The organism is Alistipes sp. UBA1686 (genome assembly GCF_002320215.1).
GTDB classification, from domain to species: Bacteria; Bacteroidota; Bacteroidia; order Bacteroidales; family Rikenellaceae; genus Alistipes; species Alistipes onderdonkii.
The window spans coordinates 57672-115342 of sequence record NZ_DCKA01000002.1 but is presented as its reverse complement, the minus strand read 5'-3'; the positions used below and the strand labels follow the sequence as shown (position 1 = coordinate 115342).

The 57671-nt window shown below is 56.2% G+C and carries 42 protein-coding genes, 2 tRNA genes and 1 pseudogene (1 of these 45 only partly in view); 25 read left to right on the top strand and 20 right to left on the bottom strand.

Annotated features, from left to right (window positions below; all coding sequences use genetic code 11):
* Nucleotide 1: 1 nt before the first annotated feature.
* The 3 genes from B3C38_RS00575 to B3C38_RS00565 all read right to left on the bottom strand — a co-directional run bounded on the left by B3C38_RS00575 (nt 2) and on the right by B3C38_RS00565 (nt 3850).
* Nucleotides 2-1171, bottom strand: coding sequence for a 6-bladed beta-propeller (locus B3C38_RS00575; RefSeq protein WP_256166380.1), 1170 nt, complete (start codon nt 1169-1171; stop codon nt 2-4).
* Nucleotides 1172-1233: 62 nt separating this feature from the next.
* Complete coding sequence (locus tag B3C38_RS00570) at nt 1234-1617, bottom strand: hypothetical protein (protein ID WP_018697476.1); 384 nt, start codon at nt 1615-1617, stop codon at nt 1234-1236.
* Nucleotides 1618-1897: 280 nt separating this feature from the next.
* A complete protein-coding gene (locus tag B3C38_RS00565; RefSeq protein ID WP_256166379.1) occupies nt 1898-3850 on the bottom strand; it encodes a transglutaminase domain-containing protein in 1953 nt (650 codons plus the stop codon).
* Nucleotides 3851-4211: 361 nt separating this feature from the next.
* Between B3C38_RS00565 and B3C38_RS00560 the strand changes: the two genes are divergently transcribed.
* From B3C38_RS00560 to B3C38_RS00540, 5 genes are all read left to right on the top strand, one after another.
* On the top strand, nt 4212-5072 hold the full coding sequence (locus B3C38_RS00560) for a DUF1573 domain-containing protein (protein ID WP_256166378.1): 861 nt from the start codon (nt 4212-4214) through the stop codon (nt 5070-5072).
* Between the two features lie 198 nt (nt 5073-5270).
* Nucleotides 5271-5573, top strand: coding sequence for an NVEALA domain-containing protein (locus tag B3C38_RS00555; RefSeq protein WP_256166377.1), 303 nt, complete (start codon nt 5271-5273; stop codon nt 5571-5573).
* Nucleotides 5574-5675: 102 nt separating this feature from the next.
* A complete protein-coding gene (locus tag B3C38_RS00550; RefSeq protein WP_117508470.1) occupies nt 5676-6863 on the top strand; it encodes a 6-bladed beta-propeller in 1188 nt (395 codons plus the stop codon).
* 40 nt (nt 6864-6903) lie between these two features.
* Nucleotides 6904-8091, top strand: coding sequence for a 6-bladed beta-propeller (locus B3C38_RS00545; protein WP_256166376.1), 1188 nt, complete (start codon nt 6904-6906; stop codon nt 8089-8091).
* 40 nt (nt 8092-8131) lie between these two features.
* Complete coding sequence (locus B3C38_RS00540) at nt 8132-9322, top strand: 6-bladed beta-propeller (RefSeq protein ID WP_256166375.1); 1191 nt, start codon at nt 8132-8134, stop codon at nt 9320-9322.
* Nucleotides 9323-9632: 310 nt separating this feature from the next.
* Here B3C38_RS00540 and B3C38_RS00535 read toward each other — a convergent pair whose 3' ends face one another.
* A complete protein-coding gene (locus tag B3C38_RS00535) occupies nt 9633-13223 on the bottom strand; it encodes a glycoside hydrolase family 38 C-terminal domain-containing protein (RefSeq protein ID WP_286724137.1) in 3591 nt (1196 codons plus the stop codon).
* Between the two features lie 324 nt (nt 13224-13547).
* Complete coding sequence (gene pbpC, locus B3C38_RS00530) at nt 13548-15860, bottom strand: penicillin-binding protein 1C (RefSeq protein WP_117508466.1); 2313 nt, start codon at nt 15858-15860, stop codon at nt 13548-13550.
* A 43-nt stretch (nt 15861-15903) separates the two neighbouring features.
* Between pbpC and B3C38_RS00525 the strand changes: the two genes are divergently transcribed.
* The 6 genes from B3C38_RS00525 (at nt 15904) to leuB (ending at nt 27644) form a co-directional block, all read left to right on the top strand.
* A complete protein-coding gene (locus B3C38_RS00525) occupies nt 15904-21156 on the top strand; it encodes an alpha-2-macroglobulin family protein (RefSeq protein ID WP_286724136.1) in 5253 nt (1750 codons plus the stop codon).
* A 237-nt stretch (nt 21157-21393) separates the two neighbouring features.
* Nucleotides 21394-22914 (top strand): 2-isopropylmalate synthase, encoded by a 1521-nt coding sequence (locus tag B3C38_RS00520; protein WP_286724134.1) that lies wholly within the window; start codon nt 21394-21396, stop codon nt 22912-22914.
* Nucleotide 22915: 1 nt separating this feature from the next.
* Complete coding sequence (gene leuC / locus B3C38_RS00515; RefSeq protein WP_117508464.1) at nt 22916-24292, top strand: 3-isopropylmalate dehydratase large subunit; 1377 nt, start codon at nt 22916-22918, stop codon at nt 24290-24292.
* A gap of 158 nt (nt 24293-24450) precedes the next feature.
* Complete coding sequence (gene leuD / locus B3C38_RS00510) at nt 24451-25044, top strand: 3-isopropylmalate dehydratase small subunit (RefSeq protein ID WP_286724132.1); 594 nt, start codon at nt 24451-24453, stop codon at nt 25042-25044.
* A gap of 7 nt (nt 25045-25051) precedes the next feature.
* On the top strand, nt 25052-26593 hold the full coding sequence (locus tag B3C38_RS00505) for an alpha-isopropylmalate synthase regulatory domain-containing protein (RefSeq protein WP_018696331.1): 1542 nt from the start codon (nt 25052-25054) through the stop codon (nt 26591-26593).
* Nucleotides 26583-27644: a 3-isopropylmalate dehydrogenase gene (gene leuB, locus B3C38_RS00500; RefSeq protein ID WP_195665594.1), complete on the top strand. Its 1062-nt coding sequence runs from the start codon at nt 26583-26585 to the stop codon at nt 27642-27644. The genes B3C38_RS00505 and leuB overlap by 11 nt, the downstream gene beginning before the upstream one ends.
* A gap of 129 nt (nt 27645-27773) precedes the next feature.
* Here the strand turns inward: leuB and thrC are convergent, their stop codons facing one another.
* The gene (gene thrC / locus B3C38_RS00495) at nt 27774-29063 is read right to left on the bottom strand and encodes a threonine synthase (protein ID WP_286724127.1); all 1290 of its coding nucleotides are present in this window, start codon (nt 29061-29063) and stop codon (nt 27774-27776) included.
* Between the two features lie 17 nt (nt 29064-29080).
* Nucleotides 29081-30007: a homoserine kinase gene (locus B3C38_RS00490; protein ID WP_117508460.1), complete on the bottom strand. Its 927-nt coding sequence runs from the start codon at nt 30005-30007 to the stop codon at nt 29081-29083.
* Nucleotides 30008-30814: 807 nt separating this feature from the next.
* On the opposite strand from B3C38_RS00490, the gene ilvD reads away from it, so the two are divergent.
* From ilvD to asnB, 5 genes are all read left to right on the top strand, one after another.
* A complete protein-coding gene (gene ilvD / locus B3C38_RS00485; RefSeq protein ID WP_022333597.1) occupies nt 30815-32635 on the top strand; it encodes a dihydroxy-acid dehydratase in 1821 nt (606 codons plus the stop codon).
* Nucleotides 32636-32649: 14 nt separating this feature from the next.
* Entirely contained in the window at nt 32650-34380 is a 1731-nt protein-coding gene (gene ilvB / locus B3C38_RS00480) for a biosynthetic-type acetolactate synthase large subunit (RefSeq protein ID WP_286724122.1), read from the top strand.
* 12 nt (nt 34381-34392) lie between these two features.
* Nucleotides 34393-34926 (top strand): acetolactate synthase small subunit, encoded by a 534-nt coding sequence (gene ilvN, locus B3C38_RS00475; protein ID WP_018696337.1) that lies wholly within the window; start codon nt 34393-34395, stop codon nt 34924-34926.
* Between the two features lie 20 nt (nt 34927-34946).
* Entirely contained in the window at nt 34947-35993 is a 1047-nt protein-coding gene (gene ilvC, locus B3C38_RS00470) for a ketol-acid reductoisomerase (protein WP_256166371.1), read from the top strand.
* A 210-nt stretch (nt 35994-36203) separates the two neighbouring features.
* Nucleotides 36204-37898: an asparagine synthase B gene (gene asnB / locus B3C38_RS00465; protein ID WP_286724116.1), complete on the top strand. Its 1695-nt coding sequence runs from the start codon at nt 36204-36206 to the stop codon at nt 37896-37898.
* 339 nt (nt 37899-38237) lie between these two features.
* Here asnB and B3C38_RS00460 read toward each other — a convergent pair.
* Both B3C38_RS00460 and B3C38_RS00455 read right to left on the bottom strand, forming a co-directional pair.
* A pseudogene (locus B3C38_RS00460) lies at nt 38238-38798 on the bottom strand (flavin reductase family protein); the annotation flags it as partial.
* An 8-nt stretch (nt 38799-38806) separates the two neighbouring features.
* Nucleotides 38807-39622 (bottom strand): alpha/beta hydrolase, encoded by an 816-nt coding sequence (locus B3C38_RS00455; RefSeq protein WP_286724115.1) that lies wholly within the window; start codon nt 39620-39622, stop codon nt 38807-38809.
* Nucleotides 39623-39674: 52 nt separating this feature from the next.
* Here B3C38_RS00455 and B3C38_RS00450 point away from each other — a divergent pair, with 52 nt between their 5' ends.
* Both B3C38_RS00450 and hpf read left to right on the top strand, forming a co-directional pair.
* Complete coding sequence (locus tag B3C38_RS00450) at nt 39675-40577, top strand: tyrosine-type recombinase/integrase (protein ID WP_055204810.1); 903 nt, start codon at nt 39675-39677, stop codon at nt 40575-40577.
* Between the two features lie 24 nt (nt 40578-40601).
* Nucleotides 40602-40898: a ribosome hibernation-promoting factor, HPF/YfiA family gene (hpf, locus tag B3C38_RS00445; RefSeq protein WP_018696343.1), complete on the top strand. Its 297-nt coding sequence runs from the start codon at nt 40602-40604 to the stop codon at nt 40896-40898.
* Nucleotides 40899-41200: 302 nt separating this feature from the next.
* On the opposite strand, the gene B3C38_RS00440 is transcribed toward hpf, so the two are convergent.
* Nucleotides 41201-41272: transfer RNA gene (locus B3C38_RS00440), tRNA-Glu, on the bottom strand.
* Between the two features lie 141 nt (nt 41273-41413).
* Here B3C38_RS00440 and B3C38_RS00435 point away from each other — a divergent pair.
* Together B3C38_RS00435 and B3C38_RS00430 are read left to right on the top strand one after the other, a co-directional pair.
* A complete protein-coding gene (locus tag B3C38_RS00435) occupies nt 41414-42148 on the top strand; it encodes an RsiV family protein (protein WP_022333605.1) in 735 nt (244 codons plus the stop codon).
* A 993-nt stretch (nt 42149-43141) separates the two neighbouring features.
* Nucleotides 43142-43993 carry a glycosyltransferase family 2 protein gene (locus tag B3C38_RS00430; protein WP_055212582.1) on the top strand — a complete coding sequence of 284 codons (852 nt, stop codon included), beginning with the start codon at nt 43142-43144 and terminating at the stop codon, nt 43991-43993.
* A gap of 81 nt (nt 43994-44074) precedes the next feature.
* Here B3C38_RS00430 and B3C38_RS00425 read toward each other — a convergent pair whose 3' ends face one another.
* The 4 genes from B3C38_RS00425 to B3C38_RS00410 all read right to left on the bottom strand — a co-directional run bounded on the left by B3C38_RS00425 (nt 44075) and on the right by B3C38_RS00410 (nt 48835).
* Nucleotides 44075-45139: a CDP-glycerol glycerophosphotransferase family protein gene (locus tag B3C38_RS00425; RefSeq protein WP_286724049.1), complete on the bottom strand. Its 1065-nt coding sequence runs from the start codon at nt 45137-45139 to the stop codon at nt 44075-44077.
* 30 nt (nt 45140-45169) lie between these two features.
* Nucleotides 45170-46183 carry a glycosyltransferase family 2 protein gene (locus B3C38_RS00420; RefSeq protein WP_082430902.1) on the bottom strand — a complete coding sequence of 338 codons (1014 nt, stop codon included), beginning with the start codon at nt 46181-46183 and terminating at the stop codon, nt 45170-45172.
* A 78-nt stretch (nt 46184-46261) separates the two neighbouring features.
* Nucleotides 46262-47281, bottom strand: a complete 1020-nt coding sequence (locus B3C38_RS00415; RefSeq protein WP_286724040.1) for a glycosyltransferase family 2 protein — start codon at nt 47279-47281, stop codon at nt 46262-46264.
* A complete protein-coding gene (locus tag B3C38_RS00410; RefSeq protein ID WP_022331985.1) occupies nt 47282-48835 on the bottom strand; it encodes an NAD(P)/FAD-dependent oxidoreductase in 1554 nt (517 codons plus the stop codon).
* A 98-nt stretch (nt 48836-48933) separates the two neighbouring features.
* On the opposite strand from B3C38_RS00410, the gene B3C38_RS00405 reads away from it, so the two are divergent.
* The 4 genes from B3C38_RS00405 to istB all read left to right on the top strand — a co-directional run bounded on the left by B3C38_RS00405 (nt 48934) and on the right by istB (nt 51801).
* Nucleotides 48934-49016 (top strand) — tRNA-Leu (locus B3C38_RS00405).
* A 533-nt stretch (nt 49017-49549) separates the two neighbouring features.
* A complete protein-coding gene (gene istA, locus B3C38_RS00400) occupies nt 49550-50374 on the top strand; it encodes an IS21 family transposase (protein WP_286724035.1) in 825 nt (274 codons plus the stop codon).
* A gap of 80 nt (nt 50375-50454) precedes the next feature.
* Nucleotides 50455-51057, top strand: a complete 603-nt coding sequence (locus tag B3C38_RS00395; RefSeq protein ID WP_022331983.1) for a Mu transposase domain-containing protein — start codon at nt 50455-50457, stop codon at nt 51055-51057.
* Between the two features lie 21 nt (nt 51058-51078).
* Nucleotides 51079-51801 (top strand): IS21-like element helper ATPase IstB, encoded by a 723-nt coding sequence (gene istB / locus B3C38_RS00390; RefSeq protein ID WP_022331982.1) that lies wholly within the window; start codon nt 51079-51081, stop codon nt 51799-51801.
* A 531-nt stretch (nt 51802-52332) separates the two neighbouring features.
* Here the strand turns inward: istB and B3C38_RS00385 are convergent.
* The 3 genes from B3C38_RS00385 to B3C38_RS00375 form a co-directional block, all read right to left on the bottom strand.
* The gene (locus B3C38_RS00385; RefSeq protein WP_286724030.1) at nt 52333-52623 is read right to left on the bottom strand and encodes a helix-turn-helix domain-containing protein; all 291 of its coding nucleotides are present in this window, start codon (nt 52621-52623) and stop codon (nt 52333-52335) included.
* A gap of 125 nt (nt 52624-52748) precedes the next feature.
* On the bottom strand, nt 52749-52961 hold the full coding sequence (locus B3C38_RS00380) for a tyrosine-type recombinase/integrase (protein WP_286724173.1): 213 nt from the start codon (nt 52959-52961) through the stop codon (nt 52749-52751).
* Nucleotides 52962-53018: 57 nt separating this feature from the next.
* The gene (locus B3C38_RS00375; RefSeq protein WP_286724027.1) at nt 53019-53426 is read right to left on the bottom strand and encodes a hypothetical protein; all 408 of its coding nucleotides are present in this window, start codon (nt 53424-53426) and stop codon (nt 53019-53021) included.
* 117 nt (nt 53427-53543) lie between these two features.
* On the opposite strand from B3C38_RS00375, the gene B3C38_RS00370 reads away from it, so the two are divergent.
* Nucleotides 53544-53834: a hypothetical protein gene (locus B3C38_RS00370; RefSeq protein ID WP_286724025.1), complete on the top strand. Its 291-nt coding sequence runs from the start codon at nt 53544-53546 to the stop codon at nt 53832-53834.
* A gap of 59 nt (nt 53835-53893) precedes the next feature.
* Here the strand turns inward: B3C38_RS00370 and B3C38_RS00365 are convergent, their stop codons facing one another.
* From B3C38_RS00365 to B3C38_RS00355, 3 genes are all read right to left on the bottom strand, one after another.
* Nucleotides 53894-54238: a hypothetical protein gene (locus B3C38_RS00365; RefSeq protein WP_286724023.1), complete on the bottom strand. Its 345-nt coding sequence runs from the start codon at nt 54236-54238 to the stop codon at nt 53894-53896.
* A gap of 663 nt (nt 54239-54901) precedes the next feature.
* Nucleotides 54902-57613 (bottom strand): DEAD/DEAH box helicase family protein, encoded by a 2712-nt coding sequence (locus tag B3C38_RS00360; protein WP_286724022.1) that lies wholly within the window; start codon nt 57611-57613, stop codon nt 54902-54904.
* 21 nt (nt 57614-57634) lie between these two features.
* Nucleotides 57635-57671, bottom strand: the final stretch of a protein-coding gene (locus tag B3C38_RS00355; protein ID WP_286724021.1) for a site-specific DNA-methyltransferase. 1751 nt of this gene lie beyond the right edge of the window; only the last 37 of its 1788 coding nucleotides appear in the window; the start codon falls outside the window, past its right edge; its stop codon occupies nt 57635-57637.

Sequence of the window (57671 nt, the reverse complement as noted above, 5' to 3'; positions counted from 1 at the left end):
GCTATTCCTCCTGTTTTATGTCGAATACGAACAATACCGGGTTATCGTTCTCGGACAGTTTATCCAGCAATCCGTACAACTCTTTTTCAAACCCGGTTTTCGGTGTTCTGTCCGATATGTTTTTATATCCGTGTGCAAAAGTATTTGCGTTAATCCAATATATTACCTCGTTGCCGATCACACGTTTTACGCTGAAAAAGAATTTATCCGAAAAATTACTATCGGTAGCAAATTCATAGATCGACATTTTATCGTCCACCTTGTCATATAAGAAATAATAATCCTTTTCACCCGTAAAAGTCACCTCCGCAAAAATATACCGTTCCGATTGCTGAATCCGGTTTATCCCCAATACGGCATTTCGCCCCCGGTTATCCTCGAAAACTTTTTCGGGTCGCCCCGAAGTGTATTTGGCTTTGGGGTCTTTGAACTCCATACGGTATTGCACACAGACACTGTCTTTGGAAAACTTATAGATATGATCGTCTCCCGAATAAATCATCAGGGCTTCGTTTCCTGCTATTCCGTATTGGGGGCCGTTTATTCCCAGTACACCGGGATCTTTTTTAAAAGGCAGATATTTGGAATAGCCATCCCCATCCCGAGCGTTCGAAAAAAGCCGGTATTTACCAATCGCAGAATTACTCCAATCGTTCATATAATAAATAATATCCCCAATGGCAAATAATTCTGTACACCTGAGACGTTTGAATAAATCATAGTCATCCAAAACAGGTTGTAAGGTCAGACGGTCATAGAATATCTGTTTTCCTACAAAATGGTCTATTACAATAATACTACGATCTGTAACGGTCATAAAGGATAGATTGGTATACTCACCCGGGCCGCGCCCGTGCTTATGGATTTTTCCGGCATAACTCCCGTCCGGATTGAAAACATAGACCGACTGCGACATATGATCCATGATATAAAACTTTCCGTCCACGATTTCCAATCTATCGATATTGGATATTAAGCACTCGTCATTCGTCGCAAGGGGAATGACCCGGAAGGTGGTATCGAGTATTTTGTTGAAATCGGAGTTCGTCACACTTTCCTCCGAATTGAAAACAATACTTTTCACATTGCCTGCCACTTCCGCATTATTCGAGGAACAAGCTGTTGCGAAGAAACTGATTATACAAATAATATGTAACGTGATTTTTTTCATAATTTTAATTATTATCGTTTTTTTCTTTGCACACTCTGATGAGTGTGCAAAGATTTTATTTTTTAATTTGTAGTCTGGCATGAATACGCAGTACACCCGGAACCGCCTTTGTCGCATATTTCCATAATTCCTTCCACTTTAACAGACGTATACCCCAACGTTCCGGTCTGCTTTTCGCTTGAAAAAGATATCTCTCCATTTAAGCTCACATTGCGAAACAAAATACAGGTCTTAGGTTTTCCCTGTAAATGTTCATAATAGAATTTTGAGCCATCACCTTTGTTATTACTTCCTTCATTGTTACTTGTCTCTTCATTTTCATTATTCGTCAAAGCTTCGATATTGACAGACAACAGTGCCTGGGTAGTTTTATTGTAAGTGATAAAACCCAGCACCAAGGCAAATGTCAGAAATGCAGCACAGAGTATAAAAATAAATTTTTTCATGTTTTTGTTTTTTAAATTCTCGATTGATACCTGCGATCCGGCAACGCTCCGTCGGCGTTATTTCCGCATCCAGTTTGTCGCCCGTCAGGCCGGGCCAGCCTACTAAACAGTGGGAAGGCAATAGTCTTCGGTCTATATCCGTTATCTTACATAAATAAACAGCACCTTCTTTCTTTTTGAAGGGAGCCCGGGGCGGAGATCGCTGCGCATGAATTTGCACGATTCGGCAGCGACCCCGCCCTTTTCGTTCCCTGAATCTCAGTTTGCCGGCACGGCACGGCTACCACCATATTTGTTCGTCGTTCTCGTACGTAAAAATACGTTCCTCCTTGCCCTTAGTATGGTTCCTCAAAAGCAGCAGGGCATTCCCGGGGACATTGTCGTAGTGTAAAACATGCGTCCGATCCCCGATGCGCCTGCCGAGGGATACGAACCGGCCATCGCGGCAATAGAACAACTCGTAAAGCTCGTCCGCCTGTATGAAATTATCGTCGTTCCGCGGCAGGAACATCACGCTACCCAGGGTCTGAGGCCGGTCGAAAGCCATGCCGCCCCAGCAGCGGGATTCCTGCGGGGCATTGAAATAGGTCAGCGGATCCCCGTCGAACAATTTGTATTTGTCGTCGCCCGAATTCCCGTAGCTGCCTTCGGTTCCGATTATCTCCCCGACGAGCTTTTCCCCCGACGGGGCATAGAACCCGACCTCGGCCATATTCACGAATGCACCGCTCGGGGAGAGATAACGTATATACCGGAAGGTTATACTGTCCCCCAGTTGCGCGTAATACGGCCTGGCTTCCGGCACCTCGGGCGTAACGTAGACAGTCCGGGCATCCCGGAAATCGGGACTGTCCGCAACCTGGAACCGGCCGTTTTTCACCCGGTTGAGGATAAACTCCAGCTCAAAGAAAACCGGGTATTTCCGCTTCAGCGTGACGGAAACCTCGGCCCCGTCGGGTTTACGCACCGCCACCCCGCCCTCTTTCGAGACCGTAAACGGATCCGTTGCCGGAAGGAGGAGCCCCCGGTCATAATACATGACCATATAGGCGCAGCCCTTTTCGACATGATCGAACGCAACCCGCCCGCGCTTTATCCGGCTCCAGGCGACAGGCACCCAGTTCCGGTTGTCGAAAACGACCAGATAGGCAAATTTCTTTGGGGCCGCGATCGGGATCGTCAATTTCAGGACAAGGTCGATGCCGTCGAAATACGATTCCGAAACGTCCTTTATGAAGGGGGATCGGAAGGCCGGCGGAATTCCCTCCGCCAGGGCTCCCCTTTGGTTGGGCAGGCTCTGGGGCTGGAAACTGAACATCTTGCGGTAAACCTTCCCGACACGCTCCTGCGGCCGGGATTCGAAATGCTTGCCGAATTCCGGGTCGCTCATCCCGAAAGAGTAGAGCACGCTGTCGACCCACAGCGAATTCCAACTGTGCGACTGGCTCCGGTTGGCCCACTGGATAATGTAGTCGTAATTTACAGGCAGCCCGACGCTCCTCAGCGCATACCACATCAGGCTCGTGATCTCGGGGCATGCGCCCCCTGCCGCCCGCAGGTAATCCGACGGCCTCAGCGCCACTCTCATGACCGATTCGTCGATGACCTCGTAATCCATCCTGCGCAGGCTGTCCTGGATCGTCCTGGCCGCAGTGTAACGATCCGCCCCGGACTGCTGCAGGGGGCGGATTATTTCAGCGAGAAAATCCCTGTAATGAGGCATCCAGTCCTCCGCCAGTTCATTCTCGATCCGGTAAGGCAGGACATATTCACAGAAATCGCCGAACGGCAGCCCCTTTGTCCACGGGTAGTCCAGCGTCGCAAAAGCATTGTCGATATGCCGGATCAAAAAATCGCGGCTGAGTTCTGGAAGGTCGAATGCCGGATGTACGTTCGTAAAATCGGGATTATAATTCTTCGCCCTGCCCCTCAGCACCTGCCTGGGGATATCCTTATCACAGAAAAGGGAATCATAATCGCATTTGAAATCCTCCAGTCCCTTTCCCGCATAGCCGTAATGGAGCGGAAGGTTCTCGATCAGGAACCGGGCCGCCCGGTATTTCAGCGAATCGGCCTTGTCCGTGCTGTAATGTTGCAGAACCGCTTCCAGTTCCGGACGGTTTTCGCCCGCAAGTTCCAAAGCCGCCTCCAGCCGGGATTCACAACCGGCGCATATCCATGCCAAACCGAACGATAAGATCAGCCTGACGGCAGTACGGTCAAAATTTTTCATGATTGAAACACTTTTACATCTATTCTTCCCTTCCAGTTACTATCCACCCCGCATGGGGAGGGGCTTCACCCACGCAACCCATCCCGGATTTTATTTATCCAGTCAACTATTGCCATTTTTTTCAATACGGCAATCGGCGGAGCTGTTATCATAACAAGATTGATCAAGCAGGGTGATATCTTCTGTGAAGTTACCTTTTAAAACACCAAAAAACAAAATATTTTTACATTATTTTGAACTAATATTAATATTTTTGTTTTATTTTGTAGCACATAATCAAATATCTTGATTATCTATATAATGATTGCGTCTTTATTTTGTGTTCTTAAAATAAAATTATATGGCCAAATTCTGCTATTTGATGACCGGAATCATCCTCCTCCCGCTGTGGTGCGCCTCGTGCAACGACAATAATCCCAGAAAAGAAATCCAGAAGATCGTAAAGGAATGGGTCGGGAAAACGGTACTGCTGCCGCAGGATATACAACCGACTTCGTATTCCTGCGACACGGTTTGCGACCCCGCGAAATCGAAAAAACCATTCAGGATACTGAATTTCACAGACTCGATAGGCTGCACCTCCTGCAAGCTGAAATTGTTGACCTGGAACGCTTATGTGAGGGAAATCGACACGACGCTGGCCGACAAGGTCGATTTCCTGTTCTATTTCCACCCGCAAAACGAACGCGAACTCGGGTTGATATTACGGGCCGACGGGTTCGAACTGCCGTTTTATATCGACCGTGAAAATGAAATCGACAGGCTGAATGGCTTTCCGAAGAACCAGGCCTGCCAATGTTTTCTCCTCGACAGCACCAACAAGGTTCTATTGGTCGGCAACCCGACGCATAAGCCGCGGCTTTGGGAGTTGTATAAGGAGATAATATCCGGGAAGAAGGCGGACAGGGTTCCCACGACCGACATCCATATCGCCCGACCGGAAATCGAGGTTCCGGATTTGAGGATCGGCAGCACGGCACAGGCGGCCTTCGTCCTGGAAAACACGGGGGACAAACCGCTGGTAATAACCCACATCGACGCCTCTTGCGGGTGTACGAAACCGTCATGGAACCGGAGCCCCGTCATGCCCGGAGAGAAATCCGAAATCAAAGTGGAGATAATCCCCGACAAGGCCGGGGCTTTCGACAAGACATTGCGGGTCTTCTGCAATACGGCCGCCGGCAGCACTTCGCTGAAGATCATCGGTATGGTAGAGGAATAATTATCGGGAAAAACGAGGGCGGAGAATTGCCTCGGGAAAAGACACGTTTTCTCCGCCCGGCCGCCAAATCCCGGAAAAGGAAAGGAGGTTGTGCAAAAATAGTCAATTGATCCCAAACCCCAAGCGGGTTCGCCGTTGTTGAAAGGATAGACACAACGCATCGAGTAAACTGTGAACGAACAGAAAAAGAAAAACGCTATGAAAAAGAAAATTACGTTCGGCTTGGTGACATTCGCCATGGTGGCAGCCTCGGCCGTATTTATGAAGAGCATTGCCAAGGACGACTTGTCCGCAATGATCCAGGCCAATGTGGATGCATTGGCAGAGTTTGAATTCGGCGGTCAATCTTGGAATGTGAACGACACGCATTGGGTCGGATCGAACTGGAAGCCTGAAGTAGTAGAATGCACTGGAACCAGAGGGAATGCCACCTACTGGGGACAGATGGTTAAATGTAACACCGGCGATGGAAATTGCTATGATGGCACTGACTGCATTTAGTCATTATTAATTTGTAACGGTTGATGTAATTATAGTTGAACTTTACAAATACATCAACCGTTACATTATACCATCTCATTTAACAACCCAAATAAATCTCCCATGAAACAACTGATCACAATTATTATATTCTCCTTACTATTCTGTGCTTGCGGCACCTCGCCACAAAACAATAGCATGGCATTAGTACTGTCCGATACTGAAATAATTAAAATCAATCCAGGTTCCCCACATTTGATAAGAGCCGACATGGCCAAAACCATCGACACAAAGAAATTACTGGATATGATTCAATCGATCGATTACATAAAACTGGATTCGTCCGAACCGATGGGGCCAATTAACAAAATGGTCGTAACAAACGATAAAATCTTCATAATGGATTCTTTTGCGGCTCAGCAAATTTTTGTATTTGACAAAACAGGCAAACTGTTATACCGGATCAAGAATAAAGGCAGGGGGCCCAAAGAATACATTAGTATCTGGGATATGCAAGTCGACACCATCCGGAATGAAATACTTGTAAATGACGCGCTGGCCCGCTCCTACCTTTATTATTCCACGGATGACGGGACATTCCTACGGCGGGAAAAAGGAATAGCGAACTGCTATTTGGCACGTATCGACAGCCTATATATTAACCTCACCGGAGTCGGACAGGATTTTAACGACAACGAGAATTGGGCGATTATAATCTCGGATAAAGATTCTGTTCTTTTCAAGGGGTTTGAGCCTACACCGCTTCAAAATGACGATTTTATTATCAATAGTTTTACTTACGATCGTAATGGAAATCTTTTATATACTCCAGTTTATTCAGACACGGTTTACCGGTTCTCTTCGGTCTGCGTCGTAGAACCGGAATATGTGATTTGTCAGGAAAAGAGTGTGTGGAGACGTCATGACGAAAAAATATCTTACCAAGAGGTGAAAAAATTAATTTTAGAAAATAACTATACCAGATATGGCGGAAAATTTTACGATATGGAAAAATACGCATATTTCGAAATCGGCCGTGAGGAAGATGAATATGTTGTCCCCATCTCCTGTTTTTGGAACAAGCAAACTGATATGGTTTACGCATGGAGTTCAAAAGGGTGGAGCGAATATCCGGATATAGGGGAGATTATCCGACAACCGATAGCCGTCTACGGCGATACGTTTTTCAGCACCTGTTCGCCGCAAATCCCCGAAGAATACAGGGAAAACCTGAGCCCTAAGATCAAAAGCCTGCTGGAGTGTTCGAAGGAGAGCGACAACCCGATCGTGGTTGCGTATACGTTGAAATAATCGTAAAAACGCCCGGACAGAAGACCAAATAAGAAAGCATATGAAGCAACTAACAGCCACAATTATAACCGCCCTATTCTGCGCTGCCTGCGGAACTTCGCCACAAAACGACAGCAGGGCATTAGTACTGTCCGACACGAAAATTATTAAAATCACCCACGACACTCCGCACCCGATTCGGGCCGATAATGCCAGAATTATCGGCATGGATGAAATGCTCGATAGGGTCAAATCAATCGACTACATAAAACTGGATTCATCCGAGCCCGTCGGTGTAATCAACAAAATGATCGTAACAAAAGATAAAATATTCATACTGGATGCCTATGTTGCCCAACAGATCTTCGTATTTAGTAAAATGGGCAAGCTGTTATACCGTATCAAAAATAAAGGCCGGGGGCCGAAAGAATATCAGAGCATCAGAGATATGCAGGTCGACACCATCCGGAATGAAATACTTGTAAATGACGCGTTGGCTCGCTCCTATCTTTATTTCTCCACCGATGACGGAGCGTTTCTCCGTAAGGAAACGGGAGTGGCGAACTGTTATCTGGCGCATATCGACAGTTTGTATATAAATTATCAAGCCCCAGAACAGGATTTTAACGACAATGAGAATTGGGCGATTCTCGTTTCCGACAAAGACTCCATTCTCTACAAGGGCTTCGAACCAACGCCACTTCAGAATGATAATTTTATTAACAATAGCTTTACTTATGACTGCGATGGAAAGCTTTTGTTTACTCCAGTCTACTCCGATACTGTTTACCAATTTATGTCTATATCCATAGTATCACCTAAATATGTGATCCACCAAAAGAAGAGCATATGGAATCTTTATAACAAAAAAATACCCCCGCTGGAAGTAGATAAGTTAATCAAGCAGAACAACTACACAAGATATGCGGGTAAATTTCTTGATGGGGAAAGTTATGCTTCTTTTGAAATAGCCCACAAATGGGAGGAATATATTACCCCCAGACCTTATTTTTGGGATAAAAGAACCGACATAGTGTTTGCATGGGATACTGCCAATGTGGATGAAGATGCAATTGTTCATGAAATTATCCGACAACCGATAGCCGTCTACGGCGATACTTTTTTCGGCACCTGTTCGCCGCAAATCCCCGAAGAATACAGGAAAAACCTGAGCCCTAAGATCAAAAGCCTGCTGGAGTGTTCGAAGGAGAGCGACAACCCGATCGTGGTTGCGTATACGTTGAAATAATCGTAAAAACACCCGGGCAGAAGACCAAATAAGAAAGCATATGAAGCAACTAACAGCCACAATTATAACCGCCCTATTCTGCGCTGCCTGCGGAACCACGCAACTAAAAAACAGCTTGGCTTTGGAACTGTCCGATGTAGACGCGATTCATATCATGCCCGGCACTCCGCACCCGATCCGGGCCGACAATGCTAAAATCATCAGCACGGCTGAATTGCTCGATATGGTCAGACAGGTCGATTACATAAAGTTGGATTCATCCGAACCCATCGGCGTAATAGACAAAATGATCGTTACAAAAGACAAAATTTATATATTAGACTGCTATACCGCACAGCAGATCTTCGTATTCGACAAAACGGGCAACCTGTTGTTCCGCATCAAGAACAAAGGCAGGGGGCCGAAGGAATACCTGAGTGTCGCGGATATGCAGGTAGACACCATCCGGAATGAAATACTTGTAAATGACGCACTGGCCCGCTCCTACCTTTATTTTTCCACGGATGACGGGACATTCCTACGGCGGGAAAAGGGAATAGCGAACTGCTATTTGGCACGTATCGACAGCCTATCCATAAACCTTCAAATTCCCGGACAGGATTTCAACGACGACGAGAACTGGGCGATTCTCGTTTCCAACAAAGACTCCGTCCTTTACAAAGGATTCGCCCCGACACCTCTGCAAGACAACAATTTTGCAGTCAACAGTTTCACTTATGACTACGATGGAACCCTTCTCTATACTCCGGTCTATTCCGATACGGTTTACCAGTTCACCACCGCTTCCGTCGTAAAACCGGAATATGTGATCTGTCAGAAAAAGAGTGTATGGAGGCGTTATGACGAAAAATTATCTCCACAGGAAGTCAATGATCTAATTAAGGAAAACAATTATACAAGGTATGGCGGTAAATTCCTTGCTACGAAAAGCCATGCATCCTTTGAGATCGGCCATAAATGGAATAAATATATAGTCGCCAAACCCTATTTCTGGGATAAGAAAACAGATGCCGTTTATGTATGGGATACTACGCAAGGTGCGGATACAAGTTTGGTCATTCGCGATATTATCCAGCAGCCGATAGCCGTCTACGGCGATACTTTTTTCGGCACCTGTTCGCCGCAAATCCCCGAAGAATACAGGAAAAACCTGAGCCCTAAGATCAAAAGCCTGCTGGAGTGTTCGAAGGAGAGCGACAACCCGATCGTGGTCGCGTATACGCTGAAATAATCGGACGCAGACCGTGCATCGGGAACCGTTTTTTCTGGATTACAAAATTGCACCTTATTTTCAAAACGGCAGGCGGATAAATTGATTTTTAGCCTATATTTTGACCGTACGTGCTTGCCGGAATCCGGCAAGCGCTCCATATGCCGGATTTCCGGGGCATGGATTCCCGGAAGATACTCCCGGCACATGGGTTCCCGGGAGAGAAGTTGCCGGAAGCGGGGCATCCGGAAGCGGGATTCGGGGTTCCGCCCGGAAAAAGCAGGGGCGGAGCCTTTACAGCCTCCGCCCCGCGCAATCTTACTGCCATCCGTCAATATACCTCGAACTCATAGATTCTGGCAGTATTTCCTTCGCTTTGATCCGGTTTCGAGATCACCAGCCTTACGTATCGGGCGGTTATGGGTTCTGGAAGGATCCTGTCGGTTTCGAAAGCCGTGTTGTCATAGACCGTGTCCACCGTTTTCCACTCCTCGCCGGGGCTTTGGCGCACCTGCAGCGAGTACTCCTTTGTAATGTAGTCCAGGGATTCGAGCGCAGCGTGCATGACATACCATCCCCGGATCGTGGTCTCCCGTCCGAGGTCTACCCCCAGCAGTTTGGGTTTGGCATCGCTGTAATCGCACCACTTGGTGGACACGTCCTCGTCGGTGGCGCACTCGGCTCTCTCGGAGGCGTTTACCTCACCCGACCTTTCCACGACGGGTTTGCCATAGAGCAGGTTCCTGCGCCCGGTCTGCGAGGCGTCGGCGCCTTTCGCGGGCAACTGCACACGCAGCAGGTCGCAGGCCGCGCCGATACCTCCGGCAGGATCTTCGGCCACCGTCGCCGCGAACACCACGATGCGCGGGTCGTCGGGCAGTACCAGCTGCCGCGCCCCCTCGGGGATGTCGAGGCCGATGCGGAACATGTAGGTGAATTCGTAGGGTCTGTCCTCGTTGCGGATCATATCATGCTTGTGCGTGCCCACGAAGGCCACCTGCGCATCCTTGAGGTAGGGCTCGGTATGCCCCGTATGGCCCCACTGTCCGATGAAGCCGCCATAATAGGGTACCAGTGCCGTATGCTCCTTTCCGTCGACGGTGAATACGGCTTTCGTGTCGTACATGGTCGAGGCGGCCAGCAGGTAGAGCTTGCCGTAGCGCCCGCGGGGCAAGTCGATGGTGTCGCGGCGGCATTTGACGCCGTTCTCCGCGGCGGGATCCCCGATCTCGAAGCCGACACCCCCGTACACGATGCGGGACGGCATCAGCTCGGCGGCGTAGGAGTTGCCCTTGCCGTCGAAGTTGGCGTCCGAGCGGAACGGGTTGTAAGAGGCCGTCTTGACGTTGTAAGGCAGCTCCACCGCCGCCTCCGCGGCGGGCGTGAGCGCCCGGGCGGGCTTGGCGAGTTTCACGCGGAAGGTCTTCATGCCGAAGGGCCCGACCTCGAAACGCAGCTCGCGGCCGCTGAACTCCGCGTCGCCCACGACGTCCTCCACGCCGTTGAGCTCCCGGGCGTCGACGATCTGCGCCGCGAAGCCCACCACGGCCTGCTGCGACCCGAGGCCCGAGGTCTCGTAGAAACGAACCACATATTCGTCCGAATCCTCGGCCTGTTTGAGCGCCCGCAGCGCCACATTGGGGTTCTGCGAGGCGGCCAGCGAGAAGCTGCGGCCCAGCACCCCGCCGTGGCGGGGCGCGACGAATGCCCGAAGCGGCTGGTTGAGCACCTCGGCCTTGCGCACGGCACCTCCCGCGCGGTAATCGCCCGCGTGCCCTACGATCGAGTAGGTGAACGTATGGTGTCCGAAGTCCTGCTTGTTCTGGTATGCGTAGCCGCCCTTGGTCGCAGGCGTATGCAGCAGCGTAAGGCGCAGCGTGTTGTCCGCGGGTTTGTCCCAGCCGTACTTGCTGTCGTTGAGCACCGAGACCCCGTAGCTGCCGTCCGCGTCGGTGAGGTCGGCCCACTGCTGCGCATAGACCTCGTAGGCGGTCGCGGTGTTGTTGCCCCGCGCCACGGAGCCCACGCCAAGGTCATAGACCGCCTCGGGGTTAGAGACCGAAAGCGGGAACTCGGCCTTCAGCAGCGCATTGGACGACTGCCAGTCGATGTCGTTCACAAGGTCGATCCTGTCGGCCTGGGCGCCTTCGCGCAGCGTGATCCACTGCCGGAAGCGGGAATCCCCCAGCGTACGTTCCACGCATACCGAGGCGCGCAGGGGCCCCTCTTCGGCCACGGTGACCTTCACCTCGCCCGTGATGGCCTGCGGTGCTGCGTCCACGGTCTTCTTGAGGATCTCCCAGGCCGGCCAGCTGTAAGACTCGTTCTGCGGGAAGAACGCAAGGCGGATGGACTTGCCGGCGGCCACCAGCTCGCGGCCATGACGCTTGTCGACGATCGACGAGATGTCGCCGTTGGCGTCCAGCGTAAGTTTATAGACGCTGTTCTCCAGCCCCCATGCGCCGGCCTTTATCGCCGGAGCCTTCGGCTGCCCGCCCTTGCGGATGTCGTAGACGGCATACCCCGCAGCCGGGACGGTGGCCTCGACCAGCAGCCGCGTCTGCCCCTGCTGCGTGCCCAGCACCTGCGAGGGAACCCGGACGCCCTTGTCGTCGTAGACCGTGAACTTGCTACCTTCGAGCGGAAGCGTAACCTCCACCATGTCCGAGACCTCGAACCCCACAGCGTTGTAGAGCACCACGGGGAGCCCTTTGACATCGGTATCCAGACCCCGCGAAACCGCGCCAACCGAGGTCGTGAGTACGTCCGCGAACTGTTTGAGCGAGATCAGCTCGTCGTTCCACGAGAACTCGTAGGCACGGGGGATGCTCGTACCCGTAAGGTCGTCGTGGAACTGGTGCCAGATAAAGCGTTTCCAGGCCTCGGTGAGAACCTCGCGCGGGTAGGGCACGGCCCCGAGCCAGTCGGCGGCAACGGCGCTGCGCTCGGCAGCGTCCGCAAGCTGCTCGTTAAGGCGGTTGTAGAGCTTCATCGCGGCCTGCGAGGTATAGCAACCCGTGGCATGCACGTCCATCAGCAACTCCCCGTTCCACACCGGAAGCTCCGGGTGGGAGGAATAGGGAAGGTAGTCCTTGTAAAGGCGGTCGCTCGTGGCGCTGATGATCTCCACCGGCCCGTCGCCCTGCAGTCCCAGTTCCAAAGCCCGAACCGACTCGATGGTCGGGGCGCCGCCCGTGTCCCCCGTACCATAGTAATGGTAAACGGCATTCAGAGGGTTGCTCTGGGCGATGTCCTGCAGGTACTTGCTATGGCTGAGGTCTTCGTAACGCCACTTGGTCGTATAGTTGTGGGCGTCCATCACGGCCATGATACGCGAACCGTCCACGCCCTGCCACAAGCCGATCTCGAACGGAATCTTGCTCGCGCCGTGGAACGGGCGGTGGCGCCACATGAGTTTCTGCGTCGAGAAGCCGATAAGGCCGCTGTGTGCGGCGATCGTCGGAAGCGTCCACCCGAAACCGAAGCAGTCCGGAAGGAAGATGTCCGTGCCTTCGACCCCGAATTCGCGGCGATAGAAGTGCTGTCCGTACAGGATATTGCGCGTGAAGGACTCCGCGGACGGGATATTCGGGTCGGTGGCGTCCCACGTGCTGCCCGTGACATGCCAGCGACCCTCGCGGATGTAACGCTTGATCAGCTCGTACTGGTGCGGGTAGTACTCCTTCATCCACTGGTACTTGATGCCGCCCTCAAAGTTGAACACGTAATCGGGGTAGGTGCCAAGGAGAAACAGGTTTTGATCCAGCGTCTTCGGGATGTACTCCCGGATCGAACGCTGCACGTCCCAGTTCCACTGGGAATCAAAATGCGCATTGGATACTAAATAAGCTTTGGGGCTATTCTGTGAAAAGACATGTGCTGAGATCAACACCGACAGGAGCAATAATAAAATTCGTTTCATGGGCTGGTTGGTTTAGACTATTTCTGGGTTAAAGAATTTATATCCGTATCGGGTTTCAAAATTAGCCGGAAACGCCCTGCAAAAAATATTTTTAAATGACATATTAGTATGATCTTTTGACATAATTCGTAAAAATGCACGAATAACCCGGATATTTCGTTCTCCCGGCACAAAAACGGGGCTGCGGGGCATCCGGCAAAAACGGAGGAGCCATGTCCGGACAACAAAAACAGGAATGCGGAAAGCACCCCGGACACACGGCTACGGATAGACGGAGAAGCAGCCGGACAAAGGCAGGCCCGGGCAATCCGGTGCCGGGAGGGGTCAGCGGCAGCTGAACACGACGCTCTGCGAAGCGCCGTGTTCGTCGATCACGGTCAGGCGGTGCTTCCCCGGCGCCGGGCGGACGGAGATTTTGTGTTCGAAAGAGGTCGAACCGACGTAGTCGTCGTCGATATGCCAGAACAGCACGGCATTGCGGTCGCGGTGCACGGCCGTAAAGACAAGGCTTTGCTGCTCCCCTTCGAGCGACCTCGGGGCGACCAGCACACGCCCCGGCTGCGGATAGATGATGTCGATGGGGTTGTTTTCGGCTTGGTTACCCGGCAGGCCGGGATGCAGCGGGGGCAGCGGACGGTAGTCGGGATGCTGCCGGCGGTAATACCACTCCTGCGCAGGCGGGAGGATAAACATCGGCATGCGGACGATCCTGGCCGGGTCGTAGCAATCCGCCGTCACACGGTATTTCAGGTCGGCGCTCAGGTTGACGATCCGGTGGTAGGGGCACACCTCCCCGACGGCGGCTGCACGGGGAATCATCACCGTATCGCGGTCGGGACAGATATGCGAAGCCAGATAGCCGCTCTGGCGGCAGACCACAGCGGGCTCCAGGTCGCCGACGGGCTCCGCGAACCACTCCCCTTTGGGCAGCAGGCCGAAGACCTCGAACAGGACAGGCGCGGCATACCCCACGCCCGTCATCAGCGGGCGCCCCTCACCCGTGCAGTTCCCGACCCAGACCCCGACGGCATAGTCCGGGGTCATACCTACGGCCCACGCATCGCGGTTGCCGTAGCTGGTACCCGTCTTCCAGCCGATCTTCTTCGACGACGAGAAATACTGCCATTCGCCCTCCTCCTCAGGACGGGCCACGTGGCTTATCGAATTGGCCATCAGCCATATCGCGCCCCGCGAGAGGGGAATATCCCCGGCATCGACCTCCGTGCCGCCGCCGGGGTCGTAATGCGGGGTGCGTATCGTCTGCCGGCCGTTGAGTTTGGCCGCCATCTTCATGTAGGCCGAGGTCAGATCCCACAACGAAATCTCTGCGCCGCCCAGAATCAGCGAAAGCCCGTAGTGGCCGGCGCTGCGGTTGATCGTCCCGAAGCCCAGGGCACGCACCAGCGCGAGGAAATTCTCCCGCCCGTACTTGTCGAGCATCCTCACCGAAGGGACGTTGAGCGAACGCTCGACCACCCGGTTGGCAGGCACCGCCCCGTCGAAGGTTCGGTTGTAATTATGGGGTGTGAAGTCCCTGTAATAGGTCGGCACGTCGGGGAAAAGCATCGCGGGCAATGCCGTCCCGTTGTCCAGCATCGCAGCGTAGAGCAGGGGCTTGAGCACGCTGCCGCTGCTGCGCGGGGCGGGAATCACATCGACGCTCGTACCCTCGGTGCGGTCGGCGGGGTCGTACACGTTCCCTACGTAGGCAAGCACTTCGCCGCTCCCCACGTCCATGACGACGATGGCCATGTTGTTGATCTTATTACCCCGGTAACGCTTGTTGTAACGCCGGGCGAGGTCGTTGACCCGGCTTTGCAGGTCGTAGTCGAGCGTCGAGCGGAGCGACCCTTCGCGCATTTTACCCAGCAGGTACATCGCCTCCATCGGCATCGGTTCTGGGGCGTCGGGCAGATGCTCCTGTTTGGCGAGGGCGCATGTCAGCGAGTCGATACGGCCGTCGTGCCAAATCCGGTCGAGCAGCCCGTCGCGTTTCTCCCGCAGCCGTTCGCGGTTGCGGCGGATATGGATCAGCGAAGGGGAGTTGGGCAACACGGCGAGCATGGCGCATTCGGCCCACGAAAGCTGTGCCGCACTGCGGCCGAAATAGTACCACGCGGCACTTTCCAGCCCGACCACATTACCTCCGAAAGGCGCATGAGAGGCATAGAGGGCCAGGATTTCATCCTTGCTGCAACGCAGTTCGAGGCGCGTGGCGAGCACCATCTCGACGAACTTTTCCCGGAACGTGCGGGGTTTCCCGCCGCGGCTCAGGCGAATGGTCTGCATGGTGAGCGTGCTCGCCCCGCTCGTGATCCGCCCGGCCGCAAGGTTCTGCCCCACGGCACGCCCCAGCGCCAGCGGATCCACCCCGAAATGGCGGTAAAAACGCTTGTCCTCGTAGGTCGTGATAGCGACCCGGAACTTTTCGGGGACGCTGTCCGTGGGAAAGAAACGCCACTGGCCGTCGGAGGCGACCTTGGCCGACATCAGGCGGCCGTCGCGGCTCCACACGGTGGCTGAGAAAGGCTCGTCGAAAAGCGTCCGGGGCAGGATGACGCAATACCCCGCGGCGAGCATGGCAACGACCAGCATCGCGAAAAAACATATTCTCTTTTTGGCCGGTTTTTTTGCCATATTTTTACGTATCTTTGGCAAAGTTACCAAAAAACCCAATATTATGAAAACAACATGCCATGCTTTGTTTGCGCTGACCGCCCTGCTCATCGCCTCGTGCAGCAAGCAGACATCCGACATCATCGAATGGTCGACAAACGGAGTGACGGGTGTCAGGATGCCGCTCCACGTGACGTTCGTCGAAAACGTGCAAGTCGAGGAAAGCGCCATGCAGGATGCCATATCGATCTCCCCGGCCGTCGGTTTCGACGCCTACCTGTCGGGGATGCGCATGATCCGCATCGTCCCCAAATCCCCGCTGCAATACGACACGCAGTACAAGGTGGCTATCGACGCCGCGAAACTCACCGGCCGGCAGCACAAAGGCATCGCAGAATTCAGGTTTGCGACCCCCAAACTGCGGTTTACCTACAACGACAGCTGGCTGCAGCAGAACGACGAGATGACCGGCTATGTGCTCATCGGCGAGATCGTCTCTTCGGACTATGCCGACGGCAGCTACATGGAACGGAACCTCAAAATAAGCGGCACGACGGGTACCGACGTCAAATGGACGCATTCGGAAGACGGGCTCACGCACCGATACACCGTGGGCAACATCGTCCCGCGGGGCGATGAGGGCTATACGCTGACGCTCGATTTCAATTACGACGAAAAGCAAACCGTGCAGGTGGAAGTCCCCCGCAAGGACGAATACGCGGTCATCGACCACAGCGTGAATCCGGATCCGCTCGCCATCGTAGTCACCTTCTCCGAACCGATCCGGCAAAACCAGGATCTGAAAAACCTGATCCGCTTCGACACCAAGTTCCGGACTTCGGTCGACAAAAACAGGCTCTACATCTACCCCGAAGCACGCCCCTCGGGAGCACATAGTGTCACGATCGGCCGCGACGTAGTGAGCAAGAACGGGCAGAAGCTCAAGGAGAGCTATTCGTTCATGGCCACGCTGCCGTCGCGTACCCCCTCGATCCGCTTCACGGGCAAAGGCTCGATCCTTCCCTCGTCGAACGACATGTCGCTGCTGTTCGAGGCGGTGAATTACCAGAAAGCCCGGGTGCGGGTACGAAAGATATTCGCCAACAACCTGCTGCAATTCTTCCAGCAGAACTACTACGACGACCAGTACTATTCATCCATGGATTACGTGTCGCGCGTCGTCCGCGACACGACCATCGACCTGGGGGCCAAGTCTTCGACCAGGCTCGACCAGGGCAACACCTATTCGCTCGACCTCAGCCGCCTGATCACCGACAGCCGCAAGTCGATGTACCTGCTCGAAATCCGGGGTGTCGACCCGCTTACGCCCGTCGACGACGAATACGACTACGACTATTATTTCGGGGATTACAGGACTTACAAGGAGCGGTCGAAAGTGGTCGTGCAGTCCGACATTGGCATCATCTGCAAGAGCAGCGGCAGCGACCAGTACGTCGTCTACACGACCGACCTGGTCTCCGCCCGCCCCAAAGGGGGCTGCAAAGTCAGGGCCTACGACCGGCAGAACCAGATGCTGGCCGAAGCGAGCACCGATTCCGAAGGGCGGGCCGTGCTGAAGACGAAGGACGAGCCTTACATCGTCACGGCCGAAGCCGGAGGGGATGTCACCTTCGTAAAGGTAGAACCGGGCACAGCCCTGTCGCTGAGTAATTTCGACGTGGGCGGCACGGCAAATCCCAAGGGGATAAAAGGCTATATCTTCGGCGAACGCGGCGTATGGCGCCCGGGCGACGACATACACCTCACGTTCATCGTCACCTCGGATAATCCGCTGCCCGAAAGCCACCCGGCATCGCTGGAATTCTTCAACCCGAACGGGCAGCTGGTGCAGTCGCTCGTAAACAACAGCTCCTCGGACGGCATCTACACGTTCAGCCTGGGGACGACGCCGGCGTCGCCGACAGGGCTATGGCGGGCCAAGATCACCTTCGGCGGCGCACAGTTCGAAAAATCCGTCCGGGTGGACGCGATCAAGCCCAACCGGATGAAAATCGAGCTAAAACTCGGGGACGGGCAACTGGTCGACGCCGCGCATTTCACGGGCAGCCTGACCGCCCGGTGGCTGCACGGCACCCCTGCGGCCGACGCCAAGGCGGTGCTCCAGGCACAGTTGTCGCAAATCGCCACACGCTTCAAGGGCTACGAGGGCTACTCGTTCGACGACGCCTCGAAATACTTTGGCACCGAAGAGCGGGAAATCGTCACCGGCACCACCGACGCCCAGGGGTCACTGGCACTTTCGACCGACGAGCTCTCCTCGCTGGAGGGGTTGAGCCCCGGTATGCTGAGCGGCAGATTCACGGTAAAGGTCTTCGAAAAGAGCGGCGACTTCAGCGTCGACCAGCAGGTTGCGACCATATCGCCCTATGACACCTACTTCGGGATCGGAGTCGCCACCCAGAAAAGCGACTGGGGCGACGAATACCTCGACAGCAGGAAGGAACATATCATAAAGATCGTGATGCTCGACTCGAAGGGCAAGCCCGAACCCGGCAGTGAAAACGTGCTCGTATCGGTCTATAAAATGGATTCCTACTGGTGGTGGGACGCCTCAACGCCCAATTCCCAGGCGCACTACGCCAAAAATGCGCTCAATTCGAATTACAAGACCCTCCAGGCAACCCTTTCGAACGGCACGGGACAGGCCACGATGCGCTGGAGCACGGGCGATTACGGCTATTACATGATCCGCGTCACGAGCCCGAACCGGGCACACTCGGCGACCCGGATCGTATGCGTATCCTCGTCCGATTGGCGGGGCGACGTCACTTCGGTGACGGATGCCGCCACGCGGCTCGCCCTCACCCGCGACAAGGCCAAATACGTCCCGGGGGACAAGGCCAGGGTCACCATCCCCTCGTCGCCGGGCGCACGGGCGCTGGTCGGCATCGAAAGCGGCAGCGTCGTGCGGGAAAGCTTCTGGGTGGAGTGCACCGGCAAGCAAACCGACATCGAAATCCCCGTCAAGGAGGGGATGGCCCCCAACATCTATGTCTCGGTAACACTCGTCCAGCCCCACAACTCGACGCTCAACGACGCACCGATCCGCCTGTTCGGCGTGACGCGGCTCGACGTCGAGGACGCCGCGCGAAAGCTCACCCCCGTGGTCGAGATGCCCGAAACGGTAAAACCCGAATCGGAGGTGACGATAAAAGTCCGGGAGAAAAACGGCCGGAAAATGAGCTACGTGCTGGCGCTCGTCGACGAGGGACTGCTGGGGCTGACACGCTTCAAGACCCCCGATCCCTACGGTTATTTCAACGCGACCGAGGCACTGGGCGTCCGCACGTGGGACATGTTCGACTATGTCATCGGCGCCTATGGCGGCAGGATCGAACAGATGTTCGCCATCGGCGGCGACGCCGAGCAGCCGAACACGGGGGCGCTCAAGGCACAGCGGTTCAAGCCCGTCGTACGGTTCATCGACGCACAGAAACTGGGCGCCGGGAAGACGAACACGCATAAAATCACGCTCCCGCCCTACTTCGGCGAGGTTCGGGTGATGGTCATCGCCTCGAACGGCCGGGCGTTCGGCGCCGCGGAAAAGGATGTCGCGGTGAAAAAACCGCTGCTGGTACAGGCTACCATGCCCCGCGTAGTTTCCACCGACGAAGAGGTCGAGGTTCCGGTCACGGTCTTCGCCCTCGAAGACGGGGTCGGGAAAGTCGACGTGAAAATCGCCGCGAACGAATCGTTCTCGCCCGTCGGGCCGTCCAGCAAGAGCATCACGCTCGGCCGGAGCGGCGAGGAGGTCGTATCGTTCCGCCTGAAGGTCAACACCAGAACCGGCATCGGGAAGGTGCGGGTCACGGCTACGTCGTCGGGCGACAGCTCCGCGTCGGAAATCGAGCTGGACGTCCGGGAACCGAACCCCTATGTGACCCTGTCGAAGGACTATGTCATCGACCCGGGCAAGACAATGGCGGTAAAACCGCTCAAGGAGAACGGCAAGGCGAAGCTGGAACTTTCGTCGATCCCGCCCATAGACCTTTCTCGGCGCCTCGAATACCTGGTGAGATATCCCCACGGCTGCATCGAGCAGATCACCTCGGGCGCCTTCCCGCAACTCTACCTGCCTTCGGTCGTGGAGTGCGACGCGAACATGTTGCAGGACATCGACCGCAACGTCAAGAGCGTGCTTTCGCGCCTGGGCAGCTACCAGCTCTCCGACGGCGCATTCGCCTACTGGAGCGGCAATACGTCGAGGTCGGAATGGGGGACGGTTTACGCGACGCACTTCCTGATCGAGGCTGCGAAACACGGCTACGGCGTGGACAGGGCGATGCTCGACCGGGCGCTCAAATACCTGCGCGGAAACCCCTCAGACTACTACCTGACCCAGGCCTACACCCAGTATGTGCTGGCGCTGAACGGGACTCCGACCCGGGGTGCCATGAACCAGCTCCGGGAAAAGGCCGCCTCGCTGAGTAGCGACGCCAAGTGGCTGCTGGCGGCAGCATACGCACTGGACGGCAACCGGAAGGTCGCCGAGGAACTGATCTCGCTCTGCGTGGACAACGCGGAAAAGGCCAACCCCTACGACGGCACCTACAACAGCGACGAACGCCGGATGTCGATCTCGCTCATGACGCTCACGATACTCGGACGCCGCGAAGAGGCTTTCCACACGGCGCTGAAGATGTCGGACATCCTCAAGAAGGACAGGTGGCTAAGCACCCAGTCGACGGCATGGATGCTCAGCACCCTTTCCAATTTCGCCGTAGCGGGACAGAACGGCATCGACGCCACTGCGGGCAGGGAGCTCGTCAAGACCGACAAATCCATCGCGAGCATGCCCCTGGCCGCACCGACCGAGGTGAGGAACAATGGTTCGGGCAGCCTCTATGCGGTCGTCAGCCAGAGTTATACCCCCGGCAAGGGCGAGGAAACCGAAGCTGCGAACGGCATCCGGATCGACGTGCGTTACACGAATATGGACGGTGAGGCCATCGACCCGGCCTCGATCCGGGTATCGACCGATTTTTACGCCATCGTGACCGTCTCTAACACCAGCGGCCACGAACGGTACGCCGATCTTGCGCTGACCCACATCTTCCCGGCAGGATGGGAGATCACCTCCGAACGGGACTTGTCGTCGCTCACCTACCAGGATATCCGCGACGACCGGGTGCTGAGCTACTTCGACCTGAGCCGGGGCGAAAGCAAGGAGATACCCGTCAAGCTGACGGCAACCTACAAGGGGCGCTACTACCTGCCTTCGGTCTACTGCGAGGCGATGTACGACAACGCCGTCCGCGCCCTGAAAAAGGGACAGTGGGTCGAGGTGGTCGATTAATGCCGCCCCGGCAGCCGAGAAAACACAGCGCAACCGGCAACAGGTTCCGGCAACACCTGAAAATATTATGGCAAAACGGCTTCGGGCATCCGGAGCCGTTTTTATTTCCGGATTCGTACTCCCGTAGGGAAAACGCCGCTAAATTCGGGTATAAGAGGCACTTTCCTCCGGTAAAATAGGAATTTGGAAAATATTTTTAATATATTTGTTGCCAAGGTTAGTTAGATTAGTCATATTATGTGCGAGAAACTGTTTATTTTCGACACCACGCTCCGTGATGGCGAGCAGGTGCCGGGCTGCCAATTGAACACCACCGAGAAGATCGAAGTCGCCAAGTTGCTGGAAAGCCTCGGCGTGGACGTCATCGAAGCGGGGTTCCCGATTTCCAGCCCCGGAGACTTCAACTCCGTACTCGAGATTTCGAAGGCCGTTTCGGCCCCGACGATTTGTGCGCTGACCCGCGCCGTGAAAAAAGACATCGACGTGGCCGCCGATGCCCTGCGACTGGCCAGGCACAAGCGCATCCACACGGGTATAGGCGTTTCGCCCCAGCACATTTACGACAAACTGCGCTCAACGCCCGAGAAGATCCTCGAACAGGCCGTCGAAGCCGTGAAATACGCCAAAAGCTATGTCGAGGACGTGGAGTTCTACGCCGAAGACGCCGGGCGCGCCGATCCTCAATACCTCGCCCGCGTGGTCGAGGCCGCCATTGCGGCCGGGGCTACGGTGGTCAACATCCCCGACACCACGGGTTACTGCCTGCCCCACGAATACGGCGCGAAGATCAAATACCTGGTCGACCACGTATCCAACATCGACAAGGCGATCATCTCGACCCACTGCCACAACGACCTGGGCATGGCTACGGCCAACACCCTGAGCGGCATCCTCAACGGTGCGCGGCAGGCCGAGGTGACAATCAACGGCATCGGCGAACGCGCAGGCAACACCTCGCTCGAAGAGGTGGTGATGACGCTGCGCTGCCACAAGGAGATCGCCGTCGACACCGACATTGACGCACGCCTGATCACCAAAGCATCGCACCTAGTGTCGAGCCTAATGAACATGCCCGTGCAGCCCAACAAGGCGATCGTCGGCCGCAACGCCTTCGCCCACTCGTCGGGCATCCACCAGGACGGCGTGCTGAAAGACCGCCAGACCTACGAGATCATCGACCCGCAGGACATCGGCCTCAACGAGTCGGTCATCGCCCTGACGGCCCGCAGCGGCCGCGCGGCGCTCGTACACAGGCTCGAACTGCTCGGCTACGACCTCACGCAGGAAGAGCTGGACGCAACCTACGCCAAGTTCCTCGAGCTTGCCGACAAGAAAAAGGAGATCCACGACTACGACCTGTTATACCTGGTAGGCGACATCAACCGCATGAAACAGCAGTCCGTATCGCTCAAATTCCTGCAGGTGACCACCGGCACGCTCGTCCCGACGGCGACCGTGGTGCTGAAGTTCGGCGACCACGAGCGCATGGCGATCGCCACGGGCAACGGCCCGGTGGATGCCGCCGTGTCGGCGATCAAGACCCTGATCAACGAGAAGGTCGTGCTCATGGAGTTCCTCATGCAGGCCATCACCCGCGGTTCGAACGACGTGGGGCGCGTACACGTACAGGTACAGTGCGGCAGCCGCACCGTCCACGGCTTCGCCGCGCATACCGACACCACACGGGCGTCGATCGAGGCGTTCCTCGACGCGCTGCGCGTACTGAACGTAACCGAACGCAAGGAAAAGGAGGAGTAAGATGGGCAGGACACTTCTGGACAAGATATGGGATGCGCACACCGTGCGCACCGAAGACGGCGGACGCTCGGTGCTCTACATCGACCGCCAGTACATCCACGAGGTGACGTCGCCCGTGGCTTTCGCAGGCCTGGAACGGCGCGGCATCGGCGTGGCACGCCCGGCACAAATCACCGCCACGGCCGACCACAACATCCCGACCGTCGACCAGCACCTGCCGATCGCCGAGGCCGAATCGCGGCGCCAGGTCGAGGCGCTGGAGGCCAACTGCGCCAAATTCGGCATCGAACATTTCGGCGTGGGAAACCCGCGCCAGGGCATCGTGCACATCATCGGCCCCGAACTGGGATTCACACAGCCGGGCATGACCATCGTCTGCGGCGACAGCCACACCTCGACGCACGGGGCACTGGGCGCCGTGGCATTCGGCGTTGGCACTTCGGAGGTCGAGATGGTCTTCGCCAGCCAGTGCATCATCCAGTCCAAGCCGCGGAGCATGCGCATCACGGTCGACGGGACACTGCGCCCGGGCGTCGAAGCCAAGGATGTCGTGCTCTACATCATCTCGCAGCTCACCGCTTCGGGCGGCACGGGCTACTTCATCGAGTTCGCCGGCGAAGCGATCCGATCGCTCTCGATGGAGGGGCGCATGACCGTCTGCAACATGAGCATCGAGTGCGGTGCGCGGGGCGGCATGATCGCCCCCGACCGGACGACGTTCGACTACCTGCGCGGGCGCGAACGTGCGCCGCAGGGAGCGGCGTTCGACCAGGCCGTCGCCCGCTGGGAGGCGCTTTACAGCGATGCCGACGCCGTATTCGACAAGGAGTACCGGTTCGATGCCGCCGACATCGCCCCGATGATTACCTACGGCACCAACCCCGGCATGGGCATGGCCGTCGATGCGCAGATCCCGGCCGAGGCCGACCCCAAGGCATTGGAGTACATGGGATTCAAAGCCGGGGAAAAGCTGCTCGGCAAACCCGTCGACTATGTCTTCGTGGGCAGCTGCACCAACGGCCGCATCGAAGACCTGCGGCGCTTCGCCAAGCTGGTCGAAGGCCGGCGCAAGGCCCAGGGCGTGACGGCATGGATCGTCCCCGGTTCGAAAGGCGTCGAAGCCGCCGCACGGGCCGAAGGGCTCGACAAAGTGCTCGCCGCCGCCGGGTTCGAGCTCCGGCAGCCGGGCTGCTCGGCGTGCCTGGCGATGAACGCCGACAAGATCCCGGCAGGCAAATACAGCGTTTCGACCTCGAACCGCAACTTCGAAGGGCGCCAGGGGCCCGGTGCGCGCACCATGCTTGCAGGCATTGCGGTAGCCGCCGCGGCCGCGGTATGCGGCAGGATCGAGGATCCGCGCAAGGTGTTTGAAATGTAAAAATTTTTAACTTCGGTTTGGATCGGCCGGTCGTTGCCGCCGCCTTCGGCGTCGTTTATAATTCCGGCCCACCCCCAAACCCCCGCTTCAGGCAGGGGCTTACATGCCGCTTTGCGGCAAAATGGCCGCTGCCGAATGCCGGAAAAAACAAAACCAATATGTCCATACCCAAATTCGAAACCTTCACCTCGGGGGCCGTGCCCGTGAGCACGGAGAACATAGATACCGACCAGATCATCCCGGCACGTTTCCTGAAAGCCACCCAGCGCAAAGGATTCGGCGACAACCTCTTCCGTGACTGGCGCTACGACGCCCAGGGGCAGCGGATCGCCTCGTTCCCGCTCAACGACAGCCGTTATGGGGGCAAAATCCTCGTCGCAGGCCGCAATTTCGGCTGCGGCAGTTCGCGCGAGCACGCCGCATGGGCCATCGCCGACTACGGGTTCCGCGTCGTGGTGTCGAGCTTCTTCGCCGACATCTTCCGCAACAATGCCCTCAACAACGGGCTGCTGCCGATCACGGTAAGCGGAGAGTTCCTCGCGGCGGTCTTCGCGGCGATCGACGGCGACCCTGCGACGCAATTCACCGTAGACCTGGACAACCAGACGCTGACGATCTGCGCCACGGGCCGCAGCGAGCGCTTCGAGATTGACGCATACAAGAAGCGGTGCCTGCTGAACGGCTACGACGACGTGGACTACCTGCGCAGCATCGCGCCCCAGATCGAAGCGTTCGAACAGGCGCATAAATAGCAGCGCGATGTATCCCCGCGTAGAAATAATGGATACCACGCTGCGCGACGGCGAGCAGACGTCGGGGGTTTCGTTCAACGCCCGCGAAAAACTCTCCATCGCCCGGCTGTTGCTGGAAGAACTGTGCGTGAGCCGCATCGAGATCGCCTCGGCGCGGGTTTCGCAGGGCGAGCAGGAGGCCGTGCGCCGCATCGCCGAATGGGCTGCCGCGAAGGGTTATACCGACCGCATCGAGGCGTTGGGATTCATCGACGGCGGCGTGTCGCTCGACTGGCTCGGCCAGGCCGGGTGCCGCGTGGTGAACCTGCTGGCGAAGGGGTCGCTCAAACACTGCCGCGAACAGCTGCGCCGCACCCCGCAGGAGCACCTCTGCGACATCCGCGCCACGATCGGCGGGGCCGTCGCGCGGGGCATGAAGGTGAACGTCTACCTCGAAGACTGGTCGAACGGTATGCAGGATTCGCCCGGGTACGTCTACACGATACTCGACGGACTGGCCGACGCCCCCGTGCAGCGCTTCATGTGCCCCGACACGCTGGGCATCCTCGACCCCTATGCCACCGAACGGTTTTGCCGCGACATGGTGACACGCTATCCGCAGCTTAGGTTCGACTTCCATGCCCATAACGATTACGACCTGGCCGTGGCCAACACCGCAGCTGCGGTGAAAGCCGGGTTCCACGGGGTTCACGTAACCATAAACGGGCTGGGCGAACGCGCAGGAAACGCACCCCTGTCGAGCACGGTGGCCGTGCTGCACGACCGGCTGCACTGCCTCACGGGCATCGACGAAACGAAGATCAACCACGTCAGCCGCATGGTCGAGACCTACACGGGCATCCGTATCCCGGGCAACCGCCCGATCGTCGGCGAGAACGTCTTTACGCAGTGTGCAGGCATCCATGCCGACGGCGACAACAAGAACAACCTCTATTTCAACGAGCTGCTGCCCGAACGCTTCGGACGCGTACGCGAATACGCCCTGGGCAAGACCTCGGGCAAGGCCAACATCCTGAAGAACCTCGAAGCGCTGGGCATCGAGCTCGACGAAGCCTCGATGCGCAAGGTGACCGAACGGGTGGTCGAGCTGAGCGACAAGAAGGAGCTGGTGACGGCCGAAGACCTGCCCTACATCATCGCCGACGTACTGCGCTACGACCAGGTCGAAAACCCCGTGCGGATACTCAATTACAGCCTGTCGCTGGCACAGGGGCTGCACCCGGCCGCTACGCTCAAGATCGAGATCAACGGCTGCGAATACGAGCAGACCTCGGTCGGCGACGGCCAGTACGACGCCTTCATGCGGGCGCTCAGGCAGATCTACAAGCACCAGCTCGGCCGCGAGTTCCCGATGCTGCGCAACTACACCGTCTCGATCCCGCCCGGCGGACGAACCGATGCCTTCGTGCAGACGATCATCACGTGGGAGACGGGCGGCAAGGAGTTCAAGACCCGCGGGCTGGATGCCGACCAGACCGAAGCCGCCATCAAGGCGACGATCAAAATGCTGAACATAATAGAACCAACATACAACGACCATGGATGTTAACATAGCTCTTTTAGCCGGCGACGGCATCGGCCCCGAAATCATTGCCGAGGCCACGAAAGTACTCGACCGCGTGGCGGCGAAATTCGGACACCGATTCGACTACCGCGAGGCGTTAGTGGGCGCCTGCGCCATCGACGCCACGGGCGACCCCTATCCCGACCAGACGCACGCCATCTGCCAGGCTGCCGACGCCGTATTGTTCGGTGCCATCGGCGACCCCAAGTACGACAACGACCCCAAGGCCCCGGTACGTCCCGAGCAGGGACTGCTGCGCATGCGCAAATCGCTGGGACTGTTCGCCAACCTGCGCCCCATCGCATTGTTCGACACGCTGGCCGACCGCTCGCCGCTCAAGGCAGAGGTGGTGCGCGGCACCGATTTCATTTGCGTGCGCGAACTGACGAGCGGCATCTATTTCGGCCGACCGCAGGGGCGTAACGAAGCCGGGACGGAGGCTTTCGACACCTGCACCTACACGCGCACGGAGATCGAGCGTGTGCTGGACGTCGCATTCCGGCTCGCCATGAGCCGCCGGCGGCGCCTGACGGTCGTGGACAAGGCCAACGTGCTCGAAACCTCGCGCCTGTGGCGGGAGGTCGCGCAGGATATGGCACCTCGGTACCCCGGGGTGGAGATGGAATTCATGTTCGTGGACAACGCCGCGATGCAGATCGTACGCCAGCCGACCCATTTCGACGTGATCGTCACCGAGAACATGTTCGGCGACATCCTCACCGATGAGGCCAGCGTCATCAGCGGCTCGCTCGGCATGCTCCCCTCGGCGAGCGTCGGGTCGGAAGTGGCGCTCTTCGAGCCGATCCACGGCTCCTATCCGCAGGCCGCCGGGAAGAACATCGCCAACCCGATGGCCACGATCCTCTCGGCCGCCATGCTGCTCGAACACCTGGGGCTCGACACGGAGGGCAGCGCCGTGCGGGCCGCCGTAGACCGGGCGCTCACCGAAGGCGTCGTCACCGAAGACCTCGCCGCACAGGGCGAACGCCGCTACTCGACCTCCGAGGTCGGGGACTTCATCGCCGCGCATATTTAGGCACGCCCCGCTCCGGGGGCTCCTATCCGCAAAAAAGGGGTTGCAACCGCAAAGGTTGCAACCCCTTTTTCCGTGCAGGCCACGAGGCGCACCCCGCCCGGACAGCAACGCCACGGCCCGGCAGCCGGTTTATATCCCGGCCACGAATTGCTCGAGTGCCCCCAGGTCGGCCGCCATAGGCTCCGAAACCCGGGGCAGGCAGGCGAGCCGGGCCAGCCGCGGAGGCAGCGGAACCGCAGCCCCCGTGACGGGGGAGATGACCTCCCCGAATTTGGCGGGATGCGCCGTAGAGAGGTAAAAACCCGGTTTCCCGCACGCTACGGAAGCGGCATATCCGATGGCGCTGTGCGGGTCGGAAAGGTATCCGTAATTGCGGTGCAGCCCGTCGATCGTACGGCGGATCATGGCATCGTCGCAGCGGAATCCCTCCAGTTCATCACGCAGGGCATCCGGCTCACCGCCGCAGAGCCACAGCATACGTTCGAAATTGCTCGGCGCTCCGACGTCCATCGCATTGGCCGGCGTCCGCACCGACGGCCTCGGACGGTACTCGCCGCTGCGCAGGAACTCGGGCACCACGTCGTTCCGGTTCGAAGCCGCGACGAATCCGCCGAGGGGGAGCCCCATGCGGCGGGCGAGCATCCCGGCCGAGAGGTTTCCGTAGTTACCGCTCGGCACCACGACCACAGGTCGCCCGCCGCCCGTCTGCTGCCGCCACAGGCAATAGCCGTAGAAATAATAGAATGCCTGCGGTATCCAGCGCAGCAGGTTGATCGAATTGGCCGACGACACGCGGTGCCCCGCACGGAATTTTGCGTCGGCAAACAGCTCCTTGACCAGCCGCTGGCAGTCGTCGAACGTCCCGGCCACACGCAGCGGGTGGATATTGCCGCCGAGCGTGGTCATCTGGCACTCCTGCAGCCGGCTGATCTTCCCTTCGGGATAGAGCAGCACCACCTCGACGCCCGGCACGCCGTAAAACCCGTGCGCCACGGCGCTGCCCGTGTCGCCCGACGTAGCCGTCAGGATCACCAGTTTTTCGCCGGCACCGCCCATCAGGCCGATCATCCGCCCCATGAAGCCCGCACCGTAATCCTTGAATGCGAACGTCGGGCCGTGGAAGAGCTCCAGCGTATAGCGGCTGCCGACACGGCGAAGCGGCAGCGGAAAGTCGTAGATCCGCTCCATCTCCCGCCGCAGGAGGCCGGGGTCGATGTCGTCACCGAAAAAAAGTTCCGCCAGGTATCCGGCCAGCGCGGCATAGGACTCCCCGGCCAGCCGCTCCGCAACGGCCATATCGGCCTGCGGGATACGTTCCGGAACGAACAACCCGCCGTCGGGTGCCAGCCCCGCCTGCACGGCCTCGCGAAGCGAAAAGGCGTGTGCGCATGTTTTGTCTTTCGTGCTGTAATATTTCATCTGTTTGTCGTTTTATACTATTCCACAATCCTTGCCCCGCAGTTCGACACGCGGCCCGCATATATTTTGCAGCCGATACCGGGGCGGGCGAAATGCGCCTGCATCCGCTGCGCGACCCGCTGCGCGACGGCCTCATCGGCAGCCAGGGCGAAGATCGAAGGCCCCGACCCGGCAATGTTCATCGCCAGGGCGCCTTCGGCGAGCACCCCTTCCTTCAGTTGGTCGTAACCCGGAATGAACCCCTTGCGGTAAGGCTCCGCCACCACGTCGTGCATCGACCGGCCGATCAGCGCCACGTCGCCCAGGGCGAACCCGGCCACCAGCCCGCCGACATTGCCCCACTGCGTCACGGCATCGTGCAGGGGTACCTCGCGGGGAAGCACTTCGCGCGCCTGCTTGGTACTGACCACGATGTCGGGATGCACCACGGCGTAGAAAAAGCCCTCGGGGACGGGCAGGCGCACAATGTCCAGCGGTTCGTACCCCCGGATCAGCACCACGCCGCCCAGCACGGCAGGGCCCACGTTGTCGGCATGGGGCGTACCGCCGATGAGCGCCTCGCCCATCATCGCGAACTCCACGAGCCGCTCCCCTGAAAAGGGACGTCCCAACAGTTCGTTCACACCCCAGACCGCTGCGGCCGACGAAGCCGCACTTGATCCGATACCGCTGCCGGGAGCGATCTTTTCGAGGATCGTAACTTCGACCCGCACGGGTTTTCCGTATGCCCCGAGCAGTGCCATCACCGCCGGGGTAATCACGTTGTCCTCGTTTTTGGCGGGAAGTTCCTTCCCGCTGCGGTTGCGGATAACGAGCTCCCCGGCACCTTCTTCGATGCCGACCTCCAACAGGTCGCCCACGCCGTCGAGCGTCAGCCCCATCACATCGAAGCCGCAACCCAGGTTCGCCACCGTTCCCGGGGCGAAAACTTTGATATATCGCATGATAAAAATCTCCTTTTGAATGAAACTACCTTTGATCGAACCGGGCTTTCCGTTCCGGCAGCCTTGGCCGGAAAATGCATAACGGGTATGCTCGTGACGGAAAAATAACAACTACACCCCCACAGGGGTTGTCGTAGTGGTAGTAGCGGAGATAAGGACGGTGAAAGAAACGGCGCACGCCACCGGGCTGCAGGCAGCCCCGCATTCCCCGGTCATCGTATGGTTCCGTTTCATATCCATCGGGGACAAATATAAAACAAAAAAATTTAATATCCAAATCCGGGTAACAAATCGTAAGCCGCCCTAAAAAGCACCGGCAGCCGCTTTATATATATAGGAGCATTCCGGAAAGGCTGAAAACATCGGCATTGACGACAAACCGTAAGATATTAGGGGTTCCCGGAAGGCCTGCTTTCCTCCGAATCGGGCTAAAAGCGGTTAAAAGGCCAAAAAATACGGTTTCAAACTGTAAGATAAAAAGCTTCTATCCGGGTTGTCATAAAGCACAAGAGGGGTAATAGGTTCCGGATTATCACATTATTAAATTTTTTGCAAAATTATTTTGACGAAACGATTTTATATCCCTATCTTTGAAACGGAACAAATACGGAAATTCCGGACATGAACGCCCAGAACCATTCGAATAATAACGTCATTAATCTGCTGCTCGTCGTCTTTGGCAAGATAACGGGAGAAAGGTGATGTGTATATCCGAAAGATGATAAAAAGGCCTTTCTCCCGATGGAGAAAGGTTTTTTATTATCCGGGCAGATGGCAAAGGCGCAATACGCAGAAAACAAGAAAAAGATGAAACACCCACTCAGAAGTGCCGTCACGACGACGGGCCGGCGTATGGCCGGAGCCAGGAGCCTGTGGCGTGCCAACGGCATGCGCGAAGAGCAGTTCGGCCGCCCGGTCATCGGCATCGCCAACTCGTTCACCCAGCTGGTTCCGGGACACGTGCACCTGCACGAAATCGGACAATACGTCAAGCAGCGGATCGAAGCGCTCGGCTGTTTCGCCGCGGAATTCAACACCATCGCCATCGACGACGGCATCGCCATGGGACACGACGGCATGCTCTATTCGCTGCCCTCGCGCGAGATCATTGCCGACAGCGTCGAATATATGGCCAATGCCCACAGGGTCGACGCACTGGTCTGCATCTCGAACTGCGACAAGATCACCCCGGGCATGCTGATGGCCGCCATGCGGCTCGACATCCCGACCGTCTTCGTATCGGGCGGGCCGATGGAGGCGGGGCATCTCGGCGAGCGGGCGCTCGACCTGATCGACGCCATGGTAATGGCTGCCGACGAAAATTGCAGCGACGAACAGGTGGCGCGCGTCGAACGCGCCGCATGCCCCGGCTGCGGTTCGTGCTCGGGGATGTTCACCGCCAACTCGATGAACTGCCTGACCGAAGCGCTCGGACTCTCGCTCCCGGGCAACGGCACCGTCGTGGCCACGCATGTCAACCGCCGCCGCCTGTTCGAAGAGGCCGCAGCGCTGATCGTCCGCAATGCCGAACGCTATTACTTCGAGGGCGACGACTCGGTGCTCCCGCGCTCGGTGGCCACGAAGGCAGCCTTCGAGAATGCCATGTCGCTCGACATCGCCATGGGCGGCTCGACCAACACGGTGCTGCACCTGCTGGCCGTAGCCCACGAGGCCGGGGTGGATTTCACGATGCAGGATATCGACCGCCTTTCGCGCCGGGTGCCCGTGCTGTGCAAGGTCGCCCCCAACTCGCATTACCATATCCAGGATGTCAACCGTGCGGGCGGCATCCTCTCGATCCTGGGCGAACTCGCCCGCGGCGGACTGCTCGACACCTCGGCCGGGAGGGTCGACGGGCGCACGCTCGGCCAGGCCATCGCGGCCTTCGACCTGCGGAGCGAAACAGCGAGCAGCGAAGCCAAACAGCGCTACCTGAGCGCCCCGGCCGGCCTTTACAGCCGGGAACTGGGCACACAACGGACTTATTACGACACACCGGACACCGACCGCACGGCAGGCTGCATCCGCGATCTGGAACACGCCTATTTCCGCGACGGCGGGCTGGCCGTACTGACGGGCAACATCGCCCGCCGGGGCTGCATCGTCAAGACGGCCGGCGTCGACGCGTCGCTGTTTGTCTTCCGCGGGCGCGCCCGCGTCTACGAATCGCAGGAGCAGGCCATCGGCGGCATCCTCGGCGGCGAGGTGCAGGCCGGCGACGTTGTTGTCATACGCTATGAAGGCCCCAAGGGCGGCCCCGGGATGCAGGAGATGCTCTACCCCACGTCGTACCTCAAATCCAGACACCTCGACAAAGCCTGCGCGCTGATTACCGACGGCCGCTTCTCGGGCGGAACGTCGGGGTTGTCGATCGGTCACGTCTCGCCCGAAGCGGCTTCGGGCGGGGAGATCGCCGTCATCCGCACGGGCGACGAGATCGAGATCGACATCCCGCGGCGCTCGATCCGCCTCATGGCCGGCGACGACGAAATCGCCGCGCGCATGGCTGCACAGCAGCATTTCCGCCCCGCGGCACGCGACCGCCGCATACCCGCGTCGCTAAGGGCCTATGCCAAGCTGGTCAGCTCGGCCGACAAAGGGGCCGTACGCATCGTCGAAGAAGAATAAAACCGGACAACACCATGAATACGAACACGACAACCAGAACCGAAGGACAACAGCCCGGCCCTTGTATCACAGGGTCGCAGGCCCTGCTCGAATCGTTCCTGCGCGAGGGTGTGAACACGCTTTTCGGGTATCCCGGAGGAGCCATCATCCCCGTTTACGATGCGCTTTTCGACTACCGCGACCGGCTGCGCCACATCCTTGTCCGCCATGAACAGGGCGCCGTACATGCCGCGCAGGGCTACGCCCGCGTCAGCGGCCGCGTAGGGGTTTGCCTGGTCACCTCGGGCCCGGGGGCGACGAACACCGTGACCGGACTGGCCGACGCGCTGATGGACTCCACGCCGCTGGTACTGGTGACCGGACAGGTGGGTTCGTCGTTGCTGGGCACCGACGCCTTCCAGGAAACCAACTTCGTGGGCATCACGCAGGCCGTAACCAAATGGAACTGCCAGGTCAAGCGTACCGAAGACATTCCCGGGGCGATTGCCAAGGCGTTCTATATCGCCCGTTCGGGGCGTCCGGGCCCCGTGGTGGTGGACATCACCAAGGACGCCCAGTGCGGGACGGCCCCGTTCCGCTACGAGAGGCTGACGTCCATCCGCAGCTACGTCCCCGCACCCGCGCCCGCCGAGGAGTGCATCGCCGAGGCGGTACGGCTGATCGACGCCGCACAACGGCCGCTGCTGATGGCGGGACAGGGCGTGATGCTCGGAAACGCCGAAGAAGAATTGCAGGCCTTCCTCGCAAAGAGCGGCATACCGGTCGCCTCGACCCTGCTGGGGCTGTCGGCCGTGCCGACCTCCTCGCCGCAGTATGTCGGCATGCTGGGCATGCACGGCAACTACGGCCCCAACATCCGCAACCAGGAGTGCGACCTGCTCATCGCCGTGGGGATGCGTTTCGACGACCGCGTGACGGGCAACCCCAAATGTTTCGGGGCGAATGCCAAGGTAATCCACCTGGAGATCGACCCCGCCGAGATCGACAAGATCGTACACGCCGACGTGGCCGTCATCGGCGACGTGAAACAGACGCTCCCGCTGCTCACCCAAAGGATCCGCCCCGCCGCGCACAAGGCCTGGATCGAAGGGTTCCGCGCCTGCGACAAAGTCGAATACGAGGCGGTCGTCCGCAAGGCGATCCGCCCGGAAGGCGGCCGCATCCGCATGGGCGAGGTCGTCGACACCGTAGCGCATGCCTACGACAACGACGCGGTGCTGGTGACCGACGTCGGGCAGCAGCAGATGTTCGCGGCGCGCTATTTCGGGTTCCGCCGCAGCCGCAGCCTGGTAACTTCGGGCGGTCTGGGCACGATGGGCTTCGGGCTTCCGGCCGCCATCGGCGCCAAACTGGGCGCCCCCGACCGCGAGGTATGCCTCTTCGCGGGCGACGGCGGGCTGCAGATGACCATCCAGGAGCTGGGGACGATCTTCCAGTCGCAGGTCGCCGTAAAGATCGTATTGCTCAACAACTCCTATCTGGGCATGGTACGGCAGTGGCAGGAACTCTTCTACGACCGCCGCTACTCGTTCACCGAACTGGCGAACCCCGACTTCGGGCTGATCGCCCGCGGCAACGGCATCGCCTACCGCTGCGTGGAGCGGCGCGAGGAGCTGGCCGGGGCGGTGGCCGGGATGAAAGCCTGCAAAGGCGCCTACCTGTTGGAGGTGCGCGTCGAAAGCGAAGAAAACGTATTCCCGATGGTGCCGGCCGGCGCCCCCGTGTCGGCGATCCGGCTCGAATAAACCGAACGAGGTATGGAACAAGAGTATATCATCACCGTATTTTCGGAGAACAAGGTCGGGCTGCTGAGCCAGATCACGACGGTCTTCACGTGCCGCAACGTCAACATCGAAAGCCTGACGACTTCCGAGTCGGCGCTCGCGGGCATCCATAAATTCACGATCGTCGTCCGCACCGGCCCCGACCGGGTCGAGAAGCTCGCGCGGCAGGTCGAGAAGAAGATCGACGTGCTCAAGGTCTTCGTCTACACCTCGGACGAAGTCGTGCAGCAGGAGATCGCCCTTTATAAAGTCACGCGCAGCCGCAACGTCGAGAAACTCGTACGCGAGCACAATGTCCGCATTCTGGAGATCGACGACGACTACATCGTCGTCGAGAAAACCGGCCATAAGGCCGAGACGCAGGCGTTGTTTCGCCTGCTGCAACCCTTCGGCGTGCAGCAGTTCGTGCGCAGCGGCACGGTGGCCATCATCAAATCGCGGCGCGAGCTGCTCAACGAATACCTCGAAGAACTCGAGAGGAACAGACAAAGAACGGATTCATTTTAACTTTTAAAACTCATACAACTATGGCACAGATCAATTTCGGCGGAGTAGAAGAGAAGGTCGTTACCCGCGAAGAGTTTCCCCTGGAAAAAGCACGCAAAGTCCTCAGGGACGAAACCATCGCCGTAATCGGCTACGGCGTACAGGGGCCGGGGCAGTCGCTCAACCTCAAGGACAACGGATTCAACGTCATCGTCGGACAGCGCGAAGGCTCGAAAAGCTGGGACAAGGCCGTCGCCGACGGCTGGGTACCGGGCGAGACGCTCTTCGGGATCGAAGAGGCCGCCCGGCGCGCAACGATCATCCAGTACCTGCTCTCCGACGCCGGGCAGATCGCCGTATGGCCGACGATCGAGAAACACCTCGCGCCGGGCAAGGCGCTCTACTTCTCGCACGGCTTCGGCATCACCTACAAGGAGCGCACGGGCATCGTGCCGCCGGCCGACGTAGACGTGATCCTGGTCGCCCCGAAAGGCTCGGGGACTTCGCTGCGCCGCATGTTCCTCGAGGGCCGCGGCCTGAATTCGAGCTACGCCGTATTCCAGGACGCCACGGGGCGCGCATTCGAACGCGTGGTGGCGCTGGGCATCGGCGTAGGTTCGGGCTACCTGTTCGAAACCGACTTCAAGCGGGAGGTTTACTCCGACCTGACGGGCGAGCGCGGCACGCTGATGGGTGCCATCCAGGGTATTTTCGCGGCCCAGTACGACACGCTGCGCGCCCACGGGCACACCCCTTCGGAGGCTTTCAACGAAACGGTCGAGGAGCTGACCCAGTCGCTCATGCCGTTGGTGGCCGAGAACGGCATGGACTGGATGTACGCCAACTGCTCGACCACGGCACAACGCGGTGCGTTGGACTGGTGGAAACGCTTCCGCGATGCCACCAAACCCGTCTTCGAAGAGCTTTACGGCGAAGTGGCCGCCGGCAACGAGGCGCAGCGCTCGATCGACCTGAACAGCAAACCTGACTACCGCGAGAAACTCAACGAGGAGCTGCGCGAGATGCGTGAAAGCGAGATGTGGCAGACAGGCGCCGTGGTGCGCAAGCTCCGCCCGGAGAACAACTGATCCCCCGGAAGGCCTTGCAATTTTTCAGATTGTTTCGCGCTCCGGCGGGTCGTGTCCGCCGCCTCCGGCACCGCTTGTAAATCCGGCCTTCCCCGAGCCCCCGCCCCGGCGGGGACTTGAGAGGCGGCGACGCGGCGGGATTCCCGCAGCGGGACACAGGCGGCCGGCAATTAACAGTTTTGTAACGTAATATACAACAACAATCAATCTATGTGTGGTTTCGTAGGACTATTTGACATCCGCCGGAAATCGGATGCGCTGCGTGGGCAGGTACTGAAAATGTCGAAGCAGATACGGCACCGGGGCCCCGACTGGTCGGGTGTCTACTGCGGCGAGCGGGCGATCCTTTCGCACGAGCGGCTTTCGATCGTCGACCCCCAGTCGGGCGGTCAACCCCTGTTCAGCTGCGACGGGAAACAGGTGCTGGCCGTGAACGGCGAGATATACAACCATCAGGAGATCCGCGCCGAGCTGGCCGGCGAATACGATTTTCGGACAGGCTCGGACTGCGAGGTGATCCTGCCGCTCTACCGCAAGCTGGGCGTCGGGCTGCTGGAAAAAATCAGCGGCATCTTCGCCTTCGCGCTGTACGACATCGAAAAGGACGAATACCTGATCGCCCGCGACCCGGTCGGCGTCATCCCGCTCTACATCGGCTGGGACAGCGACGAGCAATTCTACGTCGCATCGGAACAGAAAGCCCTCGAAGGGATATGCAGCACCATCCGGCCGTTCCTGCCCGGGCACTACTGGTCGAGCCGCGAGGGGAAAATGGTGCGCTGGTACAAGCGCGACTGGTTCGAGTACGACGCCGTGAAGGACAACGGCGCCGACATACAGGCGCTGCGCGAGGCGCTGGAATCGGCCGTCAAGCGGCAGCTCATGTCGGACGTACCCTACGGCGTACTGCTGTCGGGCGGCCTCGACTCGTCGATCATCTCGGCCGTCGCCAAGAAATACGCCGACCGGCGCGTCGAATCGAACGACCGCGACCGGGCCTGGTGGCCGCAGCTCCACTCGTTCGCCATCGGGCTGAAAGGGGCGCCCGACCTGGCGGCGGCACGCAAGGTCGCCGACCATATCGGCACCGTACACCACGAAATCAACTACACCGTACAGGAGGGGCTGGATGCCGTGCGCGACGTGATCTATTATATCGAGACCTACGACGTGACGACCGTACGCGCCTCGACGCCGATGTACCTGCTGGCGCGCGTCATCAAGTCGATGGGCATCAAGATGGTGCTCTCGGGCGAGGGTGCCGACGAGGTTTTCGGCGGCTACCTCTATTTCCACAAGGCGCCCGACGCCCGTGCCTTCCACGAGGAAACCGTGCGCAAGATCAGTAAGCTGCACCTCTACGACTGCCTGCGCGCCAACAAGTCGCTCTCGGCATGGGGTGTCGAGGGGCGCGTGCCGTTCCTCGACAAGGAGTTCCTCGACGTAGCGATGCGCATCAACCCGGCGGCGAAAATGGCCAAGGACGGGCATATCGAAAAATGGATCCTGCGCAAGGCGTTCGAGGACATGCTCCCCTCCGAGATCGTATGGCGTCAGAAAGAACAGTTCTCCGACGGCGTAGGCTACAACTGGATCGACACGCTCAAGCAGCTGACCGCAGAGGCGGTCTCCGACCGCGAGATGGAACACGCTGCGGAGCGTTTCCCGATCAACCCGCCCCGCAACAAGGAGGAGTACTATTACCGTACGATCTTCGAGGAACACTTCCCGTCGCATACGGCAGCGCAGTGCGTACCGTCGGTACCGTCGGTAGCGTGCAGCACCGCCGAAGCGCTGGCCTGGGACAAGGCGTTCCGCGACATGAACGAACCGTCGGGGCGCGCCGTGCTGGGCATACACAACACCGACCTGACACACGACACCCACCGACCCGAAACCGACTGAACCCGGTAAGGCCCCTGCTTCGGCAGGGGCCTTCCTTTATCGGATCGGAATTCATAAACGGCATCGCCCCGGCCACAGACACCTGTGACCGGAGCGATTTCTTGTGCCCTGAGTGGCCGGACAGCCCCGCGCCCGGCATCAGCGCCGCGGCTTCTTCGCGTCGGGTTTGCGGCGGGAACGGCGGGCGGCAGGTGCTACGGGTTTTCGCGCAGGGACACGTTTTGCGGCGGGCTTCCCGTCCCCGGGGTCTGCCCCGGGTGCTTCGGAAACTTCCGCAGCCGGGATATTCCCTGCGGCAGGTGCAGGGACTGCGGGGGCAGCGCCCGCCGTCCGGCGCGGCTTCCTGCGCACCGACCAGCCGAAGTGGCCGATGGCCTCGCCCAGGGCGAAATATTCGCCGTGGGAGTAAACGATCGGGCAGGCGCGTTCGAGGCAGAAACGCCCCGTAGCAGGGTCGATATAGGCGGCATCGACCTGCACGGCGACCACCTCGGCCAGAAACATATCGTGCGAACCGAGGGGCATCACCTGCCGCACGCGGCACTCGATGCTTACAGGCGCCTCTTCGACGATCGGCGCCGCGACCTGCAAGGCCTTCCCAGGCGTGAGCCCCATTTCGCGGAATTTGTCGTAGTCGCGCCCCGACCGCACCCCGCACCAGTCGGCGGCGCGGGCCAGGTCGCGAGTCGTGAGGTTGATGACGAACTCCCTCGTGCGGCGGATTATTTCGTAGGAATGGCGTTCGGGGCGTACCGAAATGTAGCACATCGGCGGGTTGGTGCATACCGTGCCCGTCCACGCCACGGTCAGCAGGTTATACTCTTCGGGCGTCGCACCGCAGCTCACCAGCACAGCCGGCAGCGGATAGATCAGCGTCCCGGGTTTCCAGCTCTCCTTCATCGGCGGCGTCAGTTAGCCTTCGCAAAGAAATTGCGGAAGAATACGATCTGAAAGTCGATGGCATTGCCCCAATAGGCACCGGTATGCCCGCCGGGGCGGACATAGAAATCGTGCATGATGCCCCGGCGCAGCAACTCGTCGTGGAAATCGTTGTTTACCTCGAAGAAGAAATCGTCGTAGCCGCAGTCGAAGACGATCGCCAGGTCGCCATTCCCGAGCTGCGGGACGAGGTTGATGGGCGTAGCCTCTTCCCAGGCTTCGGGATGCTCCGTGATCTCGCCCAGCAACTGCGGGATCTCCCAGTTCTGCGGGAAAGGACGTATGTCGAGCCCGCCGCTCGTGCTGCCTGCGGCACCGAACAGCCCCTTGTGCTTTATGGCGAGCGACATGGCCCCGAAACCGCCCATGCTCAGGCCCGTGATCGCGCGTCCCGAGCGGTCGCGGGCTACGGGATAACGCGCTTCGACGGCGGGCAGCAACTCGCGTGTCATGAAGGTTTCGTAGAGGCTCTTCTCGCGCACCTTGCTGTCGAGGTACCAACTGTTCCCCACGCCGGGACAGATGAAGGCGATCCTCTCTCGGTCGGCGATTGCGGGCAGCGAAGGCTTGATCTTCAGCCATGCCGTCTCATCGCCCGAGTAGCCGTGCAGCAGGTAGACCACCGGGCAGGGCTCAGCGGCGGATACGCCCTCGGGCACGATCGCCACGACGGGTATGTCACGATCCATCGAGGGACTGTGCACGGCAAGCGTGTCAACCGTAGCCGCAGAAACGACCCGCACCGCCAGCAACAGCAAAAAAGTAAAAATAAAAATCCGTTTCATGGTATATGGGTTTAGTGAAGGCAAAAATACGAAAAAAACGTATCTTTGTCATATGCTAACGGAATTCATCCGATACCTCAGCGCCGAACGGCGTTACTCCCCGCTCACCGTCCGCAATTACAAACACGACGTCGGGCAGTTCCTGGCATGGCTGGATTTCGACGAGGCGCGCTCCGACCCGCGCAGCATCACCGCAGACCAGGTGCGCGAATGGATCATCCACCGCACGGAGGAAGGCAAGATCGGCGCGGCGTCGATGAACCGCGAAATCGCCTCGATCCGCACCCTCTTCCGGTGGCTGCTCCGCACGGGGGCCATCGAAAAAGACATCTGCCGGACGATCCCCTCGCTCAAGACCTCGCGCCGCCTGCCGGCTTTCATCCCCGAGAGCCGCATGACGGACATCGTCAGCAAATGCGAAGAGGCGGACGGGGATTTCGAAACGGCACGCAATTCGCTCGTCATCCTGATGTTCTACGCCTGCGGCCTGCGCCTTGCCGAGCTGGTCGGCATCGACCGCGACGACTTCTCGGCCGACTACGCCTCGCTGCGGGTACGGGGCAAGGGAGACAAGCAGCGGATGGTACCGATCCTCGAATTCGTACGCGAAAAGATTTTAAGTTACCTCGACCTAATTGCGAGGCAAAATATTTGCAATTCTGCGGAAAAAGCACTATTTTTAACACACAAAGGAAAGCGCATATCGCGGAGCGTCGTTTACCGCATGGTACGGGCGGAACTGACCCGGGCAGGCGTACAGGGCAAGAAAAGCCCCCATGTGCTCCGCCATACGTTTGCGACGCACCTGCTGAACGGCGGAGCCGATATGCGCGAGATCCAGGAGCTTCTGGGACACGCTTCGTTACAGGCCACGCAGGTCTATACGCACAACAGCATCGCCAGGCTCCGGGAGATATACGCAAAGGCCCATCCCCGGGAAAAGGGAGGGAAGTGATTAACTTTTATAAACTGTAAGGCTATGAACGTACAGATTCAATCCGTGAAATTCGACGCCGACAAACGGCTGGTCGAATTCGTCGAGAACAAGATGGACAAACTCGACCGCTTCGCAGAGCGTTCGACGGGTGCCGAGGTCATTCTCAGACTCGATAAAGACTTTGAAAAGGGAAACAAGATAGCAACGGTCACACTCCACATGCCGGGCGAAGACCTGGTGGCATGCCACCAGTCCAGATCGTTCGAGGAATCGGTGGACGAGGCGATCGACGCCATCAAGCGCCAGCTGGACAAATTCAAAGGCAAACTGGAAAAGTAACCCACCAACCAACCGATAACCTAAAACGAAGCCGCAGCCGCCCCTCATGAGGCGGCTGCGGTAATTTTCCACCCGGCGGTTTGTGGCGGGCGCACTCCGGCTGACGGGTTCCTGCTGACGATTCCCGCCCGGCAACATCCTGCCGGCAATTTCCGCCCCGGCTCCTTACCCATCGCTCGGCGGGCGGTTCTGCAACGCAATTCCGTTTCGCTCCTACCCACCCCCAAAGACTGCAGACGGACGGCACCGGCAGCTGGAAACGGAAAACGACCGCACCTGCGTGCGGCCGTTCGGAAGCCTTGTAGTGGATAGGGGATTCGAACCCCTATGTCGTGCGTGAGAGGCACGTATCCTAACCCTTAGATGAATCCACCGTATCGGTTTTGTGGTGCAAAGATAACGCCTTCTTTCAAAACTGCAAAATTTTCCTGCAAATTCTATGATTTTTTTTGGCCCGTTTCGCATATACCTGTATTTTCGTTATCTTTACGATAAATACAAAGTACGCTTTGCCTATGAAATACATTAAAACCGCCATACTGATCGCAGGCATGGCCGCAGCGACCGCAGCCTGTACGCGGAAACCCGTCGTTCCCGAATTCAGCATGCTCTCGATCGACACCCTCATCGGCACTCCGGCCAACGGATGCAAGATCGAATTCCGTTTCGCCACGATCGCCAACGCAGCGAAATCCCCGGCCCTGCGCTCCATCGAAGCGGCCAATGCCGAGTATTTCTTCGAACTGGAAGATTTCGGCGGCACGGCGCGCCAGGCGGTCGACTCCGCCATCCGCCAGATCGCCGCGGAGATGCTCCCGGACAGCGTCGAACAGACGATGGGAACCTACGAGATCTCGGCCGAAGCCGAAGTTACGGTCACGGACTCGCTCGTCACCTATATTATCAGCCGGTGGAGTTTCACGGGAGGGGCGCACGGCATGTACGGCATGGAATGTCATACCTATTCGCTGGCCGGAGGAGACGAACTATCCTCGGCAGACCTGTTTTCCGAACAGCAGCTGCACGGCATGGAAACCCTGCTGCGCAAGAAACTGTACGAACAATACGGAGCCGACAGCGACGAAGAGCTGGCCGCTCAGGGATTCTTCCCGGAATACATCTCCCTTACGGAGAATTTCCAGGTTACGCCCGAAGGGATCACGTTCTATTACAACCCTTATGATCTCGGATGCTATGCACTGGGGGCCGTCGAAGTGACGATGACCCGCGAAGAGCTGGAGAATCTGTAACATTGCCCGAAAAGAGACGGCCGCAGGGCCGTAAAAAGAAAAAAGGCCGGAGTCTCACGACTCAGACCTTTTTCTTTTGTCGGGGAACCACCCCCTTCAAAAATGAGGTACAATCGGAGGTATTCGACTTTCGGACGAGCACCGCCCTTCGAGTCTTAGTAACGGATTGCCGCTACAACCTGCCGATTTCCTCAACCAACCTAAAACTACTAACCTAAATGAACCTTAAAACTTCACTGCAAAGATACGTGTCATTTTTGAATTATGCAAATATTTTACGAATATATTAAATATATTTAACAATTTCGTAACATTAGGCCGTCAAAAAGGCTTCAAGATGCCTTTGAAGAACATTCGGGCTAAATGTCAAAAGAGACAGCATATCTTCGGAGACTAAAAAAACAGGGGATAAAAAGCATATTCAGGCAGAAAAATACGCCGGGCACACATGACAAAATTCTAAAGTCCGTACCAACCATCCGTGACAAAAATTCCGGAAAGGCACAAAAAAAGGAAACCCGGTATTCCGATGGAATACCACAGTTTCCTCACCAACCTAAAACTACTAACCTAAATGAACCTTAAAACTTTGCTGCAAAGATAAGGTGAAAAAACATGCCGCGCAAGTTTTTATTAAAAAAATTTTCGAATTTTTTGATATTTTTTAATAAATCACATGTATTCAGTCATCTAATAACATGTAAACATGCAAGATAGCCGGGTACCGCCTATCCCGGGTGATCGAAAATATTTTTTCATATTCTGCGCAGTATTCCCCTCCGGCGCACATTTATATAAAACGGAACACGATAAAAATGGAGTGCACATACCCTGAGCGGGGATAAATCACTACCTTTGTACGATGGACAAGAAGCTACGCGTTACCCTGAACGTGAGAATACAGCATCCCGGCAGCGGGATGCCGCGGCAGGAATTTTGCGGCCGGTTGCGTACGGCCGCAGCGACAACGACGTCTAAAACCCTAATTTACCAATGACGGTATCACTGATCATCTCCACCTACAACTGGCCGCGGGCCCTCTACCTGTGCCTGGACAGCGTAATGCAACAAACGGCCATGCCCACGGAAATCCTGATCGCCGACGACGGCTCGGGTATCAGCACCCGCGATGTCGTCCGCCATTTCGAGGCGGTGTCGCCCGTCCCCATCCGGCACATCTGGCACGAGGACAAGGGGTTCCGCCTTGCCATGATCCGCAACAAAGCCATCGCGGCGAGCCGTTGCGAATACATCATACAGATCGACGGCGACCTGATCCTCCAACGTAACTTCATCCAGGATCACATGATCTTCGCACAACGGGGCTGCTACGTCACCGGGTCGCGCGGCATCATCACCGAAATGCTCACCCGCAAGGTACTCAGCGGGGAGATCACCTCGCTCACACCACTGATGCGGGGCGTGCGCAACAGCAACAACGCCATCCGCATCCCGCTCATGGCATTCCTCTACCGGACGCTGGGTCCCACCCGCTTCGTCAAAGGCTGCAACATGGCCTTCTGGCGCAACGACCTGATCCGCGTCAACGGTTACGACGAATCGTTCTGCGGCTGGGGCCGCGAAGATTCCGAACTGGCGATCCGCCTCGACAACAGCGGCGTGCGCCAGCGGTGCATGAAGTTCCGCGGCGTGGTCTTCCACCTCCACCACGGCAAATGCGAGCGCAACAGCCTTTCGGCCAACGAGGAACGTTACCAGCAAACCATCCGAGAACACCGCACCCGCTGCGAAATCGGGCTTACTCGCCACTTGGGAGAAACGGATCAGACCCGCACCCCCAAACCCGAGGTGAAAAACCCCGTTCCCGCCAGCGCAGGCCATTGAGCCCCGGCCGGAAACATCCGGCCCAGGAAACGGCATCCATAAACGTGAGTGCCGCCCCGACCGGGGCGGCACTCACGTTTTCTATCGGCGGCGGAATTTTTCCAGCAGAGGATAATAATGCAACTGCCGGCGCAGTTTCCATTTGCGCACCAGGTTCAGGGGCTTGCGTTTCAGCCCCGCATGCCCCTGCACGATATAATCGTCCACGGCATCGAGCACCCGCGCCGAACAGCGGCAGTCGCGGTGCGGTTCATGGTGCATGGTGTAGCTGCGGATCTCCTCCATTAACCCCTCAGGCCGCGCCAGCGCACGCTCGATGGCCGGGCCGACGGCCTCCGGCGTATCGACGTCGATCAGATGGGGCCCCGGATGCGAATTGCGGAACGTCACGACCGGTTTGTCGAGGAACATGAATTCGAGGATGATCGACGAGCTGTCGCACAACATCACGTCGGCCTGCTGCAGAAGCGGCATCTTGTCGGAACCCTCATAGAATATGACGTTCTCGTTCTCCTCCGCAATACGTTTATAGCCGGCTATGATCCCGGGGTCAGTCAGCTTGGGATGGAACGTGATGACCCAGTCCCACGGATGGGTTTTGGCCAGACGGTCGATCTCCGCCATCAGATGGGGCGCCGAACAGACATTGCGCGTGAAGGTCGGGGGGTAGAGAACCACCGGATGGTCATTCTGCGGTTTACGCTGCACTTCGGGCGAGAAATAGGTGTCGGCTTTGGGCCAGCCGGTCTCGTAGACCCGGAAGAAGCCGTATTTCTTTTCCAGTTCCTTGAAATAAGGCGTACTGCTCGGCCCCTGCGTACAATAAATGTCGAACCATCCGCGCACCGTGAAGTGGTCGTCGACGGCCTCGATCCGCTTTTGGATCGCATAGCCGTGGAAAAGCGCCACCTTCACGCCCGGGATAAAATCGGGGATGTAGTTGCCCGGTGCAAAAACCGCGACCGGGTTATAAGCGACCGCCTCCCGGATTGTCCCCAACCGCACCTCGCCCTCTTCGAGCACGACGGGACACCCCTCTTCGACAAACCAGGCCGCCTCGCCTCCGCGGCGGCGGATTTCATGTTCCAAAGGCCTCAGGATTGAATAGGCATAAGGCAAAGTAACGTACAACAGGTATCTTTTCATCGTTCCAGGTTTAGGTTACAACACTCAGATTCAGCGTGTCAGCCGCCGCTTCAGGCTCTTGCCCCAGCGCATCAGGGTCGAGACGGCGAGCACCCCGGGGCGCATCCACCGCCGCCTGTCCATCCGCAGCAGCAACCAGTCGCAACGGCTGAAAAACCCTTCCAGCTCGGCGCGGTAGCGTTCCGCCTCCGCATTGATCCCGCGGGCAAACTCCGTGTCGCCGGCCCACGGGTTATGGCTTTTGCGCAGGTAAACCAGGTACCAGCGCATTTTATTGAGCAGCAGGTAGAACTCCAGCCGGTCGCCAACAACATCCCTGTGCCTCACCAGCTCGGCATGCACCGCCTCGCTGAATTTAACGCAGTAGCCGATATCGAGCGGCGAACGGTTGGCCGACCCGCCGCGCTGCACATATCCGTAACCCACATAATCGACGAACCGGACACGCGGCTGCTGACAGCCGATCTGGATGTTGAGCAGGCTGTCTTCCCCCAGCCGCAGCGGATAATGACGCAGTTCCTTTTCGAACAACGCCCGGCGATAGAGCCGTCCCCACACGGTCACGGAAATAGCGTGGTAGAGCGATGCAACAAGGAAATCCAGCCCCTGCATGTCCGACGTGCGCATTTCGCGCTTGGGCGCTTCGTAGGTCTTGCAAATACGTTTGTAATCGCAGCATACGATATCGTACCCGCCGTTTTCCCCGATGGCCGCCACCAGTTTCTCCAGCATGCGGGAATCCCAGACGTCGTCGCCGTCGAGAAAACAGATGTAGTCGCCCTGCGCATGCCTGATACCCGTCTCACGGGCCCTGGCAGCCCCCTGGTTTACAGTACTTATGACGACGATGCGCGCATCGCGCTCCGCGTGGCTGAGCGCCACGGCCTGCGAACCATCCGTCGAACCGTCATCGACGACAATAGCCTCGAAATCCCCGTACGTTTGCCGTCCGACCGAATCGAGGCAGGTATCGAGATAGTTTTCCAGATTGTAAACCGGAATAATGACCGATACCACGGGCTTTGATTTTTCCCTTTCCTCCATCTATGCAATCCAATTTACCGCTTTCACGATCCGGCTGCCGGCCCGTCGTAAAAATCCATGTTTCAGTATAATTTTCCTTTATCGTGCCAGACGCCGCCGCAAACTGGTACGCCAGCGCAATCCTGTCGTCAGCATGACGACGACCGGGCGCATGGCCCGGTAACGGTCGAGCTCCAGCAACAGCATCCGCGCCCGCGAATAGTACGCCCTCAGCTCGTCCCGGTACCGGCCGGCCGATTCGCGCAGGTCGCAGACAAACGCCTGGTTCCCGACCCACGGACTGCGGCTTTTGCAGACATAGACCGAATACCAGCGTACCTTATTCAGCAATGCATAGAATTCGGCATGTCCCCGAAGCGATTCGCCGTGCCGTTGTAACTCCCGTTCCACAATACTACAAAATAAGCAGCAGTATTCAAAATCGAAGTTTCGGTGATTGGACGACGACGGCCGCTGCACGTAATCATATCCCACGTAGTCGATGAAATGGACGCGGGGAAGGCGGCAGGCGATCTGGATGTTGATCATCGTATCCTGACCCAGTCGTAACGGATAGTGGTTGAGCCCGTTATCGAAAAGTTCCCGCCGATAGAGTTTGCCCCAGAGTGTCACCCAGATCGAATGGCGAAGCGTCGCCTCGAGGAACTCGAGCCCTTCCATATCCTCCGTCCGGGATTCACGGTAGATCGCCTGATAGGTCTTGCAGACCCGTTTGAAATTACAGCATACGATATCGTACCCGCCATTCTGCCCGATCGAGGCGGTCATCTCCTCCAACATGCGCGGTTCCCAGAAATCGTCGCCGTCGAGGAAAGCGATGTATTTTCCCCGGGCCCGGGCAATACCCGTTTCGCGTGCCCGCGCAACGCCCCGGTTCGGGGTGCTCACCACGATGATCCGCGGATCGCGCTCCGCATAGCGACGCAGAAGCCCGGGCGTACCATCCGTGGAACCGTCGTCCACGACGATGGCCTCGAAATTCCCGAGCGTCTGCGTCAAAACCGATTGCAGGCACGTATCGAGATACCCTTCCAGATTGTAAGCGGGGATGATTACAGAAACCTCGGGAGAGGGTAACTTGCTTTGAGATTCGTTCATTTATTTTATGTAGTTTGTTACTGCTTCTGCGATACGTTCGCCGTCCAGGGCGGCAGAGATGATGCCCCCGGCATAACCGGCGCCTTCACCCGCGGGGAAGAGCCCCGCGGTTTGGGGATGCATGAGCGTCACGGGGTCGCGCGGAACCCGGACGGGCGACGAGGTGCGCGACTCGACGCCCACCACGACGGCTTCGTTCGTCACGAACCCCCGCATCCGCCGTCCGAAGGTGGCGATCCCCCGGCGCAGCCCCTCGCCGATAAACGGGGGCATCCACTCATCGAGCCGCGAAGGAATAATACCGGGGATATAGGAGGTTTTCGGCAAGGCCGCACTGGGGCGCCCCGCCACGAAATCGGCGACGCGCTGCGCCGGGGCGACCTGATGCTCGCCGCCGTGCTGCCGGGCCAGCTCTTCGAACTGCTGCTGGAACTTCAACCCGGCCAGCTCGCCCCATTCCGCACGCAGGTGCTCGAAATCTGCGGGCCGCACTTCGGTCACCATGCCCGAATTGGCATAGGGTGACGTGCGGCCGCTGGGCGACATGCCGTTGACCACCGACTGAGCGGCATCGGTCATGGCCGGAACGATGAACCCGCCGGGGCACATGCAAAACGAGTAGACCCCGCGGCCGGCCTCCTGGCTCACCAGCGAATAAGCCGCCGCCGGAAGGTATTCGCCCCGCGTCGGGCAGTGGTACTGGATCGAGTCGATCAACGCCTGCGGATGCTCGATACGCACGCCCATGGCAAAGGCCTTCGCCTCGACGCGCACGCCCCTGCGGTAAAGCAGCTCGTAAATATCGCGTGCCGAATGTCCCGTGGCCAAAACCACGGCCGCCCCTTCGACAAACGTGTCGCCGCACCGCACGCCCCGGATACGGCCGTTGCGGATTTCAAGATCCGTAACGCGGCTACCGAACACGAACTGGCCGCCCGAGCCAAGGATCGTCTGCCGGATATTCTGCATGATGCGCGGCAACTTGTCGGTTCCGATATGCGGATGGGCTTCATAGAGGATTTCGGGCGTGGCGCCATGGAACACCAGCGTCTGCAACGCCTTGTTATAATCACCGCGCTTCTTGCTGCGCGTGAAGAGTTTGCCGTCCGAGAAAGTCCCCGCACCGCCCTCGCCGAAAGCGTAGTTCGAATCGGGATCGACCGCCCCGTTGCGGTTGATCCGCGCAATGTCGACCTTGCGCGCTGAAACGTCGCGCCCCCGCTCCAGGATAACGGGCTTCAATCCCAGCTCGATCAGCCGCAGCGCCGCGAAAAGCCCTGCCGGGCCCGACCCCACGACTACGACCTCGGTATGTCCCGACACGTCGGGATAATCGAAATGCACGGGTGCGGGCTGCGGCTCCCGGTCGACATAGACCTCCAGCGTCAGGTTGACCTTCGGTTGCCGCTGCCGGGCGTCGATCGAGCGTTTGACGACCCTCACCAAGGCAATATCGTGCTCCGGCACACCCAGACGCTGCGCGGCAAGCGAAGTGTAATACTTCGCGTCGGCAGCCTGGCGGGGCGTTAAAACGAGTGCGACATTCTGCGGCATAAGCGGATAAATTGCCTACAAAAGTAAATAAAAAAGGCTTATAATCACCCGCTCCGGATTGTGAATTGTGAATTTTTATATACCTTTGCACATAGCGAGCGGATATGGTGTAATTGGTAGCCACGTCAGACTTAGGATCTGATGCCTTACCGGCGTGGGGGTTCGAGTCCCTTTATCCGCACAAAGGAGCCTTTTTCCGAGGCTCCTTTTTCGTTGCCCGTCCGGCGCAAAAAGAGGAAAACAGACTGTATATCATCATTTTGCAAAGGCTTCGGCCGATTCCCCGAACCGGAAGCGGAAAGCAGTTCGCGGCGAACTCGCGGGAGCACGAAAGGGAACGGCCCCGAAAAACGGGCCGTTCGGCGAAGTTTGCTCCCGAATACAGATGCACCGCGTTGTTTTTCTGCGTTTTACACCGTAATAATTCTCTCTTGCAGGCGTTTTGTTAACCCCAAAATTTCAACGTCATGAGACAAGATGGAAAACACGGTAAAATAGCCCCAGTAGCGACGGTTTAAAATGACCCGTTGAAAACGGATGAAATTGACCACTATAAAACGGTCGAAATTGACCCACCTAAAACGGAGCAAACAGACCCCTTCGGGGATTTGAGTAAAAAGTAGTTGTTCAAAGGCTTAAAAGGAGTCGGATTTTGTTAGCTTGAAGCAAAAGCAAACCAAAATCTGAGAGATCATGCCTAACATACCTTTGAAAATGAACAAATTACGAACGATTATTCGACTGTACACCGAACGCGTGGGCTTACGGGCTATCGCCGAGATGGCCCGTACTTCGCGTAACACGGTAAAAAAGTATGTCAACAAGTGGAACACTCAGAGCCTTACCTACGAGGAGTTCCTTGCCAAGAGCGATGCTGAGCTTTACGCCCTGTTCTGCATTGAAGAGGTTCCTGAGGAACCTAATCCCCGCACAGATGCCCTTGAGGCTTTCATGCCATCAGCGAGCAAAGAGATGTCCCGTAAGGGTATGACCAGCCATAAGCAATGGGAGCGTTACCGCGTGGCCCATCCTGACGGCTACAGTCTGACGCAGTTCCGGGTAGCCTTGCGGCGCTACGAACGCATCAGTAACCCGTCGATGCGTATGAAACATAAGGCTGGAGATAAGTTGTTCGTGGACTATACGGGCAGTAAACTGTGGATCTATCCGCCGGGCGGACAACCCCGGGAGGTGGAAGTGTTCGTGGCTATCCTCGGGTGCAGCCTGCTGACTTATGTGGAGGCAGTGGAGAGTCAACGCAAGGAAGATTTTATTACAGCCTGCGAGAACGCATTCTATTACTATGGCGGCGTTCCCCGTGCTATCGTTCCGGACAACCTTAAGAGTGCCGTTACCAAAGCAAGCCGTTATGAAGCTATCCTTAACACGGAGTTCGAACGGTTCGGAGAGCATTATGGGGTAACAGCTTATCCCACCCGGGCACGCAGTCCCAAGGATAAGGCCCATGTGGAGAATGCGGTTAAGTTGACGTATAAGGACATCTTTACGGTCATCGAGCCTCTCGGTCGCTTAACGTAGCTATCCGCGGAACTCTTGAAAAGCACAACAACAAGAACCTGGATCGCCGCAACTACTCGCGCCGCAGTTACTTCGAGGACGTGGAACAGGAAGCCCTCGGCCCTCTGAACCCGATCCGTTACCAGATGAAGAAGCATATCGTCACTACGGTCGACAAATATGGCTATGCACGCCTACACGAAGACATCCACTACTACAGCGTCCCGCACATCTACATAGGCAAGAAAGTGCAGTTGTCTTATACCGCTACCGACGTGGAGATCCGCTACAACTACGATATTATAGCCCATCATACCCGCGACCGACACAACTACCGCTATACCACCGTCACCGAACATCTTTGTCCCAAACACCGTGCAGTTATGGAGTGGTCTCCCGAGCGGTTCGTCGAGCAAGCCGCTGCCATACACGAGGATGTAGAGCATTATATCCGCAGGGTACTTGAAAAGACCCGTTATCAGGATCAGGCCAACAAGATGTGTTCAGGCATCCTGAACTTCGCGCGTAAAGCCGGGCCGGAACGTCTTGCGGCAGCCTGCCGTCTGGCCGACAGCTATGGTAAGTACAGTTTCAGGGAGATACAGGATATACTCCAGAACAAATCGGAAGCGATAGACCTTCCCGAAGAGCCAGCCGATATGCCCGAGCACGAGAACATCAGAGGTAAAGAGTATTACAAATAATCCACTAAAACCAATAAGTCAATGAACAATCAGACCTTAGAGAAACTGCGCCAGATGCGCCTGTTCGGTATGCACGACGCTTTTAAAACCTCGCTGGAGAACACCATTAAAGAGAAAATGACACAGAACCAGTTCGTCTCGCATCTGGGCCACAGCGAGTTCGACAACCGTAAGAACCGCGCCGTAGAGCGAGCCGTCAGGGCTGCCCAGTTCCGCTACAACGCTACGCTGGACGATGTCGACTACACCTTCGAACGGGGATTGGATCGTAATCAGGTCGAACGCCTTGCCGCCATGGAGTTCGTGCGCGACCACAAAGACCTAATCATTACCGGTCCAACCGGGACAGGTAAGAGTTATCTAGCCACCTCGCTCGGTTATAAGGCCTGCCAGGACGGCTTCCGGGTAATGTACGCAAGTACGGCAAAACTGATGAGCCAGCTCAAAATATCCAAGGCCAAAGGCACGATACTGGCCGACCTGAAACGTATCGAGCGAGTCGATATGCTGATCCTCGACGACTTCTGTATGCAGCCGCTCGACGCCCGGTCACGCGGCATACTGATGGACATTATCGAAGACCGCCATCAGCGGCGCTCGACAATGATCACATCGCAGATCCCCGTCAAGGACTGGTACGACGTGATCGGCGAGAAGACCATCGCCGATGCCGTGCTCGACCGAATCGTACACCATTCGCTGCGTGTCGAGTTGTTCGGAGAGTCGATAAGAAAAAAAATCTAAATCTGAAAATGCCTATGGATAGATGCCTGCGGTTGCAAAAACTACTCTCTTGTTCTTTTAAAGCGAATAGTTATCTTTGCAGTGTCGGTCGACACAATCCCGACCGTTTTATGGGCGAGAACTAAGTAGGGTTCTCGCAATAAACCGGGATAAAAGACCTACAGAAAAATGTTGTTTAACCCGGGCAAAATCACATCCTTTTAGACCCCAATCCGGACAACAACTTTTTACTCTTTTTGCTTCGCAACTTTAGGGGGGCATCTTCCTCCGTTTTTTAGGGGACAATTTTACCGTGTTTCCCAATAATGCGCTTACGTCGGTATTGCTCCAGTTTATTGCGGTCGAGCCCCAAAGCCTCACAAACTTTATCCGATGAGAGGAACATCGGACGGTCGCTTTGGCGGCACAGATGCTCGAAGAGCAAGGTAGATTGGAGCAGTACGAAATGTGTGCGGAGTAGGCTTTTAAAAGTGTCGGTCTCCACCAGATAGTAAGTTCTTTCAGAGGATTGAGAGGACATGATATTGGATATTAGATGTTACGGATAGCCTTTTTAAGCTGTTTGCGGCGCTGGTAATCCAACTCCGTACGCTCGATAAACTGCATGATCTCGGAGGAGGAGAACAGAAGGCGCCGCCCAAAGCGGAAGCCCGTAAGTTGTCCGCTCGTCCGATAGCGGCGCAGTTGGCGGTCGCTCATCTTCAGCAGGTCGCAGACTTCTGCGACTTCCAGAATCGGCATCCCGCAAAGCATGTTACGATGCCGTTTCATATAGGAAATATCCTCACGGATATCCTTGAGCATTTCGAACATTTCTTCCATACTTGTCATAAGCGGTTTGTTCTAAGTGTTGCTGCTGCAAAAATGGCACGAAGGTATGAGGTATTTATATCAGTAACCGCTTACTGATATGAGATTTATCGTAGTATGCTTAAGATCAGCAGGAGTCAGACGTCCGAAAATTTGCCCACCAGCTTTTCTTTGAGCATATCGACTTCCCGAGCGATCATCGGATGAGTGATTTTCGCATAGATTTGGGTCGTTGTGATATGCTTATGCCCCAACATCTTGGAAAGGGTCTCCATAAAAACTCCGTTTTGAAGGCAGATCGTGGTAGCATTGGTATGCCTCCTTGTGTGAAAGGAGAGCTGTTTGTCTATGCTGCATTCACGGGCAATATTTTTAAGACTGTCGTCGATGGAATCGAGGGACGGAATTTAAAAAAGAGAGCGATTGCCTGCCAGACCTCGATACTTATCCAGAATGAACAAAGGATAGGGCAACAGCGTGACGACATATTTCGTCTCGGTTTTCTGGCAGTTACCGCTGATCCACCAATCGCCGTTTGTATCCTGCTCCAGCTGATCATAGGTCAGCGCCGACATGTCAGCATAACAGATACCCGTAAAGCACGAGAAGAGGAACATGTCCCGATTAAAATCCTGGCTTTTGTAACGCAGGCGGGTTGTCATCATGCGATGCAGTTCTTCTTCGGTCAGGAAACTCCGGTCTGGATTCAGAACCGTATAGCTATATAATGCAAATGGATTACGTGGCATCCAGCCGTTGTTAAAGGCAATCTTGACGACATATTTCAGGCATTTTAGATACCCGCAAACCGTCATCAGTTTAAGGCCCCGATCGGATTTCAGATAGACGTGGAACTATTCGATAAAAGATTGTTCCAACTCGGACAAAGGCATATCGCTTACATGATACTCCTTTTGCATTAAAACACGCAAATGGTCGATAGTATTGCAGTATCGCTTCCAAACTCCATCACAACAGTCTATACCGATGCGCTTTTGATAATCGCTGGTAAATTTTTCAAACGCGTCCAACAGCATACGGTATTTATTTCCGAAGCCCAGATATGCATTCTTGACCTTCTCAGCCGAGACGAACGAATCCCGATCACTGATGGACTGATAATGCTGGTTGATCTGGGCACGGATTATTATCCAGATGGCGGTCAATGCGGTCGGCCTCAACGCTCTTGCCTTTACTCCTTTTTAGATAGAATAGAACTTTAAATTTGGTAAATTTCCAAATAACTTCAAAAAATATACTCAACACGGTTTCACTGTCACCTCTATTTCAAGTCTTTTTTATATTTCCAACCATATCCATATGCACTCTTCTGACGTCCAGCGAGAGCATTTTTCACATTATCGGCCCGTGTAACATTGAAATAGGAGATTATTTCATCGAATGAATGAAATTCTTTCGCAACATTACCATTATCATCTATTGCAACAATAATATTTACTTCCGCCGCATATTCATGAAGTACCTGTTCTGCAATATCGGAACCATTTTCATCTAAGAATGCCTGAAATTCCGTCTGAGTTTCTTCTTCTATATCAAATTTAACCAAATTAAGAGTTTCCTCTATTACAAAACCATCTCGCTCGTCATCAAGATCATTCCCGTCCAATTTCTTCTATATTAAATGTGTTTGGAAAGCAAAATAAATCTCGATTAAAACATCTTTTCTTAACGAAGTCTTTTTCTTCCTCACTTAGAGGCAATTTGGTTTCCCATATTTTATCACATACGGAGTTATAAATAACCATTCTTTCATTTATAAATGCTTCGTAAAGTTCGCCTATTTTGGCTTTTATAATCTTTACTTCTTTTGTAAGGTAATGTGTATGTGAATGTCCCCAAGTCTGCTTATTATAGCCATACTGAGGATCATAAGCTTTGTAGGTATACTATAAGTTGTGTTTCGGCGTAATTCAACATATCGACAAGTCTCTCAATATCATTACTCTCATATTGTTGAACTATCTCAAATTTACATTTTTTAAAAGTCGAATACGCTCTCCAGAATCCGCCATTTGTCGGATCAGTCACGGGACTGATATGTTCCCTATGCCTTATTTGAGGATCTCGTCTAGTCTGTCCAATATATACCTTCCCATCCGGAAAAGTGTACTTATGAAATGTATCCTTTCATTATTGTAGCACAGTTCGGATAATATTTAATTAATAAATTAAAAATATATCAGCATTATAAAGCCGAATTCAATAACTCGCTCGTCAGAATAGGCCACATCATTTTGAGCAATTCACATCGAACAGGCGAGAAATACACCTAACTCAATGCCATCAAATATTCAAAGCTACTTGAGCGTTCCACAACATCATGCCTTAGCAAATGATACCGCCAAGGTTTACCCCCATTTTTCAAGGTATATTCCGTTGCATTCTTGCAATATTCCTCGGCAGCTTTCTTTTTTGCCTGCACATCTTCATCGGAAATATCTTTAAGGGCTTTTGTTTCTATCATGTAAATACATTCCGATGTTTCGACTATGAAATCCGGTTCATAGCGTTTGGCTCCATTTGCCCAATATATGTTAAATTGGTTAGGTGCAGGTCGCAACCACCTCAATACATCATTATCCGACTCCAGCACATTCGCAAAATCGAGCTCGGTTTTGCTGTCGAACTTACACTCCGTATAATATGATTTCAAGAAACCGGTAAATATGAATTTACGCACAAAGCTTGGTTTTACAGAATCTCTGAAATCAATTCGTCCAAATCCGTCTAATTCTGTCAAATGCTGATCGACTATTCCAGAAAAAGGCAATACATTCGGTTTCAGGTATCCCAACGGCGTTATCACAAAATGCCTCTGCATCTGGTCAAAAATAGAGTTGGCGATTGCAACTTTAAATTGATTTACAACTTTTGCTAAATCAGTCTCGTTATCAACATTCTTCTCTATGGCTTCGACAGCCTGTCCGGCCAAATGATAGAGGAGTTCTGAGTTTTCGTCATAGTCGATTTCTTCGTGATCGATCAACGCATTCACAATCTGATTAACAGGAGTATCAAATTTCCTTCCTGTTATCACTTGCAACACTTCCATCGATTTCTCTCCAGCACCTACACTTATTCGAATAATCTCATCTTTCAGTGCAGGCAGATCAAATCCCATTCGCGTATCAAGATCAAACCACTTGAATTCAGCTTTATATGCCTCCTTTTGAATGGTCATACGTGGAATTTCTATAATATTGTCTATAAATTTCTTTACAACAACCTCCACAACTGAATCCACTTCTGCAAGCAACGGTTTTGCCTCTTCATCAGCAAAAAGCGGATTAGTCTCCTTCGCCTTTTTAATTATCTCATTCCGCGTAAGGATCTTAATCGCATCTATTACCTTCGGGTTGGACAACTCCTTAGCCGAGCGCACCGAACTGTTCATCTTGGGAATCACCGTCCAAACAGCTCGTTGAGCATCCATTACAGCCTTTGCATTCTTTTTCTCGACCTCCGTCTTTGCCTCTTCGATGGTTTTCTTCTCCTGGAAATCAATTATGGTAGCAGCGGTAACCACTTTACCGGGCTCGGGAGTTAAATCCTCATCATCAAGTTCAACGTAAGAGACCTTACTCAATACCGAGTTCGGATCATTAGCTTTGGCGATAACGGCTTCAAAATTTTCATGCGCAATCACCGTCAATTTATCAATATCGGCATATCCCGTACGTTTCCCACCATATGGCAAGCGTAGACCTCGACCTATCTGCTGTTCAACCAATATAGGCGCATCGGCCGCTCGTAAAGGCACAATGGTATACAGGTTGGTTACATCCCAACCCTCTTTAAGCATATTTACATGAATAACGATCTCTATCTTATTGTCCGGCTTCTCCAGCGAAACAAATAGCTTATCTATCTCCTCATCTTTCTTGGTCGAGCTGTCTATTTGAAGCACTTTACCAGCATACCTCCCGTCAAACATTTCGTTCTGTATTCTATTGAATGTTTCGGTGGCATGTTGAATACTTTTGCAAACGATCAAAATAAAGGGTTTTACCAGAGGCTGATTATTATTTTTGGCATACATCTCCAAATGCAGTTTCGTATGTTCATGGACACTCACTGCATCTTCGATTTTAAGTATATCCAACTCCTCATCGGTCATATTGCCCCGGCTGAAATTCCTTCGCTTGGCGATGGTCGGGATCTTCACATATTTCCCATCGGCCAACGCTTGAGCCAGATTATATTCATAGACAATATTCTTAAACGATTTTCCTTTTTCATCGGTAGGCGTAGCCGTCATTTCGAGACCCAATATAGGACGCAATTCATTGATGGCTTTCTTCGAAGCATCGGCATGATACCGGTGCGCTTCATCCATAAGGATAACCAAGTCATCCAACGAAGAGAGGTAATCGAAATATGACTGCCCCAAATATTCCGATAGGCGGCGCATCTTGGGAGCTCCCTTTTTCCCACCTTCTTTACTCTCGGTATTAAACTTCGATATATTGAAGATGCTTATTTGTATCTGATTATCTGAAAACAGGTTACGGGCCTTGTTGTAATTATCTCCGGTTATAATTAAAGGCTCGTTATGCACAAACTCCGATATCCCCTTAAATACATATTTTTCATATGAAGGGTCGCCAAAATCGCGCATCAACTTCTCGTAAAGCGTGAGATTTGGTGCCAAAATGAAGAAATGCCTGATGCCTTTTGCCAGATAGAGATAGGCAATACAAGCCCCCATCAACCGGGTCTTTCCGATACCGGTTGCTATCGAGAATGCAAACGATGGAAAATCGCGTTCAAAATCCTTGCAGTATGGGCAGACTTCCTTTACACGTTGTAATTGCTCTTTTAGATAAACCTCATAAGCTACCGCTTCGGCCTCCTTATCCGATTGTCGTTCGGGTTTCGACAAAGAAAGTTTGTCTACAAGGCGAGTTAGCACATCGAGTGCTTCGGCCAGCGGTTCCCGAAGCGACAGGCGTTGTTTTATCGTGTTTGCAATAGTATTCATACCGATAGATTAAAATAGTTCCTATTGTCCCTCAATCGTTTCTTTGGCCACCTCGCTA

What these genes read in the sequence shown, in the direction of transcription:
- B3C38_RS00575 (WP_256166380.1), bottom strand. Translation starts at nt 1,171, where the DNA reads ATGAAAAAAATCACGTTACATATTATTTGTATAATCAGTTTCTTCGCA.
- B3C38_RS00570 (WP_018697476.1), bottom strand. Translation starts at nt 1,617, where the DNA reads ATGAAAAAATTTATTTTTATACTCTGTGCTGCATTTCTGACATTTGCC.
- B3C38_RS00565 (WP_256166379.1), bottom strand. Translation starts at nt 3,850, where the DNA reads ATGAAAAATTTTGACCGTACTGCCGTCAGGCTGATCTTATCGTTCGGT.
- B3C38_RS00560 (WP_256166378.1), top strand. Translation starts at nt 4,212, where the DNA reads ATGACCGGAATCATCCTCCTCCCGCTGTGGTGCGCCTCGTGCAACGAC.
- B3C38_RS00555 (WP_256166377.1), top strand. Translation starts at nt 5,271, where the DNA reads ATGAAAAAGAAAATTACGTTCGGCTTGGTGACATTCGCCATGGTGGCA.
- B3C38_RS00550 (WP_117508470.1), top strand. Translation starts at nt 5,676, where the DNA reads ATGAAACAACTGATCACAATTATTATATTCTCCTTACTATTCTGTGCT.
- B3C38_RS00545 (WP_256166376.1), top strand. Translation starts at nt 6,904, where the DNA reads ATGAAGCAACTAACAGCCACAATTATAACCGCCCTATTCTGCGCTGCC.
- B3C38_RS00540 (WP_256166375.1), top strand. Translation starts at nt 8,132, where the DNA reads ATGAAGCAACTAACAGCCACAATTATAACCGCCCTATTCTGCGCTGCC.
- B3C38_RS00535 (WP_286724137.1), bottom strand. Translation starts at nt 13,223, where the DNA reads ATGAAACGAATTTTATTATTGCTCCTGTCGGTGTTGATCTCAGCACAT.
- pbpC (WP_117508466.1), bottom strand. Translation starts at nt 15,860, where the DNA reads ATGGCAAAAAAACCGGCCAAAAAGAGAATATGTTTTTTCGCGATGCTG.
- B3C38_RS00525 (WP_286724136.1), top strand. Translation starts at nt 15,904, where the DNA reads ATGAAAACAACATGCCATGCTTTGTTTGCGCTGACCGCCCTGCTCATC.
- B3C38_RS00520 (WP_286724134.1), top strand. Translation starts at nt 21,394, where the DNA reads ATGTGCGAGAAACTGTTTATTTTCGACACCACGCTCCGTGATGGCGAG.
- leuC (WP_117508464.1), top strand. Translation starts at nt 22,916, where the DNA reads ATGGGCAGGACACTTCTGGACAAGATATGGGATGCGCACACCGTGCGC.
- leuD (WP_286724132.1), top strand. Translation starts at nt 24,451, where the DNA reads ATGTCCATACCCAAATTCGAAACCTTCACCTCGGGGGCCGTGCCCGTG.
- B3C38_RS00505 (WP_018696331.1), top strand. Translation starts at nt 25,052, where the DNA reads ATGTATCCCCGCGTAGAAATAATGGATACCACGCTGCGCGACGGCGAG.
- leuB (WP_195665594.1), top strand. Translation starts at nt 26,583, where the DNA reads ATGGATGTTAACATAGCTCTTTTAGCCGGCGACGGCATCGGCCCCGAA.
- thrC (WP_286724127.1), bottom strand. Translation starts at nt 29,063, where the DNA reads ATGAAATATTACAGCACGAAAGACAAAACATGCGCACACGCCTTTTCG.
- B3C38_RS00490 (WP_117508460.1), bottom strand. Translation starts at nt 30,007, where the DNA reads ATGCGATATATCAAAGTTTTCGCCCCGGGAACGGTGGCGAACCTGGGT.
- ilvD (WP_022333597.1), top strand. Translation starts at nt 30,815, where the DNA reads ATGAAACACCCACTCAGAAGTGCCGTCACGACGACGGGCCGGCGTATG.
- ilvB (WP_286724122.1), top strand. Translation starts at nt 32,650, where the DNA reads ATGAATACGAACACGACAACCAGAACCGAAGGACAACAGCCCGGCCCT.
- ilvN (WP_018696337.1), top strand. Translation starts at nt 34,393, where the DNA reads ATGGAACAAGAGTATATCATCACCGTATTTTCGGAGAACAAGGTCGGG.
- ilvC (WP_256166371.1), top strand. Translation starts at nt 34,947, where the DNA reads ATGGCACAGATCAATTTCGGCGGAGTAGAAGAGAAGGTCGTTACCCGC.
- asnB (WP_286724116.1), top strand. Translation starts at nt 36,204, where the DNA reads ATGTGTGGTTTCGTAGGACTATTTGACATCCGCCGGAAATCGGATGCG.
- B3C38_RS00455 (WP_286724115.1), bottom strand. Translation starts at nt 39,622, where the DNA reads ATGAAACGGATTTTTATTTTTACTTTTTTGCTGTTGCTGGCGGTGCGG.
- B3C38_RS00450 (WP_055204810.1), top strand. Translation starts at nt 39,675, where the DNA reads ATGCTAACGGAATTCATCCGATACCTCAGCGCCGAACGGCGTTACTCC.
- hpf (WP_018696343.1), top strand. Translation starts at nt 40,602, where the DNA reads ATGAACGTACAGATTCAATCCGTGAAATTCGACGCCGACAAACGGCTG.
- B3C38_RS00435 (WP_022333605.1), top strand. Translation starts at nt 41,414, where the DNA reads ATGAAATACATTAAAACCGCCATACTGATCGCAGGCATGGCCGCAGCG.
- B3C38_RS00430 (WP_055212582.1), top strand. Translation starts at nt 43,142, where the DNA reads ATGACGGTATCACTGATCATCTCCACCTACAACTGGCCGCGGGCCCTC.
- B3C38_RS00425 (WP_286724049.1), bottom strand. Translation starts at nt 45,139, where the DNA reads ATGAAAAGATACCTGTTGTACGTTACTTTGCCTTATGCCTATTCAATC.
- B3C38_RS00420 (WP_082430902.1), bottom strand. Translation starts at nt 46,183, where the DNA reads ATGGAGGAAAGGGAAAAATCAAAGCCCGTGGTATCGGTCATTATTCCG.
- B3C38_RS00415 (WP_286724040.1), bottom strand. Translation starts at nt 47,281, where the DNA reads ATGAACGAATCTCAAAGCAAGTTACCCTCTCCCGAGGTTTCTGTAATC.
- B3C38_RS00410 (WP_022331985.1), bottom strand. Translation starts at nt 48,835, where the DNA reads ATGCCGCAGAATGTCGCACTCGTTTTAACGCCCCGCCAGGCTGCCGAC.
- istA (WP_286724035.1), top strand. Translation starts at nt 49,550, where the DNA reads ATGAACAAATTACGAACGATTATTCGACTGTACACCGAACGCGTGGGC.
- istB (WP_022331982.1), top strand. Translation starts at nt 51,079, where the DNA reads ATGAACAATCAGACCTTAGAGAAACTGCGCCAGATGCGCCTGTTCGGT.
- B3C38_RS00385 (WP_286724030.1), bottom strand. Translation starts at nt 52,623, where the DNA reads ATGGAAGAAATGTTCGAAATGCTCAAGGATATCCGTGAGGATATTTCC.
- B3C38_RS00375 (WP_286724027.1), bottom strand. Translation starts at nt 53,426, where the DNA reads ATGACGGTTTGCGGGTATCTAAAATGCCTGAAATATGTCGTCAAGATT.
- B3C38_RS00370 (WP_286724025.1), top strand. Translation starts at nt 53,544, where the DNA reads ATGGTCGATAGTATTGCAGTATCGCTTCCAAACTCCATCACAACAGTC.
- B3C38_RS00360 (WP_286724022.1), bottom strand. Translation starts at nt 57,613, where the DNA reads ATGAATACTATTGCAAACACGATAAAACAACGCCTGTCGCTTCGGGAA.